Source organism: Mycobacterium sp. UM_WGJ, assembly GCF_000455125.1.
In the GTDB taxonomy this organism is placed as follows: Bacteria; Actinomycetota; Actinomycetes; order Mycobacteriales; family Mycobacteriaceae; genus Mycobacterium.
The window spans coordinates 1-57,016 of the sequence record NZ_AUWR01000027.1 but is presented as its reverse complement, the minus strand read 5'-3'; the positions used below and the strand labels follow the sequence as shown (position 1 = coordinate 57,016).

51 protein-coding genes, 1 pseudogene and 3 riboswitches (1 of these 55 cut by a window edge) are annotated in these 57,016 nt (G+C 68.5%); of the genes and pseudogenes, 22 read left to right on the top strand and 30 right to left on the bottom strand.

Annotated features, from left to right (window positions below):
- Positions 1–692 carry the 5' portion of an iron ABC transporter permease gene (locus tag N416_RS0110010; protein ID WP_024441971.1) on the bottom strand. 349 nt of this gene lie to the left of the window's left edge, so only the first 692 of its 1,041 coding nucleotides appear in the window; the start codon lies at positions 690–692; the stop codon falls past the left edge of the window.
- Positions 689–1,885, bottom strand: a complete 1,197-nt coding sequence (locus tag N416_RS0110005) for an ABC transporter substrate-binding protein (protein WP_024441970.1) — start codon at positions 1,883–1,885, stop codon at positions 689–691. Before N416_RS0110005 ends, N416_RS0110010 begins: the two co-directional genes overlap by 4 nt.
- A gap of 56 nt (positions 1,886–1,941) precedes the next feature.
- Positions 1,942–2,093: riboswitch (cobalamin riboswitch) on the bottom strand.
- A riboswitch (cobalamin riboswitch) is annotated at positions 2,090–2,215 on the top strand. It overlaps the preceding riboswitch by 4 nt.
- A 30-nt stretch (positions 2,216–2,245) precedes the next feature.
- On the opposite strand from N416_RS0110005, the gene cobN reads away from it, so the two are divergent.
- Genes cobN through N416_RS0109985 form a run of 4 tightly spaced genes read left to right on the top strand, consistent with a single transcriptional unit; the run spans position 2,246 to position 8,734 of the window.
- Positions 2,246–5,818 carry a cobaltochelatase subunit CobN gene (gene cobN / locus N416_RS0110000; protein WP_024441969.1) on the top strand — a complete coding sequence of 1,191 codons (3,573 nt, stop codon included), beginning with the start codon at positions 2,246–2,248 and terminating at the stop codon, positions 5,816–5,818.
- The gene (cobF, locus tag N416_RS0109995; protein WP_024441968.1) at positions 5,815–6,552 is read left to right on the top strand and encodes a precorrin-6A synthase (deacetylating); all 738 of its coding nucleotides are present in this window, start codon (positions 5,815–5,817) and stop codon (positions 6,550–6,552) included. The genes cobN and cobF overlap by 4 nt, the downstream gene beginning before the upstream one ends.
- Positions 6,552–8,003 carry a cobyric acid synthase gene (locus N416_RS0109990; RefSeq protein ID WP_024441967.1) on the top strand — a complete coding sequence of 484 codons (1,452 nt, stop codon included), beginning with the start codon at positions 6,552–6,554 and terminating at the stop codon, positions 8,001–8,003. The genes cobF and N416_RS0109990 overlap by 1 nt, the downstream gene beginning before the upstream one ends.
- On the top strand, positions 8,000–8,734 hold the full coding sequence (locus N416_RS0109985) for a cobalt-precorrin-6A reductase (RefSeq protein ID WP_024441966.1): 735 nt from the start codon (positions 8,000–8,002) through the stop codon (positions 8,732–8,734). Before N416_RS0109990 ends, N416_RS0109985 begins: the two co-directional genes overlap by 4 nt.
- On the opposite strand, the gene N416_RS0109980 is transcribed toward N416_RS0109985, so the two are convergent.
- Positions 8,720–9,166, bottom strand: a complete 447-nt coding sequence (locus N416_RS0109980) for a hypothetical protein (RefSeq protein WP_024441965.1) — start codon at positions 9,164–9,166, stop codon at positions 8,720–8,722. The genes N416_RS0109985 and N416_RS0109980 overlap by 15 nt on opposite strands.
- Before the next feature lie 120 nt (positions 9,167–9,286).
- On the opposite strand from N416_RS0109980, the gene N416_RS0109975 reads away from it, so the two are divergent.
- Together N416_RS0109975 and N416_RS0109970 are read left to right on the top strand one after the other, a co-directional pair.
- Entirely contained in the window at positions 9,287–9,577 is a 291-nt protein-coding gene (locus tag N416_RS0109975) for an antibiotic biosynthesis monooxygenase (RefSeq protein ID WP_024441964.1), read from the top strand.
- A 14-nt stretch (positions 9,578–9,591) separates the two neighbouring features.
- Positions 9,592–10,017, top strand: a complete 426-nt coding sequence (locus tag N416_RS0109970) for a nitroreductase family deazaflavin-dependent oxidoreductase (protein WP_024441963.1) — start codon at positions 9,592–9,594, stop codon at positions 10,015–10,017.
- Between the two features lie 379 nt (positions 10,018–10,396).
- On the opposite strand, the gene N416_RS0109960 is transcribed toward N416_RS0109970, so the two are convergent.
- Genes N416_RS0109960 through N416_RS0109940 form a run of 5 tightly spaced genes read right to left on the bottom strand, consistent with a single transcriptional unit; the run spans position 10,397 to position 16,743 of the window.
- Positions 10,397–10,834 (bottom strand): GNAT family N-acetyltransferase, encoded by a 438-nt coding sequence (locus N416_RS0109960; RefSeq protein WP_024441962.1) that lies wholly within the window; start codon positions 10,832–10,834, stop codon positions 10,397–10,399.
- A gap of 10 nt (positions 10,835–10,844) precedes the next feature.
- On the bottom strand, positions 10,845–11,768 hold the full coding sequence (cbiB, locus tag N416_RS0109955) for an adenosylcobinamide-phosphate synthase CbiB (RefSeq protein ID WP_024441961.1): 924 nt from the start codon (positions 11,766–11,768) through the stop codon (positions 10,845–10,847).
- Complete coding sequence (locus N416_RS0109950) at positions 11,765–14,128, bottom strand: cobyrinate a,c-diamide synthase (RefSeq protein WP_231384121.1); 2,364 nt, start codon at positions 14,126–14,128, stop codon at positions 11,765–11,767. Before N416_RS0109950 ends, cbiB begins: the two co-directional genes overlap by 4 nt.
- 6 nt (positions 14,129–14,134) lie before the next feature.
- Positions 14,135–14,749: a cob(I)yrinic acid a,c-diamide adenosyltransferase gene (gene cobO / locus N416_RS0109945; RefSeq protein ID WP_024441959.1), complete on the bottom strand. Its 615-nt coding sequence runs from the start codon at positions 14,747–14,749 to the stop codon at positions 14,135–14,137.
- Positions 14,749–16,743: a magnesium chelatase subunit D family protein gene (locus N416_RS0109940; RefSeq protein ID WP_024441958.1), complete on the bottom strand. Its 1,995-nt coding sequence runs from the start codon at positions 16,741–16,743 to the stop codon at positions 14,749–14,751. The genes cobO and N416_RS0109940 overlap by 1 nt, the downstream gene beginning before the upstream one ends.
- 27 nt (positions 16,744–16,770) lie before the next feature.
- Positions 16,771–16,920: riboswitch (cobalamin riboswitch) on the bottom strand.
- 23 nt (positions 16,921–16,943) lie between these two features.
- Between N416_RS0109940 and N416_RS0109935 the strand changes: the two genes are divergently transcribed.
- Both N416_RS0109935 and N416_RS0109930 read left to right on the top strand, forming a co-directional pair.
- Entirely contained in the window at positions 16,944–17,741 is a 798-nt protein-coding gene (locus N416_RS0109935; protein WP_024441957.1) for a dienelactone hydrolase family protein, read from the top strand.
- Positions 17,742–17,755: 14 nt separating this feature from the next.
- Positions 17,756–18,973, top strand: coding sequence for a bifunctional cobalt-precorrin-7 (C(5))-methyltransferase/cobalt-precorrin-6B (C(15))-methyltransferase (locus N416_RS0109930; RefSeq protein WP_024441956.1), 1,218 nt, complete (start codon positions 17,756–17,758; stop codon positions 18,971–18,973).
- Here the strand turns inward: N416_RS0109930 and cobM are convergent.
- The 6 genes from cobM to N416_RS0109900 all read right to left on the bottom strand — a co-directional run bounded on the left by cobM (position 18,959) and on the right by N416_RS0109900 (position 24,236).
- Positions 18,959–19,729 carry a precorrin-4 C(11)-methyltransferase gene (cobM, locus tag N416_RS0109925; RefSeq protein ID WP_024441955.1) on the bottom strand — a complete coding sequence of 257 codons (771 nt, stop codon included), beginning with the start codon at positions 19,727–19,729 and terminating at the stop codon, positions 18,959–18,961. The two genes, N416_RS0109930 and cobM, sit on opposite strands and share 15 nt — an antisense overlap.
- Positions 19,717–21,237 (bottom strand): precorrin-3B C(17)-methyltransferase, encoded by a 1,521-nt coding sequence (gene cobJ / locus N416_RS0109920; protein ID WP_024441954.1) that lies wholly within the window; start codon positions 21,235–21,237, stop codon positions 19,717–19,719. Before cobJ ends, cobM begins: the two co-directional genes overlap by 13 nt.
- Positions 21,234–21,887 carry a precorrin-8X methylmutase gene (locus N416_RS0109915; RefSeq protein WP_196805122.1) on the bottom strand — a complete coding sequence of 218 codons (654 nt, stop codon included), beginning with the start codon at positions 21,885–21,887 and terminating at the stop codon, positions 21,234–21,236. Before N416_RS0109915 ends, cobJ begins: the two co-directional genes overlap by 4 nt.
- An 8-nt stretch (positions 21,888–21,895) precedes the next feature.
- On the bottom strand, positions 21,896–22,738 hold the full coding sequence (locus N416_RS0109910; protein WP_036457617.1) for a nitrite reductase: 843 nt from the start codon (positions 22,736–22,738) through the stop codon (positions 21,896–21,898).
- Positions 22,739–22,911: 173 nt separating this feature from the next.
- Complete coding sequence (locus tag N416_RS0109905) at positions 22,912–23,574, bottom strand: enoyl-CoA hydratase-related protein (protein ID WP_024441951.1); 663 nt, start codon at positions 23,572–23,574, stop codon at positions 22,912–22,914.
- Positions 23,571–24,236 (bottom strand): TetR/AcrR family transcriptional regulator, encoded by a 666-nt coding sequence (locus N416_RS0109900; protein ID WP_024441950.1) that lies wholly within the window; start codon positions 24,234–24,236, stop codon positions 23,571–23,573. Before N416_RS0109900 ends, N416_RS0109905 begins: the two co-directional genes overlap by 4 nt.
- Before the next feature lie 78 nt (positions 24,237–24,314).
- Here N416_RS0109900 and trpS point away from each other — a divergent pair, with 78 nt between their 5' ends.
- Entirely contained in the window at positions 24,315–25,334 is a 1,020-nt protein-coding gene (trpS, locus tag N416_RS0109895; protein ID WP_024441949.1) for a tryptophan--tRNA ligase, read from the top strand.
- The gene (gene yhjD, locus N416_RS0109890) at positions 25,331–26,236 is read left to right on the top strand and encodes an inner membrane protein YhjD (RefSeq protein ID WP_046300235.1); all 906 of its coding nucleotides are present in this window, start codon (positions 25,331–25,333) and stop codon (positions 26,234–26,236) included. The genes trpS and yhjD overlap by 4 nt, the downstream gene beginning before the upstream one ends.
- An 18-nt stretch (positions 26,237–26,254) precedes the next feature.
- Here yhjD and N416_RS0109885 read toward each other — a convergent pair whose 3' ends face one another.
- Genes N416_RS0109885 through N416_RS0109865 form a run of 5 tightly spaced genes read right to left on the bottom strand, consistent with a single transcriptional unit; the run spans position 26,255 to position 30,839 of the window.
- Complete coding sequence (locus N416_RS0109885; RefSeq protein ID WP_024441947.1) at positions 26,255–26,710, bottom strand: carboxymuconolactone decarboxylase family protein; 456 nt, start codon at positions 26,708–26,710, stop codon at positions 26,255–26,257.
- A 2-nt stretch (positions 26,711–26,712) separates the two neighbouring features.
- Positions 26,713–27,000, bottom strand: a complete 288-nt coding sequence (locus tag N416_RS0109880) for a GNAT family N-acetyltransferase (RefSeq protein ID WP_024441946.1) — start codon at positions 26,998–27,000, stop codon at positions 26,713–26,715.
- Positions 27,001–27,009: 9 nt separating this feature from the next.
- Entirely contained in the window at positions 27,010–28,134 is a 1,125-nt protein-coding gene (gene nagA, locus N416_RS0109875; protein ID WP_024441945.1) for an N-acetylglucosamine-6-phosphate deacetylase, read from the bottom strand.
- Entirely contained in the window at positions 28,131–29,540 is a 1,410-nt protein-coding gene (locus tag N416_RS0109870; protein ID WP_369797592.1) for a sugar porter family MFS transporter, read from the bottom strand. Before N416_RS0109870 ends, nagA begins: the two co-directional genes overlap by 4 nt.
- A gap of 51 nt (positions 29,541–29,591) precedes the next feature.
- Complete coding sequence (locus N416_RS0109865) at positions 29,592–30,839, bottom strand: CdaR family transcriptional regulator (protein ID WP_024441943.1); 1,248 nt, start codon at positions 30,837–30,839, stop codon at positions 29,592–29,594.
- A gap of 119 nt (positions 30,840–30,958) precedes the next feature.
- Here N416_RS0109865 and N416_RS0109860 point away from each other — a divergent pair, with 119 nt between their 5' ends.
- The 3 genes from N416_RS0109860 to N416_RS0109850 all read left to right on the top strand — a co-directional run bounded on the left by N416_RS0109860 (position 30,959) and on the right by N416_RS0109850 (position 35,632).
- Positions 30,959–32,470 (top strand): NAD(P)/FAD-dependent oxidoreductase, encoded by a 1,512-nt coding sequence (locus tag N416_RS0109860; RefSeq protein WP_024441942.1) that lies wholly within the window; start codon positions 30,959–30,961, stop codon positions 32,468–32,470.
- A 70-nt stretch (positions 32,471–32,540) separates the two neighbouring features.
- Positions 32,541–34,520, top strand: a complete 1,980-nt coding sequence (locus N416_RS0109855; RefSeq protein ID WP_024441941.1) for a hypothetical protein — start codon at positions 32,541–32,543, stop codon at positions 34,518–34,520.
- The gene (locus N416_RS0109850) at positions 34,517–35,632 is read left to right on the top strand and encodes an NDMA-dependent alcohol dehydrogenase (protein WP_024441940.1); all 1,116 of its coding nucleotides are present in this window, start codon (positions 34,517–34,519) and stop codon (positions 35,630–35,632) included. Before N416_RS0109855 ends, N416_RS0109850 begins: the two co-directional genes overlap by 4 nt.
- A gap of 55 nt (positions 35,633–35,687) precedes the next feature.
- Here N416_RS0109850 and N416_RS0109845 read toward each other — a convergent pair whose 3' ends face one another.
- Complete coding sequence (locus N416_RS0109845; protein ID WP_024441939.1) at positions 35,688–36,920, bottom strand: D-alanyl-D-alanine carboxypeptidase family protein; 1,233 nt, start codon at positions 36,918–36,920, stop codon at positions 35,688–35,690.
- Positions 36,921–37,001: 81 nt separating this feature from the next.
- A complete protein-coding gene (locus N416_RS0109840) occupies positions 37,002–37,994 on the bottom strand; it encodes an SMP-30/gluconolactonase/LRE family protein (protein WP_036457616.1) in 993 nt (330 codons plus the stop codon).
- A 52-nt stretch (positions 37,995–38,046) separates the two neighbouring features.
- Between N416_RS0109840 and N416_RS0109835 the strand changes: the two genes are divergently transcribed.
- Together N416_RS0109835 and N416_RS0109830 are read left to right on the top strand one after the other, a co-directional pair.
- Complete coding sequence (locus N416_RS0109835; RefSeq protein ID WP_024441937.1) at positions 38,047–38,976, top strand: sigma-70 family RNA polymerase sigma factor; 930 nt, start codon at positions 38,047–38,049, stop codon at positions 38,974–38,976.
- 13 nt (positions 38,977–38,989) lie between these two features.
- Entirely contained in the window at positions 38,990–39,457 is a 468-nt protein-coding gene (locus tag N416_RS0109830) for a PPOX class F420-dependent oxidoreductase (protein ID WP_036457615.1), read from the top strand.
- On the opposite strand, the pseudogene N416_RS0109825 reads toward N416_RS0109830, so the two are convergent.
- The 6 genes and pseudogenes from N416_RS0109825 to sdhC all read right to left on the bottom strand — a co-directional run.
- Positions 39,445–40,071 (bottom strand): annotated as a pseudogene (locus tag N416_RS0109825) (carboxymuconolactone decarboxylase family protein); the annotation flags it as partial. The gene N416_RS0109830 and the pseudogene N416_RS0109825 sit on opposite strands and share 13 nt — an antisense overlap.
- 4 nt (positions 40,072–40,075) lie before the next feature.
- Positions 40,076–40,918 carry a 3-oxo-5-alpha-steroid 4-dehydrogenase gene (locus N416_RS0109820; RefSeq protein ID WP_024441934.1) on the bottom strand — a complete coding sequence of 281 codons (843 nt, stop codon included), beginning with the start codon at positions 40,916–40,918 and terminating at the stop codon, positions 40,076–40,078.
- A 101-nt stretch (positions 40,919–41,019) separates the two neighbouring features.
- Positions 41,020–41,889 (bottom strand): succinate dehydrogenase iron-sulfur subunit, encoded by an 870-nt coding sequence (locus N416_RS0109815; protein ID WP_231384114.1) that lies wholly within the window; start codon positions 41,887–41,889, stop codon positions 41,020–41,022.
- On the bottom strand, positions 41,889–43,643 hold the full coding sequence (gene sdhA, locus N416_RS0109810) for a succinate dehydrogenase flavoprotein subunit (RefSeq protein ID WP_024441932.1): 1,755 nt from the start codon (positions 43,641–43,643) through the stop codon (positions 41,889–41,891). The genes N416_RS0109815 and sdhA overlap by 1 nt, the downstream gene beginning before the upstream one ends.
- Positions 43,644–43,676: 33 nt before the next feature.
- On the bottom strand, positions 43,677–44,144 hold the full coding sequence (locus N416_RS0109805; protein ID WP_024441931.1) for a succinate dehydrogenase hydrophobic membrane anchor subunit: 468 nt from the start codon (positions 44,142–44,144) through the stop codon (positions 43,677–43,679).
- On the bottom strand, positions 44,141–44,578 hold the full coding sequence (gene sdhC, locus N416_RS0109800) for a succinate dehydrogenase, cytochrome b556 subunit (RefSeq protein WP_164517846.1): 438 nt from the start codon (positions 44,576–44,578) through the stop codon (positions 44,141–44,143). Before sdhC ends, N416_RS0109805 begins: the two co-directional genes overlap by 4 nt.
- Positions 44,579–44,817: 239 nt before the next feature.
- On the opposite strand from sdhC, the gene N416_RS0109795 reads away from it, so the two are divergent.
- From N416_RS0109795 to N416_RS0109785, 3 genes are read left to right on the top strand one after another with little or no spacing between them, the layout of a single operon-like run.
- Positions 44,818–45,225 (top strand): cytidine deaminase, encoded by a 408-nt coding sequence (locus tag N416_RS0109795; protein ID WP_024441929.1) that lies wholly within the window; start codon positions 44,818–44,820, stop codon positions 45,223–45,225.
- Positions 45,222–46,520 (top strand): thymidine phosphorylase, encoded by a 1,299-nt coding sequence (locus tag N416_RS0109790; protein ID WP_024441928.1) that lies wholly within the window; start codon positions 45,222–45,224, stop codon positions 46,518–46,520. Before N416_RS0109795 ends, N416_RS0109790 begins: the two co-directional genes overlap by 4 nt.
- Before the next feature lie 7 nt (positions 46,521–46,527).
- Positions 46,528–47,625, top strand: coding sequence for an adenosine deaminase (locus N416_RS0109785; protein ID WP_024441927.1), 1,098 nt, complete (start codon positions 46,528–46,530; stop codon positions 47,623–47,625).
- Between the two features lie 64 nt (positions 47,626–47,689).
- Here the strand turns inward: N416_RS0109785 and N416_RS23515 are convergent, their stop codons facing one another.
- Positions 47,690–48,253 (bottom strand): LGFP repeat-containing protein, encoded by a 564-nt coding sequence (locus tag N416_RS23515; protein WP_024441926.1) that lies wholly within the window; start codon positions 48,251–48,253, stop codon positions 47,690–47,692.
- A 201-nt stretch (positions 48,254–48,454) separates the two neighbouring features.
- The gene (locus N416_RS0109775; protein ID WP_024441925.1) at positions 48,455–49,732 is read right to left on the bottom strand and encodes a hypothetical protein; all 1,278 of its coding nucleotides are present in this window, start codon (positions 49,730–49,732) and stop codon (positions 48,455–48,457) included.
- A 190-nt stretch (positions 49,733–49,922) separates the two neighbouring features.
- Between N416_RS0109775 and N416_RS0109770 the strand changes: the two genes are divergently transcribed.
- From N416_RS0109770 to upp, 4 genes are all read left to right on the top strand, one after another.
- Positions 49,923–51,401: a PE-PPE domain-containing protein gene (locus tag N416_RS0109770; RefSeq protein WP_036457614.1), complete on the top strand. Its 1,479-nt coding sequence runs from the start codon at positions 49,923–49,925 to the stop codon at positions 51,399–51,401.
- Between the two features lie 165 nt (positions 51,402–51,566).
- Entirely contained in the window at positions 51,567–52,982 is a 1,416-nt protein-coding gene (locus N416_RS0109765; protein WP_231384112.1) for a PE-PPE domain-containing protein, read from the top strand.
- Between the two features lie 4 nt (positions 52,983–52,986).
- A complete protein-coding gene (locus N416_RS0109760; protein ID WP_024441922.1) occupies positions 52,987–54,381 on the top strand; it encodes a PE-PPE domain-containing protein in 1,395 nt (464 codons plus the stop codon).
- A 17-nt stretch (positions 54,382–54,398) separates the two neighbouring features.
- Entirely contained in the window at positions 54,399–55,022 is a 624-nt protein-coding gene (gene upp / locus N416_RS0109755) for a uracil phosphoribosyltransferase (RefSeq protein WP_024441921.1), read from the top strand.
- A 199-nt stretch (positions 55,023–55,221) separates the two neighbouring features.
- On the opposite strand, the gene N416_RS0109750 is transcribed toward upp, so the two are convergent.
- Positions 55,222–56,841, bottom strand: coding sequence for a phospho-sugar mutase (locus tag N416_RS0109750; protein ID WP_024441920.1), 1,620 nt, complete (start codon positions 56,839–56,841; stop codon positions 55,222–55,224).
- Positions 56,842–57,016 lie beyond the last annotated feature (175 nt).

The window sequence follows — 57,016 nt, the reverse complement described above, 5'->3', positions numbered from 1 at the left end:
TCGCCGAGCAGCAGGGCGTTGAGCGGCCGGATCGTCATCGCCGCGGTCAACAGCCCGACGGCCACCAGCGGCAGCAGCAACTCCAAATCGGCCCAACCGGTTCCGGCGAAGCTGCCCAGGCCCCACAACAGGTACTGCTGCACCCGCTGCGGATCGGAGTACACCAGCGCCAAGCTCACCAGCGCGGTGCTGGCCGCGCCGATCATCACACCGATCAGCAGCAGCGTCGCAGCCGAGCGGGTCCATCGCGACAGCACCAGAACCAGCGTGAGCATGGCCGCCGCACCCAGGGCCGCTGCGATCACTTCCGTGGCGCGGCTGGCACCGGCCACCGCGGTGGTGAAACCGCCGGCGGCCGCCCCACCAAGTAGCACGACCACCGCAACACCCAGGCTCGCCCCGGAGCTCACGCCCAGAATGTAGGGATCGGCGAGGGTGTTGCGGAACAGGGTTTGCAGCTGCAGGCCGGCGACGCCCAGCGCGGACCCGGCGGCCAGCGCGGTCAGCACCCGCGGCAGCCGCATGTTCCACACGATCACCTGCCAGCGCGGGTCGGAGGGTTCGGCGCCGAACAGCACCTGCACGGTGTCGAGCACCGGCACCCGCACCGGCCCGAGCACCAGCCCGAGCACGGCCAGCAGGACCACCGCGGCGCTCAGCGCGGTCAGCACCAGGGCGATACGCGGCTTCAACGCGGCACCCGCCGGTAGAACTCGAACGCGTGTTCGGTGGCGAGCTCGGGATGCAGGATCGCGACCAAGTCGCCGAGCATCAGATCCGGTCGGGCCGTGCCGCGTTCCCAATAGAGGTTGCCGCCAAGGGATGTCATTGCCTTGGTCGCCGACCAGACGTGGCCGGTCCGCAGCGCGGTCAGCTCGCCGTAGCGGCTGTCACGGGCCACCGCATCGCCCAGGGTGTGCCAGTCGTCGGTGATCAGCCAGACCGGCGCGGTGCCGGCACGGGCGTACACCGACTCGAAGTTCAGTTGCCGGTTCTCGGCGCCGGTGTCCGACAGCCAGGGGTAGGCGCCGCCGGCGTCGGCAACCAGGCGCCCCGAGTAGCTCTCGCCAGTGGGCATCGACCAGCTGCCCGAGTACATGGTGCCGACCAAGACCTCGACGGGCTTGGTTGCGGCGGCTTGAGCCGCCAAGGCACGGTAACGGTCGCGGATGGCCTGGTAGGCCTGCGCGGCTTGGCGTTCGGTCCCGGTCAGCGCGGCGAACACCTTGATCCACTCGGCGCGGCCCAGCGGGGTCGGTTCCAGCCATTCGGCGTCGGCCAGCACCGGGGTGCCGGCTTCGCGCAGCTTGGGATAGCCGGGGTCGTCGATGCCCTCGGTGACCAGCAGGTCGGGGCCCGCGCCGATCACGCGCTCGATATTGATCTGCCCGCCGGGGGCGTAGCCGACGATCTCACCGGTGTCGATGCGCGCACGGATCTGCGGGTCGGCGACGGCTGCCGGGCTCGCCACTCCGGTGACCACGCCGGCTTGGCCGAGTTCGGTGATCATCGCCAGATGCGTCGTCGAGCCCGAGTAGAGGCTCTGCACCGGGACGGTGATCCGTTGGGCGTTCGCCAGCTCCCCGGTCAGCGTCGGCGTGGGCGCACCGCAGCGCACCAACACCCACGACATCGGCTTGCCGCCGAGGTAGGGCCGCTTGACCGTCAGAACCTGGTAGCTGCCGTGGTAGGTGATGGCGAAGTTGGTGGCTTCGGTCAGCGTCGACTTGTCTGGGAAGTAGTCGGCGGCCGGATCGAAGCCGGTGATGCAGCCGGAACGCGCTTGCAGTGTGCGGGAAGCGGGTTCGCCGGAGCAGCCGGCCAACGACAGCGCGGTGGCCAGCGCTACCAGGAGCGCAGCAACTACCCGCAACGCACGGGACATGAGCGTGAGTCAGCTTCCTCGGGGTACACCGCCCCGGTTCGCAGGACGCGTTGACGTGAGTCTCCTGGCTCTCGGATCACTGCTCGCCTCGCCTTCCAACCCCACAAGTGGCGGGCCGTGGCTGATGAGGGTCGCTCCCCGATGACAGTGGCGGGACCGCGCCGGATTCGCACCGGCTTCCTCATTCGTCATCGCCTTACCGGCGACATTGTTGCATGCCGCGCTGCGTTAGGCTGGCCGCCGTCTCGTGGCGTCAGGAAGTCCGGTGAAAGTCCGGCGCGGTTCCGCCACTGTGTTAGCCAGATACTGGCCGCGGGGCATCCGACTATGCGGGGCGCGAACCCCCGGGAGGAACCGATTATGCGGCGTATCGCCCTGCTCTCCACCTCTGACACCGATCTGCTGTCCGCGCGGGCCAGCGGCGCGGCGTACCGGCTCGGGAACCCCGCACGCCACGACATCGAACCGCTGGTCAACGGCGCCGATGTCGTGGTGCTGCGCATCCTGGGGTCATCGGCCGAGATCGCCGACGAACTGAAGCTGCTACGCGCGACCGGCCTGCCGTTGGTGGTGCTCGGCGGGGAGCGCTCGCCCAACGCCGAGCTGATGGAGTGCTCCACGGTCCCGATCGGCCTGGCCGCGCAGGCGCACGCCTACCTCGCCGAGGGCGGGCCGGCCAACCTTGCGCAGCTGCATGCATTTCTGTGCGACACGGTGCTGCTCACCGGGGAAGGCTTCGAGGAGCCGGCGGTGATCCCGGAATGGGGGTTCGCTCAGCGGGAAGGCGTCGAGGCTGCGAACCCGGTACGGATCGGGGTGCTGTACTACCGCGCCCACGAGGTCAGCGGCAACGCCGGATTCGCCCACGCTTTGGCCGATGCGATCGATGCCACCGGCCGGGCGGTCGGGGTGCCGATCTTCGCCGCGTCGCTGCGCAACGCCCCCGACGAGCTCTTCGCTGCGCTGGGGCAGCTCGACGCGCTGGTGGTCTGCATGCTGGCGGCCGGTGGGGCAATGAACGCCACCGCCGGGGTCAGTGCCGGCGACGACGACGGCGCGTGGGACATCGAACGGATCGCGGCGCTGGACATCCCGGTGTTGCAGGGTTTGTGCCTGGCGTCCTCCCGCGCGGACTGGGAGTCCAACGACGACGGCGTGACCCCGTTGGATTCGGCCACCCAGATCGCCATCCCGGAATTCGACGGACGGATCATCACGGTGCCGTTCTCCTTCAAGGAGATCGACGACGACGGGCTGCCGCACTACGCCGCCGACCCGGAGCGTTGCGCCCGGGTGGCCGGCGTAGCGGTGAATCACGCGATGCTGCGCCGTATTCCGAATGGGCAGAAGAAGCTGGCGCTGGTGCTGTCGGCCTATCCCACCAAGCACTCCCGGGTGGGCAACGCCGTCGGTCTGGACACCCCGGTGTCGGCGGTGCGGCTGCTGCGGCGGCTGTCGGTGGAGGGCTACGACGTCGGAGACGGCTTTGGGGTCCTGGATGTTGCCGACGAAACCGAGGCCGGCGACCGCCTGATCCACACCCTGATCGAGGCCGGCGGTCAGGACGAGGACTGGCTGTCTGCGGTGCAGCTGGCCGGCGCGCAGGTGCGGGTCAGCGCGCAGCAGTATGCGCAGTGGACCGCCGAGTTGCCCGACGGCCTGCGCAATGCCATGACGACGGCGTGGGGTCCGGCGCCAGGCAAGCTGTTCGTCAACGATGCCGACGAGATCGTTTTGGCCGCACTGCAATCCGGCAATGTCGTGCTGATGATCCAGCCGCCTCGTGGGTTCGGGGAGAACCCGGTGGCGATCTATCACGATCCGGAGTTGCCGCCGAGCCACCACTATCTGGCCGCATATCGTTGGCTGGCAAAGGGTTTTGGGGCGCACGCGGTGATCCATCTGGGCAAGCACGGCTCGATGGAATGGCTGCCCGGCAAGACCGCGGCGTTGTCCTCCGCCTGCGCCACCGACGCGATGATCGCCGACCTGCCGCTGATCTACCCGTTTCTGGTCAACGACCCCGGCGAGGGCGCCCAGGCCAAGCGTCGGGCGCACGCCACGATCGTTGACCACCTGATCCCGCCGATGGCACGCGCGGAGTCCTACGGCGACATCGCGCGCCTCGAGCAACTGCTCGACGAGTACGGCAACATCGCGTCCATGGACCCGGCCAAGCTGCCGGCGATCCGCGGTGAGATCTGGAATCTGATGCGGGCCGCGGAGATGCACCGCGACCTGGGCCTGGATGAGCGGCCCGGGGATGAGGAGTTCGACGACTTCCTGCTTCATGTCGACGGCTGGCTCTGTGAGATCAAGGACGCCCAGATCCGTGACGGCCTGCACGTGCTCGGCGGCGCTCCGACTGGGCCGGAGCGGGTGAACCTGGTGCTGGCGATCCTGCGTGCCCCGCAGGTGTGGGGCGGGGTGGACCACGCGGTGCCCGGCCTGCGGGCCGTGCTGGGACTCAAGGAAGACGCCGCCGCGGCTGTGGTCGACGAGATCGAGGGCCGCGCCCGCGTATTGGTTGAAGCCATGGAGGCGGCCGACTGGGAGATCGGAGTGGCCGACACGCTGCATCCCGACCCCGAGGTATGCCGGGTGCTGAGATTCGCTGCCACCGAGGTGGTCCCACGGCTGGCCGGCACGTCGGCCGAGCTGGACGCGGTGCTGCACGCCCTGGCCGGCGGGTTCGTGCGGCCGGGGCCGAGCGGGTCGCCGCTGCGCGGATTGGTCAACGTGTTGCCCACCGGGCGCAACTTCTACACCGTCGACCCCCGCGCGGTGCCGTCCCGGCTGGCATGGCAGACCGGGCAGGCGATGGCCGACTCGCTGGTGCGGCGTTACCTCGACGACACCGGCGGCTACCCGGAGTCGGTCGGGCTGTCGGTGTGGGGCACCTCGGCGATGCGCACCTCCGGCGACGACATTGCCGAAGTGCTGGCCCTGCTCGGCGTGCGACCCGAGTGGGACGAGGCTTCGCGGCGGGTGTCCGGGCTGGCGGTGATCTCACCCGAGGAGCTCGGCCGCCCCAGAATCGATGTGACGGTGCGGATCTCGGGCTTCTTCCGGGACGCTTTCCCGCACGTGGTGTCGATGCTCGATGACGCGGTGCAAATGGTCGCGACCCTCGACGAACCCGACGACGCAAACTTCGTGGCGGCGCACGCTCGCGCCGACCTGGCCGAACATGGGGATCTGCGTCGCGCCACCACCCGGATCTTCGGTTCGGCGCCCGGGTCCTACGGAGCCGGAATCCTGCAGGTGATCGAATCAGGAACCTGGCGAGACGACAAGGACCTGGCGGAGGTCTACACCACCTGGGGTGGGTTCGCCTACGGTCGCGGACTCGGTGGTGCGCCGGCTGCTGACGACATGCGCACCAATTACCGCCGGATCAAGGTGGCCGCCAAGAACATCGACACCCGCGAGCATGACATCGCCGACTCCGATGACTACTTCGTCTATCACGGGGGCATGATCGCGACCGTGCGTGCGCTGACCGGCTCCGATCCGAAAGCCTATGTGGGGGATTCGACCTCTCCGGATGCCGTCCGCACTCGCACGCTGGCCGAAGAGACCGCCCGGGTGTTCCGCGCGCGGGTGGTCAACCCGCGCTGGATCTCCGCGATGCGGCGACACGGCTACAAAGGTGCGTTCGAACTGGCCGCCACCGTCGACTACCTGTTCGGATTCGACGCCACCGCCGGTGTGGTGCACGACTGGATGTATGAAAAGCTCGCGGCCGAGTATGTCTTGGACCCGCAGACCCGGGAGTTCCTCGACAAGTCCAACCCGTGGGCGCTGCACGGCATCGTGGAACGGTTGACCGAGGCCGCCGACCGCGGCCTGTGGGAGCACCCCGACCCCGAGACCATGGCAGCGTTGCGGCAGGCTTACCTGGACGTAGAAGGCGACCTGGAGGATCGGTGAAGGTCTGGATTCTCGGCATCGGTATGGGACCTGCGCACGTCACCGCCGAGGTCGCCAGCGCACTGCGGTCGGCCGATTACATAGTGGCATCCGAGAAGTCCTCCGACGACAGCCTTCTGGCATTGCGGCGAGCCGTCCTCGACACCTATGCCGACTCGACCCCTGTCATCGCGGTCGCCGACCCGGCCCGCGACCGCGCTGCGGGGCTGACCGAGTCCGGCTACACCCGGGCGGTGGCCGACTGGCATGCGGCGCGGGCGCAGCGCTACGCCGAGGTGCTGCGTGAGCGTGAGGGCACGGCAGCCTTCCTGGTCTGGGGTGACCCGGCGCTGTACGACTCGACGATCCGCATCGTCGAGCAGGTGAAAAGCCTTGGGGTCGATCTGGATTACGCCGTGCTGCCGGGGATCAGCGCCCCTCAACTGCTGGCCGCCCGGCACCGGATCGTGCTGCACGAAGTGGGCCGTCCGGTACACATCACCACCGGCCGCCGGCTGGCCGAGGCGGTGGCCGCTGGCCAGGACAACATCGTCGCCATGCTCAACCCGGACCGGCTCGATCTCTCTCCGGTGGCCGACTGGACGATCTGGTGGGGCGCCAACCTCGGCGCGGCGGGGGAGCGGCTGGTCACCGGCCGGGTCTGTGACGTCGTCGACGAGATCGCGACCGCCCGTGATGCGGCCCGGGCGGAGGCGGGCTGGGTGATGGATCTGTTGCTGGTGCGGCGTACCTGATGGCGGGCATCCTGATCGCCGGAACCACCAGCGATGCCGGTAAGACCGTGGTGGCGACCGGGGTGTGCCGGGCGCTGGCTCGCCGCGGCGTGCGGGTAGCGCCCTACAAGGCGCAGAACATGTCGAACAACTCCATGGTGTGTGTCGGCGACGACGGGGTTGCGACTGAAATCGGCCGGGCGCAGTGGATTCAGGCCTGCGCAGCACGCGTCGCACCGGAGCCGGCGATGAACCCGGTTCTGCTCAAGCCCGGCAGTGACCAGCAAAGCCACGTAGTGCTCATGGGCCGGCCGTGGGGGACCCTGTCATCGTCGAACTGGATGCACGGCCGCGCAGCGTTGGCCCAGGCAGCCCACGGTGCCTACGACGATCTCGCCGGGCGCTATGACGTGATCGTCGCCGAGGGGGCCGGCAGCCCGACCGAGATCAACTTGCGCGCCGGCGATTACGTCAACATGGGCCTGGCGCGGCATGCCGGGATGCCGGTAGTGGTCGTCGGTGACGTGGACCGTGGCGGGGTGTTCGCGGCGTTCTTCGGCACCGTCGCGCTGCTGTCGGAAGCGGACCAGGCGCTGGTGGCGGGGTTCATCGTGAACAAGTTCCGCGGACAGCTGCGCTTGCTAGAACCCGGGCTGGCCGATCTGGAGCGCCTCACCGGCCGCCGGGTGTTCGGCACCCTGCCGTGGCACCCGGCGCTGTGGCTGGACTCCGAGGACGCGCTCGACCTCGACGGCCGGCGCTCGGCACGCACCGGCGCGCGACGCGTGGCGGTGATCCGCTTTCCGCGGATCAGCAACTTCACCGACCTGGACGCCCTCGGACTCGAGCCCGATCTGGACGTGGTGTTCGCTGCCGACCCGCGCGGGGTGTCCGGCGCGGATCTGGTGGTGCTGCCCGGAACCCGCGCAACCATCAGCGACCTGGCCTGGCTGCGGTCGCGCGGAATCGATACCGCGATCGCCGCGCACGCCGCCGCAGGCAAGCCGGTACTGGGTATCTGCGGGGGCTTCCAGATGCTGGGGAGAATGATCCGCGATCCCGAGGGAATCGAGGGAGCACCCGGCGAAGTAAGCGGTCTGGGCCTGCTGGATGTCGAAACATGCTTTGCCGCGGACAAGGTGCTGCGGCTGTCCGACGGCGGCTACGAGATCCACCACGGCCGGATCAGCCGCGGAGACGTCGCGGCTGCTTTTGCCGGCGGCGTCCGCACCGGCCAGGTTTTCGGCACCATGCGCCACGGCTGTTTGGAGGTCGACGCGCTGCGTGCGGCATTCCTGGCCGAAACTCTCGGGCTGCCGCCGACGCAGGTGTCGTTTCCCGCCGCCCGGGAACGCCGGCTCGACCTGCTCGGGGATCTGATCGAAGAGCACCTGGATATCGACGCCCTGCTGGATCTGGCAGGCGGCGGACCACCGTCCGGGCTGCCATTCCTACCGCCGGGGGCACCGTGACGCGCGTGCTGCTGCTCGGCGGCACCGCCGAAGCCCGGGCACTCGCCGATCGGCTGGTCGCTGCGGGCGTCGACGTCACGACGTCACTGGCTGGCCGCGTCACCGACCCGCGGCTGCCGGTCGGGGCGGTGCGGATCGGCGGTTTCGGCGGGATCGACGGTCTGCGAGCGGCATTGGCCGACTACGACGTCGTTGTGGACGCCACCCATCCCTTCGCGACGACCATGTCGGCCAACGCGGCCGCCGCGTGTGCCGCGGCCGGCCGACCACTGCTGCGGCTGGAGCGGCCCGGCTGGTCGCAGCGCGCCGGGCAGTCCTGGCATTGGGCCGATTCGCACGAGCGGGCCGCCCAGATCGCAGCCCGGCTGGGACGGCGGCCGGTGCTGACCATCGGACGTCAGCAGTTGGCGTCGTACCTGCCGGCGCTGGCCGACGCGGCGGTGCTGGCGCGGGTGGTCGAGGCACCGTCCATCGGCATGCCACCCAGCTGGTCGGTGGTCAAGGACCGGGGACCCTACGGTCTGCCCGGAGAACTCGCGCTGCTGCGCGATCACCGCGCCGACGTCGTCGTCACGAAAGACTCTGGGGGCGAATACACCTGGCCGAAGATGCGGGCAGCCGAGGAACTCGGCCTGCCGGTGGTCGTCGTGCGCCGACCGGCGCAACCGGAGGGTGTGGCCACGGTGACCGACGTCGAGGGCGCGTTGGCCTGGGTGCTAACCGGCGACTAAGGCGAGTTGCAGTGCGGCACCCGCGGTCAGCAGTGCGGCGACCTTGACCACTTCCAGCCCGGCGTAGGCGTAGTGGGCGCGGGAGCGCTCGATCATCCCACCGGGCGGGGCGCTCTGCGCGGCCAGCACCGCATCCGAGCGGCGGCGCAGCCGGGGCCGGACCACCAAGATCTGTACGGTCAGCACCACCACCGCAGCCCCCACCCCGGCCACCGAAATCGGTCCCGGCGCGTCGGTGGCCACCACCAACACCACCACCATCGCCAGCACGACCTCCACCGCGTTGAGGGCCCGGAACACCAGTCGGCCGATACCCAACCCCAGTGGGATGGTGATCCCCGGCGCGCGGAACTTCAGGGGCGCTTCCAGAAATGAGATCGCCAGCACCATGCCCAACCAGGCAAAGACGACTGCCGCCGCGAGAGCGCTCATCCCGTCACCTCCAGGTATCTGTGTCTGTCAGTCGCAGATAACGTATCTGTGTCATTCGGTAACAGACAAGAGTCTTTAGGCGGTAATCCTCGCCACCCGCCGTCGGGCAGACTGACAGGCGTGATTGTGGAACATGGAGTACTGCCCATCCGGCCAGGCAGCGAAGCCGATTTCGAAGCGGCCTTCGCCAAGGCGCGGCCGTTGATCGCCGCCCAGCCCGGATTCCTCGGGATTTCGATGTCCCGGTCGGTCGAGTCGCCGAACCTCTACCTGTTGCTGGTGCAGTGGGAGAACATTGAGGCGCACACCGAGGGGTTCCGGAAGTCGCCGGAATTCGAACAGTGGCGTGCGTTGTTGCACGGTTTCTACGAGTCACCGCCGGTGATCGAGCACTTCGTGGATATCGACTAAGGAGATGGTCGTCCGTGGACACAGCGCGCACCCTGGAATTCAACGCCCGTAACATCGCGGAGTTTCGCAGCAGCGGCGGAAAACTGGGCGGACCGTTCGAAGGGGCCCCGGTCCTGCTGCTGACCACCACCGGGGCCAAATCCGGGCAGCAGCGCACCAGCCCGATGATGTATCTCCCGGAGGGCGACCGGATCATCGTGTTCGCGTCCAACGAGGGCAAGGACAACCATCCGAGCTGGTACCATAACCTGCGGGCGAACCCTTCGGCGACCGTCGAACTCGGCACCGACACTTTCGCGGTCACGGCCACCGAGATCACCGGCGCCGAACACGACCGGCTCTATGGGATCCAAGCCGAGCGCTACCCGGGTTTCGCCACCTATCGCGAACGCACCCAGCGGGTCATCCCGGTGGTCGAGTTGATCAAAGGCGAGCCGTGACGTGCAGGGCAGCGATCAGGACTCGGCGAGCTCGCGGAGTACGCGGCATCGACGGTCACAAGTTCAGACCGCATCAAGGCGGCCAGGAGTGATCAGCCGAGACCGGCCTGGCTGTTGTTCTCGCTGAATGTCCTGTCGAAAGCCCAGGCAGTGCGCCGCTACCACTCGCTGCGCCGGTCGGCGCGGTTCCTCTGCTGCCAGGTCACGATGACCCCGACGGTGGCCAGGCCGCCCACGATCAACGCCACCCAGGATTGCGGAGGCATGGCGCTGACGCTAGGCATTCTCCCGCTGGCCCGCCTCCACCGAAAGCCCCATAAGCCGCACCGGTGAAATCCCAACTGTGGATGAAGCGTTGGGCGCCGACGAAAAGTCGTGATCAGTCCCGGATATGCGCCAGCCGGCTGGGGCGCTCCATATACGTCGCGTCCGGGGCAGCGAAGCCGAATTGCTCATAGAGGCCATGCGCGTCAGCGGTGTGCAACGTCCAGCGGAAATCCCGACCGGGGCCCTCGTCGATCATCGTCCGCAACAACCCCTTGCCGATCTCGCCGCCCCGTTGATCGCGCGCGACATAGACGTCCGCCAGGTACGCGAAGGCCGCACCGTCGGAGACCGCCCGGCAGAAACCGATCATCGCGCCGTCGTCGGCCCGGTAGGCGCCCACCATGCGCCATGCGCTGTCGAGCTGACGGTCGAACATGGCGCGGGTGCGGTACTTCGCCCAGTAGGTGTGCTCGACCAGCTCATTCCAGAGCCAATCCCGATCCACCCGCGCAGGATCGGTCGAGAACTCGACACCGTCGAGGGCCGCCACCGCTACCTCCTCATCCGCCTCGGGTCAGACACCACGTCACCGCGGTGATCAGCGCGCCCACGCCCACTCGCCGGGCCAGCCGCGTCGTCCGGAAAATGTCGGACGGCACAGGCGCCCGACCGTAGCCCATCCGCGCGCGATCTTCACGCCGATTTCCGTAGTAGGTATTGACCCCGCCGAGCTGCAGTCCCAGCGCCCCAGCGAAGGTGGCCTCGACCACCCCGGCGTTGGGGCTGGGGTGGTGGCGGGCGTCGCGGTGCCACGCCCGCAGCGCGCCGGCGCTATCAGGGCCCAGGGCACTCGCCAGCACACCGCTCAATCGGGAGGCCGGCAATCCCAGCACGTCATCCAAACGGGCTGCCGCCCAGCCGAACCGTTCGTAGCGGGCGCTGCGGTGCCCGATCATCGCATCCATCGTGTTGGCGGTGCGGTGCGCGACCAGTCCCGGAACGCCTGCCACCGCACCCCACACGAACGACGCCACCACGGCGTCGGAGGTGTTCTCCGCCACCGACTCGACTACGGCCCGCGCGACCTCGTCTGGACCCAACGCGGTCGTGTCGCGACCGACCAGGTTGCGCACCCGGGTCCGGGCTGACTCCAGGTCGCCGGCGGCCAGGAAGGCGTGCACGGCTTCGGCTTCGCGTTCCAGGGATCGGCCGCCGAGCACCGCCCAGGTGGCGAGGGCGGTCAGTGCCATGCGCGCCATCGGATTCCGAGCCCATCGCTCGGCGAGAAACGCCAACCCGGTCGCGCTTCCGACCAGTGCCAGAACATGGGCGACTCCGCTTGCCCGATCGTCGCGGTAGATCCGACGCTCCAACGCCAGCGCGCACGTCCCGAATCCGGCGACCGGATGCAGCCGCCGCGGATCGCCCCAGGCGCGGTCGGCGGCGTAGCCGAGCGCCAGTCCGAGCGCCCGGGCAGCGATCACCGCCGCGTCCGGTCTAGTGCGGCCAGCAGCCGATCGGTCAGGTCGGGGGGACGGACCGCGATCCGCACCCAGCTGTCATCCAGGCCTGGAAAGGTGTCGGCACGTCGCACGGCAACACCGTTCTCGCGCAAGGCCTTATGCACGCCGTGACCGACCTGGGCCAGTACGAAAGGAGCCACACCTGCGACGAAAGGCACCTCACGCTCGGCGAGTCCCTCACCCAAGTGCGCCCGCCAGGAAGCTAATTGCGCAGCTCGGCGCGAACTTTCGCGCATCGCCCGCTCATCCGAGCAGGCCAGCATGGCGGCCAGCGCCGACGCCGACACCGACCAGGGGATCTGCAGTCGTGCCGCCTCGGCGAGCAGTGCGGGATCGCCGAGCAGATACCCGGCGCGAATCCCGGGGATCGACCAGTGCTTGGTCAGGCTGCGGCTCACCAGCAGTCCCGAATTCCGCTCCCCGGAGAGGGTTTCCGGCTCATCGGGGATCGCATCCAGGAATGCCTCATCGACCAGCACCACCCGGCCTGGGCGCAGCAACTGACGCAGCGTCTGCGCCGGGTGCAACACCCCGGTGGGATTGGTCGGGTTGCCGACGACGACGAGGTCGGCGTCGGTGGGCACCGCATCCGGGTGCAGTGCGAACCCGTCGTCTGCCCGGCACAGCACCGTGCCGACGGTGCGACCGGCGGCGGTCAGCGCGGCATGCGGGCCGGTGTACTGCGGATGCACCACTACTGGAAAGCGCCACGGTCGCATGCGCGCCACCAGGTCGAAGGCCTCCGACGCGCCTGCAGTGGGCAGCACCTCCGCGGGGGTGCGACCGTGCCGGGCTGCCAACGCGGCGCGGGCCGCTGAGGTCTCGGGGTAAGCCATGGCGTCGTCGAGGGAGGCATGCAGTGCGTGCTCGAGCCAGTCCGGACGTGGCCCGGCATAGACGTTGACCGCGAAATCGAGCAGGCCGGGCGCGGCCTCGACATCGCCGTGATGGTGCAGATCCGGGCCGCCGAAACGGTGCACCGCGTCGGCGAACCGCTGCGCCAGCCCGGGATATCCGGCCCAATGGGTGTGCAGGTAGGACGCATGCAGGCTGCTGGCGGCAAAGCCGTCCGGGCCGTTGGGAAGCTGCCAGGCCGCGCTGACGGCGTAGTCGAAAACAGCCTGGGTGCGGTGGAATTCGTGCCCGGTCACCCGATCTCCCGCCCGTGCCAACAGATTGTCGGCCGCTGCCGTGGCTTCCCGGTAGCCCAGCGTCAGGTGCGGAGTCATCGCCGCATCGCCCGGCAGCGCGCCGACGCCCGCGTCCTCACCCACCCGACGGCACAGGTACGCCAGCCCGGCGCACTCGGCGACCGTCGGCACTCCTGCGGTGATCGCTGAGCGCAGCGCACCCAGCAGCGCAGTGTTGGCCCCCAACTGCCCGGCGTAGACCTCCGGAAACCCGCCGCCCAGGTAGATCCCTGCGGTACCGGCCGGCAGGCACGTGTCGGTGAGCGGGTCGAAGCTCGCCACCTCGCAACCGGCGGCGCGCAGCAGCTCGAACGTCTCGGTATAGCCGAACGTGAATGCGCGCCCCGCGGCGACAGCCACCACCGGCCGGCGCCCCGACGCCGCGCTGACTTCGGCAGCCGGGTCCCAAGCGCTGCCGGTCAACTCCGGAGCCTGGCGCGCCACCGCCAACAGCGCTTCCACATCCACGTACTGCTCCATCAGCTCGGCAAGTCGATCGGCCATGGCGGCGGACTCGGTGCGCTCGGCCGCCGGCACCAGTCCGAGATGCCGCGACGGTGTCTGCACACCCGCGTCGCGGGGCAACACTCCGAGCACCGGAATACCGCTGGGGCGCAATGCGGCAACGACTTCCTCCGCGTGCCGTGCGCTGCCGGCCTTGTTGAGCACCACCCCGGCGATACGCACCGCCGGGTCGAAGCCGGCCAGGCCCGCCACCACCGCCGCATGCGTGCGGGAGGCATGCGAGACGTCGACGACCAATACCACCGGCGTTGCCGTCAACGCCGCGATGTGGGCGGTGGAGGCCTCACCGTCGGTGCCCAGGCGCCCGTCGAAAAGCCCCATCACGCCTTCGATCACCGCGACATCCGCGCCTGCGGCGCCGTGCAGCAGCAACGGCACGATCCGGTCGGCGCCGACCAGATACGGATCCAGGTTGCGGGCCGGCCGGCCGGTGGCCAGCGCGTGATAGCCGGGATCGATGTAGTCCGGGCCAACCTTGTGCCCGCTGACTCCCAGGCCGCGGGCGGACAGCGCGGCCATCACGCCGACCGCCACCGTGGTCTTGCCGTGCCCGGATGCGGGTGCGGCGATGACCAGCCGGGGCAGGGAGACGGCTACCACGCTCACCATGCCTCACCACTCAATGCCGCGCTGGCCCTTCTGGCCGGCGTCCATCGGGTGCTTGATGTTGGTCATTTCGGTGACCAGGTCGGCGACTTCGATCAGCCGCGGATCGGCGCGCCGGCCGGTGATGACCACGTGCTGGTGGCCCGGGCGGTTGGCCAAGGTCTCCACCACGTCGTCGACATCCACCCAGCCCCAACCCATCGGGTAGGTGAACTCGTCGAGGATGTACAGGTCGTGGGTCTGTGCCGCCAGGCGTTCCTTGATCTGGGCCCAGCCCTCGGCGGCGTCGCCGGCGTGATCCTCGACGCCACCGGCCTTGCGGCTCCACGACCATCCCGAGCCCATCTTGTGCCACTGCACCGGGCCGCCCTCACCCGTCTCGGCGTGCAGTGCGCCCAGCCGCTCGAGCACGCTCTGTTCGCCGACCCGCCACTTCGCGGATTTCACGAACTGGAAGACCCCGATGTCGAAGCCCTGATTCCAGCCGCGCAACGCCAATCCGAATGCGGCAGTGGACTTCCCCTTGCCGTCGCCGGTGTGCACCATCAGCAGCGGCCGGTTGCGACGCTGGCGGGTGGTCAGATTGTCGTCGGGCACTGTCAACGGTTGTCCCTGCGGCATCAGGCGGCTCCCCTTCCGGTGGCATCGCGGACGACTCCGGCCAGTGCTTCGGCACTCACCTGCGGCAGCGGAACGTACTCGGCCCGCAGATGCTCGGCCAGCGTCCGGGCCAATCCGAGCCGCATCCGGCCGTTCTCGCAATCCACCACGACCGCCGAATATCCCTGCCCGGCAATCTGGTCGGCGGCCATCAGGGAGCGCTCGACCGGGCTCGTGCCGGCGGTGGCCCGGCCATCGGTCAAGACCACCAGCAGCGGGCGGCAGGCCGGCTCACGCAGTCGTTCCCGGCGGATCACCTCGGCGGCCTGCAGCAGGCCCTCGGCCAACGGGGTGCGGCCACCGGCGGGCAATTCGTCGAGCCGGACGGCGGCGATCTCCACCGAGCCGGTCGCGGGCAACGCCAATTCCGCCGTGGTGTCCCGGAACGTCACCACCGCCACCCGGTCCCGGCGACGGTAGGCGTCCAGCAGCAACGACAAGATCGCGGTCTTGACTTGGCGCATCCGTTCGATGGCGGCCATCGATCCGGAGGTGTCCACCACGAACAGCACCAGGTTGGCTTCCTGGCCCTCCCGGACGGCGCGGCGAAGATCTCTCACCTTCAGGATCATCCGGCCGCCGATTCTGCCGCGGGCACTCTGATGCGGTGCAGCGGCACGCAGCGTCTCGAACAGGTGCAGCCCGCCGGTGTCGCCGGAGGTGGTGGCGCCTACCCGGCGTCCGGAGCTGGTGCGGGCCCTGCTGCGCCGGCCGGCGCGTCCTTCGCCCAGGCCGTCGACGGAGAAAAGCCTTGCCCGGTAAGGGGAGTCGGCGCCCACCGTCGAAGTGGAACCCGGCTCAGAGTGCGCGGCCGGTGTAGGCCCGCATTGTTGTTCCGGCGGCGGTGAACCACCTTCCGGTGGACCGTCAGGATCGGGCCCGTCGGGTCCCGGACCGTCCGGGTCGGGCTGGGGACCGGAATCCTCCGGCGGCAGCAGTTCGTCGAGCTCGGTCTCGTCAAGGCCCGGGGCATCGAACGGCTTGCGCCGACGCCGATGCGGCAGGGCCAACCGGGCGGCCACCCGAAGGTCCTCGACACTGACCGCGTCGCGCCCCTGCCACGCCGCATGAGCTACCGCGGTGCGGGCACAGACGATGTCGCCGCGCAGCCCATCGACGTCGAACGCCGCGCAGATCTCGCCGATCTTGACCAGCGCAGCGTCGGTCAGCGCCACCTTGGGCAGCAGTTCCTGGGCTTGACGGATCCGGGCCCGCAGCCCCTCTTCTGCCGAGGCGTAGTTCGCGGCGAAACCCTGCGGGTCGGCGTCGAACGCCAGCCGCCGCCGTACCGCCTCGGCTCGCAACGCCGGTTCGCGCGGGGCAGACACCTCGACGGTCAGACCGAACCGGTCCAGCAGTTGCGGGCGCAACTCGCCCTCCTCGGGATTCATCGTCCCGACGATCACGAACCGCGCGGCGTGGGTCACCGACACTGAATCGCGTTCCACGGTCAGCCGGCCCATTGCCGCCGCGTCGAGCAGCAGATCCACCAGGTGGTCGGCCAGCAGGTTGACCTCGTCGACGTAGAGGATGCCGCGATTGGCGCGTGCCAACAGCCCGGGTTCGAAGTCGACGGTGCCGGCGGTGAGCGCCCGCTCCAGATGGATGGAGCCCACCACCCGGTCTTCGGTGGCGCCGACCGGCAGCTCCACCAGGCGCACCGGTCGGGTCTCGACGGTCGCGTCGCTCGGGAACGGACCGTCGGGGGAGAGCGGGTTCGCCTCAGCGGGATCGGAAGAGAACCGGTCGCCGGCCACCACATCGATGGGCGGCAGCACCTGGGCAAGCGCGCGAACCAGCGTCGACTTGGCGGTGCCCTTCTCGCCGCGGATGAGCACGCCGCCGATGCCGGGGGAGATCGCGCTCAGGACAAGCGCCAACGCCATGTCGTCGAGGCCGCCCGGGGCGTCCGGGTCGCCGCCGAGGACAGCGGGGAACGGGTACAGCTGTTGCATTGAGGCTCCGCTCGTGTGGCCAACACCTGTGTGTTGGCGACGCGAAGCCGGTATTCGGACTGACCGTGGCGCACCGAGAATGCGCCGCGGAACACCGTAGCGGGCCTGCGTCGGACTCACACCGACTTCCCTGGCGCTTCGCGCCGATACCCTAACACTCGGGGCCGCAGACGCCGACCGAGAGAAAGGGCACACGACCAGTGAGTGCACCTGTAGCAGACCTGACCGGATGGGTTGCCGAGCCGTTTACCGGCGGCGGTTTCACCCACGACGTATACCGCAAGGGGCAGGGTCCCGGCGTGGTGCTGATCCCGGAGATCCCGGGGATTCACCCCGGGGTCCTGGCGCTGGGAAATCACCTGGTGGACAACGGTTTCACCGTGGCGATTCCGTCGCTGTTCGGCGAGCCGGGCAAGGCGATCACGCCCGGCTACGCCGCGACCACGATCGCCCGGGCCTGCGTGACCCGGGAGTTCGCCGCGTTCGCCACCGACAAGCAGCGCCCGGTCACCCAGTTCTTGCGGGCGCTGGCCCGTGACCTCAACGAGAAGACTCCCGGCAAGGGTGTCGGGGTGATCGGCCAGTGCTTCACCGGAGGCTTCGCGCTGGCAGCGGCCGTCGACGACGCCGTGCTGGCGCCGGTGCTCAGCCAACCGTCCGTGCCGATTCCACTGACGCTGAAGCAGCGGCGTGACCCGGGGCTCTCGGAGGTCGAGTTGGGCGTCGTCGCCGACCGGGCAGCCAACGACGGACTGTGCGCTCTGGGCCTGCGGTTCAGCGAAGACAAGATGGCCCCCGGTGACCGCTTCACGACGCTCAAAGCACGGCTCGGGGACGCTTTCGAGGTGATCGAGATCGATTCCTCGTCCGGCAACCCGCACGGTCTGTCCCGGATGGCGCACTCGGTGCTCACCGACCAGGTCCGCGAGGTCGACGGCCACCCCGCTTACGAAGCGCGCAAGCGGGTGGTGGAATTCCTCACGCAGCGATTGACCTAGCTACCATCGCCGCTGTGCCAGCTCAGCCCAGCCCTGCCGAACGCATCGCCGTAGTGGGCATCGGCGCCGACGGCTGGACCGGGTTGGGTGACTCGGCCCGAGACATGGTGCTGGCGGCCGACGCCGTGATCGGCGCACCGCGTCAACTGGACCTGTTACCGCAGATCGAAGGTCAGCAGCGGCACCGGTGGCCGTCTCCGCTGCACGCCGGGCTGCCCGCGCTGTTCGAGGAGCTGGCGGGACTGCGGACCGTGGCGCTGGCGTCGGGTGATCCGCTGTTCAGCGGTATCGGCACCACGCTGATCGGACTGTTCGGTGCCGATCAGGTGAGGGTGCTGCCGGCGGTTTCGTCGGTCACGCTGGCCCGGGCCCGGCTGGGCTGGCCCGCGGAGTCCACCGCGGTGGTCAGCGTGGTCGGCCGTGACGTGCACGCGGTGCTGCGGGAGCTGGCGCCTGGCCGGCGGGTGCTGGTGCTGTCATCCGATGAGACCACCCCGGGGCAGCTGGCCGCCTTGCTGACCGAGCGCGGCTACGGAGCGAGCCGGATGGTGGTGCTCGGCGACCTCGGCGCAGCGGCTGAAACCAGGTTGGAGACCACCGCCGCCACCTTCACCGGTTCGTCCCCGCGGCTCAATATCGTCGCCCTGGAACTGGTCGGTCCATTGATGTCCGGCTGGGCGCCCGGTCTGCCCGATGATGCCTACCGCCATGACGGGCAGCTCACCAAACGTGACCTACGGGCCGCCGCGTTGGCGCGACTGGCCCCGGTCCCCGGGCAGCTGTTGTGGGACATCGGTGCGGGTGCCGGTTCAGTGGGCATCGAATGGATGCGTTCGCATCCGAGTTGTCGTGCTATCGCGGTCGAGGTGAACGACGTTAGGGTGCAACGTATCTCGGATAATGCTCGGAACCTCGGTGTGCCCGGGTTGCAGGTGGTCCAAGGCGCGGCACCGCAGGTGCTGGCGGACCTGCCCGGCCCGGATGCGGTGTTCATCGGCGGCGGGCTGAGCCGGGACGGGGTGCTGGCGGCCTGTCTGGCAGCGCTGGCGCCGGGCGGCCGGGTGGTCGCCCACGGGGTCACGCTGCAGGCCGAGGCGCTGCTGGCGGCGGCCTACCGCGAACATGGCGGCGAGCTGACCCGCATCCAGGTCGAGCACGCCGCACCGCTGGGCTCCTTCACCGGCTGGACACCGGGCCGGGCGATCACCCAGTGGGCGCTAGTCCGGCCCTGAGCGGTCGCGTGCCGGGTCATAGAGATGGCTCTCCCCGCCGCACGGATCGGGCAGGTCGGCTACCGCCCGGCCGACCAGGATGACCGCGGCTGACCGCAACCCGGCCTCTTCGACCGCGTCGGCGATGTCGGTGATCGTTCCGCGCAGCACCAGTTCCTCGGGCTGTGTCGCGCGATAGACCACTGCGACGGGGCATTGGCCGCCGTACTCGGGCGCCAGTTCGGCCATCAGCGCTCGGACGCGGGTGATCGCCAGATGCAACACCAGCGTCGCTTGCGTGGCGGCGAAGGCGGAGAGCGTTTCGCGTTGCGGCATGGCGGTGGAGGCGACTTGCGTACGGGTCAACACCACCGACTGCGTCACCAGCGGCACCGTGAGCTCTCTGCCGAGCACCGCTGCGGCCGCCGCGTACGCCGGCACTCCGGGCGTCACCTCCCACGGCACTCTGGCGGCATCGAGACGGCGGGTCTGCTCGAAGACCGCGCTGTACAGCGACGGATCCCCGGACACCAGCCGTACCACCGCGCGACCCGCCCGATGCGCGGTGACCAGTCGGTCGGTGATCGCATCCAGATCCAGATCGGCGGTATCGACAAGGTCGGCCGCCCGCGAGCAGTGCGCGAGTACCTGCGGGTCCAGATAGCTGCCGGGGTAGAGCACCACGTCGGCGTCGGCCAGCAGCCGTGCCGCCCGCACCGTCAGCAGATCCGCCGCGCCCGGGCCGGCCCCGACGAACTGGACCGCTAACGCACCCATCGCGGCGTCCATACCCGCCCCGCCGTCACCCGCGTCGACGAGGCCCCTACTAGGACAAGACATTTCATATCGATGGTGTCGGTGTCCAGCTCGCCCAGGGTGGTCACGCTGAGCTCCTCTGTCGCCCGGCCGATGTCGCGACCGATGACCACCACCGTGTGCGCATCCCGGTGTTCCAGTAGCACTTTGCGTGCGATCGCGATCTGGTCGGGCCGGGCACGTGACGCCGGGTTGTAGATCGCCAGCACCAGGTCGGCTTCGGCGATCGCCCGCAGCCGCGACTCGATCACCGCCCAGGGCTTGAGCCGATCCGACAGGCTCAGCACCGCGAAGTCGGCACCGATCGGGGCGCCGGCCGCCGCGGCCACCGCCTGCACCGCCGACACTCCGGGCAGCACCCGCACCGAAACGTGTTGATACTGAACATCCGTACCGGTTTCCGAGGCCGCCTCGAACACCGCCGATGCCATCCCGAAAACCCCGGCATCTCCGCCGGAGACCACCGCCACCTTCTCGCCGCGGGCGGCCAGATCCAGCGCGAACCGAGCCCGGTCGAGCTCCACGGTGTTGCCGGAGGTGTGCCGCTGCAAGCCCTCGCGCTGCGGAACCCGCGCGACGTAGGGGCCGTAGCCCACCACGTGGTCGACGGTGGCCAGCGCTTCGGTGGCCTCGCGGGTGAGCCAGCCCTCGGGTCCCGGTCCCAGCCCGATCACCAGCAGCTCGGCTGCGGCGCGCACCGGCTCAACGACCGCCGGCGCCGGGGCCGTCGACGTCCGTGAGCGCTGCCCGTTGCGGGAGTCCCCGTCCACCACGATCAGCGACAGGTAGGGGACGCTCGCCTCCTCGACATCGGCGACCCGCAGCCAGCGCTGTTGCGGATGGCTGGCCCGCTCGACGTAGTAGGCGTGCTCGAGGCGGCCCGCCGCTACCAGGGCGCGGCGCACGGCCGGGAAGGTGCGGCCCAGCTTCATGATGATGGCGCCGTCGGTGTCGGCCAGTCGCATCGCCAGTTCGTGCTCCGGCAGCGTTCCCGGCAGCACGGTCAGCACGTCGGTCTGGCGCACCAGCGGCATCCCGAGCGCGGCGGTAGCGGCGCTGAACGCCGGCACACCGGGGATGATCTCGGTGTCGAAGCGCATCGCCAGCCGGTCGTGCATGTACATGAACGAGCCGTAGAACAGCGGATCGCCCTCGGTCAGCAGCGCCACCGTGCGACCGGCATCCAGGTGGGCGGCCAGCCTCGATGCCGACGCTTCGTAGAAGTCGGCGAGCGCTCCGGCGTAGCCGCCGGGGTGATCGGTAACGCCGGTGGTGACCGGGTAGCGCAGCTCTTCCTCGCGGACTTCGGGCCGGATCAGGTCGGCGGCGATGGTGCGCGCATACGACGACTTGTTGACCCCGGCGTGGTAGGCCACCACGTCGGCATCGGCGATGATCCGGGCCGCTTTGCGGGTGATCAGCTCAGGGTCACCGGGTCCTAGGCCCACCCCGTAGAACTTGCCGGTCATTCGGCATCCGAGGCGAGTGCGTTCAACGCCGACGAGGTGATTGCCGACCCGCCGCGCCGGCCGCGCACCGTCACGAACGGGATGTCGATGCCGTGGTCGCGGTGCAGCGTGGCCAACGCCTCCTTGGACTCCGCGGCGCCGATGAACCCCACCGGGCAACCGACGATCACCGCCGGGCGCGGCCCGCCGTCGATGATCGTCTCCAGCAGGTGGAACAGTGCGGTCGGCGCGTTGCCGATCGCCACGACGGCGCCGGCCAGCTCGGGTTCCCACAACGAGACGGCCGCCGCCGAACGGGTGGTTCCCCATTCCTTCGCCAGATCCGGGACCCGCTCGTCGCGCAGGTAACAGCGCACCTCGTTGCCGGCGGGCAGCCGCCCGGCGGTCACGCCGACCGCCACCATCCGGGCATCGCAGAGGATCGGCGCGCCGCCGTCGAGTGCGGCCCGCCCGGCCGGCACCGCGTCCGGGTGGATCAGCAAGTCCTTGGCGACGTCGGTCTGCCCGGCGCCGTGGATCATGCGCACCGCGAGCCGCTCGGCGGCCGCCGGGATGTGGGACAGGTCGGACTCGCGGCGGATCGTCGCGAACGATTCGACGTAGATGGCCGGACCGTCGGCAATGTAGTCGTAATGCCGAGACGGGCGCATGGGCCTGCTCACGGGTTCGCCTCCTGGGCTTGGGGGATGAAGACACCCTGCCACGGCGTCACCACGAGCTCGATGTGCTCTGCCAGCGATCGCCCCTGGTCCGGCGTGAGCACGCCGTCGGGGACGTGCACGTGGGTGCCGCCGAGCACGCTGCCAAACGGTAACGGACCCGACGGGGCCGGGACGCGCGGGTCGGCGGCGAGGGCGGGTTGCAGCGGCCGACCGAGTTCGCGGACATGCCACGGCGCGTCCGGCTGCTCGCCGCGCGCTTCCTGGAATGCCGCCGCCAGCTCGGCGAGCCGGGCGGCGGCGTCGTCGAGACCGATCACCGCACCCCAGTCGTCACCGACTCGCAGCTGGGCCTCGGTGGCACTGAGCGCCACCAGGCCCGCGTCGCTTTGCCGATCGATCAGGTCGCCGCGGCCGTCATCGAGCACGAACAGGAAGCGACCGGGCAGCCGGGCGAGTCGCGGATCGGCACACAGCAGCGCGTCCAGCCCAGTCGCCACCGGGCGCAGGTCCGCCCGCCCGCCGGCATGGCCGGTCTGCGGCGAGACCAGGATGTTGCGGACCAGCTCGTGACTGGGCGACGGCAACAGCCCGGTCGACTCCACGGCGGCCACCGCGTCGGGGGCCAGCGCACCGGCGTGGTCGGCCAACCCGCGCAGCTGCAGATTGGCCCGCTTGGTCAGGTAGACCGAACCGTCGGCGAACTCGGCGCTGACCTGCAGCAGCCGGGCCAGTGAGGCGGCTGGCAGCCGGCCCCCGACCAGGCGTAGCCGCACCAGCAGTCCGTCGTCGGCCACCCAGGGGCGTAGCACGCCTGGGCATCGGTCGGCCCTCGTCCTCATCGGTCACACCCGCCACGTGGGGGAGCCCATGGAAGTGTTGCCCGCCTTTGCGCGACAACACCCGTTAAGTCAGCCGTGTCGGTTGCGGGTTTGGCGTGCACGGACTGAATTGTCGCTCAAAGGCGGGCAATAGACATGCCGCCGCACTCCGGTGACGGGTGGGACTCGTGGGATCAGCCCGTCGTCAGCGCCGCCACCGCCGGGCCGAACATGGTGTCCTTGATCGCGCCCAGAGTTCCCGAATCCTTGCCGGCCAGCGGCCGCAGAAACTCGGTCGCGGCCGGAGTCACCGCGCCCTCGGCGGCGGTGCTGTCCACGATGCCGAAGGTCGCGGCGTCCACCCCGCCGAACCGGCGGCCGGTGGTCATCGACGCCACCTGGGCCTGCGGGGTGAGCTTGGCCTGGATCAGCGCCGCCATCCCCGACGTGAACGGAATCCGGATGTCGACCTCGGGCAGGCAGAAGAAGCCGCGGTCGGCGCGCATCACCCGGAAGTCGTGGGCCAGTGCCAGCATCGCGCCGGCCCCGAAGGCGTGGCCGACGACGGCCGCCGCGGTGGGGATCGGCAAGGTCAGCACCCGCGCGAGCAGTGCATGCACCCGGCCGACGTACCAGTCGGTGCGGTCGCCGTTGGCCATCAGCCAGTCCAGGTCCAAGCCGTTGGTGTAGAACTTGCCGCCCGCGGTGGTCACCAGGCCCTGCGCCTTGCCCTCGGCGTTGGCGGCCAGCACGTCGTCGAGCACCCCGTTGATCTCGTCGAGAAAGTCGGGGGAGAACCGGTTCTCGTCCGCGCCGAGGTCCAGCACGGCGATCGTGTCGTCATAGGTCAGGTTCATGGGGTGGATCCTTTCTGATTCATGCGGCGGTCCCAGCTTCGGCTCTCCTCCGTCGAGCCTCGCTGAACCGCCAGGGGTGGCCCGACCGACAGCACGGCGCGGACCGCCGCGCGCAGGTGGGCGTGGGCGCGTGCGCTGCCCAACCGATTCCGGCTGAGCACGATCGCGGTGGGTAGATCGACGACGCAGGTGGTGATGGTGTCGACGGCGGCGGCGTCGCGGCGGTGCCACAGGCCGTCCGCAAGCCGAATGAGTAGGCCGACCAGCTCGGCATCGGTGCCGCGGAGCTGCTCGGCCAGTTCCGGAGACAGGTCGTCGTCGGGCATCTGGTTGCGCTGGATCGCGAACAGTAGCTTGCAGGCGTCGGGATGACGCTGCGCGAACGCCACCGGAGCGTCGGCGGCGGCAACCACGGCCTCGACTGGGTCGGTGACCGCGTCCACCAGGTCGCCCTGCACCGCCAGAAAGCGCCGGGCGGCCCGCAGCCAGGCGGCGGCAACCAGCCCGGCCCGCGAGCCGAACCCGTGGTAGACCGCTCCGTTGGAGGCGCCGGTGGCCTCCCCGATCGCGCGAATGGTCACCGCGGCCGGGCCGGACCGGGCGGCAAGCGTCTCGACGGCGTCGAGCACCTGCTCGTGGTCGTGCACGCGCGGGCGGGGCATGGCCGTCACCGTAACAGAGCAAGCGCTCTGTTACCAGGTGCGGTCACTCGGACGCTGGCGTGACAGGATCGGACCATCATGAGCACTCCCGCAACCCGTCCCGTCGTATTCTCCGGCGCCCAGCCGACCTCCGACTCGCTTCACCTCGGAAACGCCCTCGGCGCGGTCGCGCAGTGGACCAGCCTGCAGGACGATCACGAGGCGTTCTTCTGCGTCGTCGACCTGCACGCGATCACCGTGCCGCAGGACCCGGCGACGCTGCGCCGCCGCACGCTGGTGACCGCCGCCCAGTACCTCGCGCTGGGGATCGACCCGGCCCGCAGCACGGTGTTCGTGCAGAGCCATGTGCCGGCCCACGCCGAACTCGCCTGGCTGCTCGGCTGTTTCACCGGTTTCGGCCAGGCGTCGCGGATGACGCAGTTCAAAGACAAGTCGCAGAAGCAGGGGGCCGACTCCACCACCGTCGGTCTGTTCACCTATCCGGTGCTGATGGCCGCCGACGTGCTGCTCTACGACACCGCGGTGGTCCCGGTCGGGGAAGACCAGCGCCAGCACCTGGAGCTGGCGCGCGACCTCGCGCAGCGCATCAACGCGCGCTTCCCGGAGACCTTCGTCGTCCCCGAGCCGATGATCCCGAAGGCCACCGCCAAGATCTATGACCTGCAGGACCCGACCGCCAAGATGAGCAAGTCGGCGGCCACCGACGCCGGCCTGATCAGCCTGCTCGACGACCCGGCGAAAAGCGCCAAGAAGATCCGCTCGGCGGTCACCGACTCCGAGCGCGAGATCCGCTACGAGCCGGACACCAAGCCGGGCATCTCGAATCTGCTGACCATTCAGGCCGCGGTCACCGGTACGGATGTCGAGTCCCTGGTGAACGGCTATGCGGGGCGCGGCTACGGCGATCTGAAGAAGGAGACCGCCGAGGCCGTCGCCGAGTTCGTCACCCCGATCAAGGCCCGGGTGGACGAGCTGCTCGCCGACCCGGCCGAGCTGGAGGCGGTGCTGGCCGCCGGTGCGAGCCGGGCCCGCGAGGCGGCCGCTGCCACGCTCGCGCGGGTGTACGACCGGGTGGGATTGCTTCCAGCGCAGGCATGAGCAAAGCCGTGACCGACCAGTCCAACGGGTCTAAGCCGGGCGTCATCGACCGGCTGCGGTCGCGCTACGGCTGGTTCGATCACGTGGTGCGCGCCCAAGAGCGCTACGACGACCGCCAGGGCAACTTCTTTGCCGCGGGGATGAGCTACTACACCATCTTCGCGCTGTTCCCGCTGGCCATGGTCGGGTTCTCCGTCGGCGGCTTCCTGCTGTCGCGCCGGCCCGAGGTGCTCGACGAGATCGAGCGCCGGATCAAGCATTCGATCCCCGGCGAGTTCGGCAACGAGCTCGTCACGCTGATGGACAGCGCAATCTCCTCACGAGCCTCCGTCGGTGTGATCGGCCTGGCGACCGCTGCCTGGGTGGGGTTGACCTGGATGGCCAACCTGCGCGAGGCGCTGTCGGAGATGTGGGAAACCCGTTCGGACAAGCAGGGTTTCGTCTCTTCCAAGCTTTCGGACCTGCTCGCGATGGCGTGGGCGTTCGGTGCCATGCTGGTCACCGTCGCGCTGACCGCCCTGGCTGATCCGAAGTTGATGCGAAGCGTGCTGCGGTGGCTGGGCGTTCCTGACTTCACCCTGCTGGGTGGCCTGCTGCGGGTCGCGTCATTGACCATGGCCGCCGGGGTGTCGTGGCTGTTGTTCACCTGGATGATTGCCCGGTTGCCCCGCGAATCGGTGAGCTTCAACAGCGCGATGGAGGCCGGTGCTATCGCCGCCGTCGGCTACGAACTTTTCAAGCAGGCCGGCTCGGTGTATCTGCAGTCGGTGATCAACGGCCCGGCCGGGGCGGTGTTCGGACCAGTCCTGGGCCTGCTGGTGTTCGCCTATGTCACCGCTCGGCTCATTCTGTTCGCCACCGCATGGGCGGCGACGTCGGCGGACAACCTGCGTGTCGACTGAGCCCCGACCCTAGGAGAGTTATGTGTCGGCCGGCACCGGGTAGCGGCTCATGATCGATACCCGGTTGAACGAGTTGATCGTGATGGCCGACCAGATCAGCAGCGAGACCTGATCGTCGGTGAGGTGCTCGCGCAGCAACGTGTACTCGTCGTCGTCCAGGTGCGCCTCGGAGATCCACGTGACCGCCTCGGCGATCTCCAGGGCAGCCCGTTCGGTGTCGGAGAACAGCTGAGTGTCTCGCCAGGCCGGCAGCACCGCGATCCGCTGCACGGTGTCGCCGGTGGCCAGCAGCGCCTTGCTGTGCATGTTCAGGCAGAACGCGCACCCATTGATCTGGGAAACCCGCAGGTTCACCAGTTCCAGGACTGTTGGCGGCAATCCGGCGTCTTCGGCACGTGCCCGCACCTCTGCTGCGGCGTCCAGGTAGGCCCGGTAGACCGAGGCGGACTGCTTGTTGACGGCGATCCGCGTCATGATCAGTCGCCGGACGGGTCGACGAGGTCGGCGAACTCCGGGTGCTTGGTGATGTAGGCCTCGACGAACGAGCAGGTCGGTACGACGCGTTTGCCGGCCGCACGGGTGTCGGTCAGGGCGGCGCCGATCAGCGTGCTGGCCAGGCCGCGCCCGCCGAACGCCTTGTCGATCACGGTGTGGTGGAAGATCCGCTGATCGCCACGTTCGATGTAGTCGGCGAACCCGGCCTGTTCGCCGTCGACGGTGATCTTGTACTGCCCGTTGTCGTGGGTGACGGTCGGTTCGCTCATCTTTGCAGCCTATCCGAGCCAGGCGCCGCGCCGCATGACCCGCGCGACCCGCCAATCTCGATCCAGCACAACCAGGTCGGCGTCACGCCCGGCTGCCAGAACACCGGCCCGGTGCAGTCCCAGGACGTGCGCCGGCGTGGACGAGGTCATGCGCACGGCGGCGGCCAGGGCCGCATCGTCTGCCCCGAGCAGTCGTACCGCGGTCGCGAACAACCGGTCCATGGTGGCGGTGCTGCCGGCGATCGTCGCCGTACCGCGCAGCCGGGCCACCCCGTCGGCGACGTCGACGTCGAGCCCGCCGAGACGGAACGCGCCGTCGCCGACTCCGGCGGCGGCCATCGCATCGGTGACCAGTGCGACCCGGCCCGGGCCGGCGGTGGCCACCACGTGGCGGATCGCCCCCGGGTGCAGGTGCACGCCGTCGGCGATCAGCTCGACGGTCACCCGGGGGTCGGACAGCAGCGCCGGGACCGGCCCCGGCTGGCGATGATGCAATGCCCGCATCGCGTTAAACAGGTGGGTGCCGACCCTCGCCCCGGCATCGATCGCCTTCTGCGTCAGTTCGTAGCTCGCGTCGGTATGTCCCACGGCCACAACGATTCCCGCATCCACCAAGTGCCGGATGGTCGCGATGGCACCGGGCAGCTCGGGGGCCAGCGTCACCATTCGGATCGTGCCACCGCCGGCAACCAGCAGCGCCTCGACCTCGGTATCAGAGGGCGCACGCAGCTGACCGCTGTCGTGTGCACCGCAGTGCAGCCGGCTCAGCCACGGCCCCTCTAGGTGGATGCCGTCCACCACGCCGCGCCGGGCCGCGGCAGCCAGTGTGTGCACCTGCGCCAGGAGGGTTTCCGGCGACGCGGTCACCAAGCTGGCCAGGCCGCCGGTGGTGCCGTGCGCAGCGTGCAGGGCCGTCGCGTGGTCCGGATCGTCAGCGTAGGAGACGCCGGCGCCACCGTGGGAATGCATGTCGACGAAGCCGGGAACCAGTACGCAGTCACGGAAGTCATATTCTGGCCGAATCGGGGCCGGCCCAGCCCCGCAATCGGCAATGCGCCCCTCGGCCACCGACACCCAGCCGGGCCGAAGCACCGCACCGTCGATCACGGCGGCGCCGGCGGCGATGACGGTCATGCCGAGGCCTCGCTGTCAGCAACCAGGGCTTCGCCGCCCTCGGAGGGCCAGCGTCCGCCGTTCTCCCAGAAGTGCCGGATGTCTTCCAACTGGCGGCCCTTGGTCTCGGGGGCGTAGCGGTATACGAAGCCCAGGCTCAGCACCGCCAGCACACCGAACACCGCGAACGTCCCGGCCCCGCCCAGCGAGGTGAGCATGGTCAGGAACACCGCGGCGACGATCGCATTGGCCACCAGGTCGGAGGTCAGCATCGCCGAGGACCCCATGGCTCTCATCCTGGCCGGCAGGCTCTCGCCGGCGTACACCCACACCAGAGAGCCGAACCCGAAGGTATAGCCGACGGTGAACAGCAGCACCCCACCGAACTTGACCGCCGCCAGGGCGTCACCGAACGTCTCGCCGGCGGCGAACACCGCAACCAGCAGCAGGTTGGCCGCGACCATCGCGGCGATCCCCGACAGCAGGATCGGCCGCCGGCCGACGCGGTCGATGATCACCAGTGAGACGACCATTGCGGCCAGGGCGGCGACCTGCACCAGTGCCGGCAGAACCAGCAACGCGAAATCGCCTTCGAAGCCCATCTTCTCGAACAGTCGGGGGCTGTAGTAGACGATCGCGTTGATCCCGGTGATCTGGATGAAGAAGCCCAGTGTCACCACGAACAGCGTCGCCCGCAGGTAAGGCGGCCGCAGCATCTCGCGCAGCACGCCGACTCCGCCGGCCTGCTCCTCGGTCAGGGTGCGGCCGATCTCGGCCAGCTCGCGCTGCGCGTCGGCGCCGGGCTCGATCCGCCGCAGGGTGCGTTCCGCATCGTCGACGCGGCCCTTGAGCAGATACCAGCGCGCGGTGTCGGGGACGCGTGCCAGCAGCAGAGCAACCAGCACCGCCGGGACCGCGGCCAGACCCAGCATCGCCCGCCAATTGCCGGTGCCGGCCAGCAGGTAGGCGAACAGATAGCCGGCGATGATCCCGATCACCGTGGCCACCCCGTAGGTGACCAGCAGTGCGCCCCGGGCGTGAGCCGGCGCGGACTCGGCCACGAACACCGGAACCACCACTACCGATACGCCGATGGTGATGCCCAGCAGCAGCCGCGCCACGGTCAGCGTCGACACCGACGTCGCCGCCGCCCCCAGCACCGCGAATACCGCGTAGCCCAGCGCCACCGACACCATCGAGCGTTTCCGGCCGATCGCGTTGGCCAGCCACCCGCCGGCCATGGCGCCGGCGATCTCGCCGATCACCGTCGCGGTGGCGATCATCTCCTGTTGGGTATCGGTCAGCCCGAAGTCACGCTCGATGAACAGCAGCGCGCCGGCGATGTTGGACAGGTCGTAGCCGTAGATGACGCCGACACTGGCGGCGGCCACTCCCACCAGCAGCGCCAGCGGCGAGGAGCGGCGCAGTTCGGCGAATCGGCCCATCTGGCTCACCGTAGGGGATATGAATCCAGCCGATCAGGCTCGGGTGAGAACCCGGGGGCCGATCTGGTGGGCGAGTTCGAGCGCGAGCTCGACCGCCAGCCGCCGCGTGCTGGGCGGGTGACCCAGCAGCTCGGTGGCGCGCGCCACTCGCTGCAGCACCGTGTTCCGATGAGCATGGAGGCGGGCCGCGGCCCGCGGCGCGTTCTCGGCCTCGTCGAGGAACACTCGCAGCGTCTCGCGCAGGCGCTCCGCGCTGGGGTCATCGGCAGCCAACGGACCGAGTGTGGTGGCCACGAATTCGGCTGCGCGGTCCAGGTTCTGGGCCGCCAGTTCGGTGACCTCCAGCTCGTCGTAGAGCCCGACCCGGGTCCCGGCAGGATGCGCGACAAGCACACGCTGGACAGCCAGTGCCGCGGTGTGGGTGCGGCGGAAGCCGCCGATTCCGTGCCGGGCAGGGCCCACCGCGACGCGGATAGTGGGATGGATGCGATTGATCGACTCCCGCAGTGCATCCAGCGCCGGGGCGGCCTCGCTGCCCAGCCAGGCCCACAACGTGGACGTTCCGGCCGGCAACGTCAGGGGCCGCCGCGCACCGGCGGCCTGCGCCAGCACCCCGGCGGCCGATTCCAACGCGCCCTGGATCTCGCCGAGCGGGGGAGCCCACAGCACCAGCGCGGTGTGGTGCCGGCCCAACTCGTAGCCCAGCTGGCCGCTGGCCCGACGGCTGTCGATCGGGGCGTCGTCGAGGATCAGCCGGATGGTCTCTGCGCGGCGCGCCAGCGCACCTCCGAGCACCTCCTCGCGTTCCCGCTGGGCCTCGGCGATGACCTGGCTGACCACGTGGTCGACGTACTCGAACATGCGTTGCGAAGAGGCGTTCAGTAGCTGGATGAGCAGCGGACCCGGCGGCACGATCTGGGCGGCGTGCGCCATATAGCGCTGCCAGCCGACGTTCTGGCCGCGGCGGTAGGACTGGAATAGCACGTCGAGGCCGATGCCGCGCCGCGCAATGGTGCGGGCGACGTCCAGGGCCTCGGGGGGAACGTCGAAGGAGGCGGGCCGGTCGTCGCGGCGGGCGAACATGGTCATCACCCGGGCGAGATTGGCGCGGTTGCTCGCCGACATCTCCGCGGTCAGCGCCGCGTCGGCGCCCAGGAACGGCGACAGTTCGATCTCGGCGGCGTCCATCTCGGCGACCAGGTCATCGATTTCGGTCAGCATCAGTTCGGCCACGTCGCCCATCAGCGCGACGACGTCGGAGGGCGGCGGCGGGGCATCCATGCGATGAGTGTGCCATCGCACACATATCCGCAAAAGATCTGAGCGAACGGACATACCGCGCCCGGGCGTTGCGACTTTAACGTGAACCACGCCACACCCGGTGCTCAGAGGAGATATGCGTGACAATCACGACCCCCAGCCAGACGCAGACCACGGACTTCGACGTCCTCATCGTCGGCGCCGGCATCTCCGGGGTCGGCGCGGCCTATCACCTCAAGGCCCGCCGGCCGGGTACGTCGTTCGCAGTCCTCGATGGTCGGGACTCCATCGGTGGCACGTGGGATCTGTTCCGGTATCCCGGGATTCGTTCCGACTCCGACATGTCCACCTTCGGCTTCGGTTTCGCGCCCTGGACGCATCGCAAGGCGATCGCCGACGGGTCGATCATCATGGACTACCTGCGTCAGGTGGTCGCCGACAACGAGCTGGCCGACCACATCCGGTTCGGCTACCGGGTGCTGACCGCGGACTTCTCCCGGGAACGGGGCCGCTGGAGCGTCACCGCCGAGCACACCGGCAGTGGTGCGACAGCGCGGTTCACCGCACGATTCCTCTTCCTGGGCACCGGCTACTACGACTACGACGCGGGGTTCACGCCGGAGTTCGCCGGGGTCGAGGAGTTCGGCGGCCAGGTCATCCACCCGCAGCACTGGCCGCAGGATCTGGACTACACCGACAAGCGCGTGGTCGTGATCGGCAGTGGCGCAACGGCGGTCACGCTGATCCCGGCGATGGCCCCCAAGGCCGGTCACATCACCATGCTGCAGCGCTCGCCGAGTTACGTGTTCTCGATCCCGGCCGAGGATCCCTTTGCCAACATCTTGAACAAGGTGCTGGGCGCACAACGCGCCAGCCCGATCATCCGGCGCAAGAACATCGTGCTCAACCGCGGGATCTTCAAGGCCTGCAAACGCGCGCCGGGGCTGATGCGCCGGCTGCTCATCGCCAATGTGTGTCGCCAACTGCCGAAGAACTTCGATGTGGACACCCACTTCACCCCGCGTTACGACCCGTGGGACCAGCGGCTGTGCATGGTGCCCGACGGCGACCTGTTCAAGGCGATCTCGTCCGGGCGGGCCAGCGTGGTCACCGATGTGATCGAGAGGTTCACCCCGACCGGCATCCGGCTGGCCTCGGGCCGTGAGCTGGCTGCCGACCTGGTCGTGACCGCGACCGGACTCACCATGTGCGCCTTCGGCAAGATCGCGCTGCGCATTGACGGTGCGCCGGTGAATCCCGCGGACACGACGGTCTACAAGTCGATGATGCTGTCCGGGGTGCCGAACCTGGTGTTCGCCTTCGGCTACACCAACATCTCCTGGACCCTCAAAGTCGACTTGGTCTGCGAACACTTCTGCCGGTTGCTCGACTACATGGACGCCCACGGACACCAGCGCGTCGAGCCGGTTCTCGACGATCCGGGCATGCCGCGGGTGCCACTGCTCGATCTGGGGTCGGGCTACGTGCAGCGCGGCGTCGCACAGTTCCCGCGCGCCGGCACCACCGGGCCGTGGACGGCCGACATGGCCTACGAAAAAGACGTCGAACGGCTACGTGCGGGGCCGGTTGAAGACAGTGCGCTGCGCTTCAGCGCCGACAGGTCCGCCGTGCGGGCATCGGTAGCGAGGTAGTCCTATCGCCACATCACAGACCCCAAACACCAACTCAGCAAATACCTTTCATCACTTTTTGGAGAATCTCATGGCCCACGCCGCAGTCACCAACTGTCCAACCTTCACCACTGCCAATCGGGAGGAGCGCCGTCGGCTCTCTCGTCGGCTGGTTCGCGTCGCCAGCGTGGCCGGCAGCATGGCGGCCGGCGGGCTTGCCATGGCGCTGACGGCGCCGCACGCGGCCGCCGAGGCCGCCGCCCTGCAGGGTGCGGTCGCTGCCCTGGAGCAGGCCCAGGCCCAGATCGCGGACTTCGACGCCAACAGCCCGCTGTTCGACTTCATCAATCACGGAGCGTCGGATGGCATGCTGCCGCAGTACGTACAGAACATGTCGGCGACCACCCTGTCGATCATCCTGTCCCAGTTCAACGCGGGCACGCTGAAATTCCCCGGCTTGCCGGACTTCCCGCAGATCAACGGGACTGCCTACACGGCGGCCCCGTTCATGTGGAACGCTTCGGGCACCGACCCGCAGTCGTACCTGATCTACGGCAACCCGGACAACCAGTACGGCCTGATGCCGCTGGACCCGAACGCCAGCTACACCATCACGGTGCACCCCGGTGACGGGTCCATCGGCGGCGGGCTGGCCACCTACTCCGGCAGCGTCGTGCAATCGAATTTCGCGCCGATGGCAAGCTTCAGCTTCGCCGACGCGACCCCTAACGCGGACGGCAGCTACACCATCATCGTCAGCGCCACAGACCCCGGTAACGGGGCCAACTGGTTCAGCAGCGCCGGCGCGACCTCGCTGCTGGTGCGAGACACCGTAGGGGACTGGGGCCAGATCCACAACGACGTCCATATCGTCAAAGACGGTGCAGAGCAGAGCGTTCCGTGGCTCAACGATGACCAGATCGGCACCATTCTGGGTATCACCGGCAAGGTGCTGCCCTTGGTGAACATGTCCGACACCTACTACCACCAGATCCAGTACCCGCTGTTGAACGACCCGAACGAGTTCAGCAAGCTCGGCGACACCGCCGCCAACATCCCGGGACTGACCCTGCCGGGTCAGGTCAGCAGCATGGGCAACTTTGCGCTGGAGCCGGGCCAGGCGCTGGTGCTCAAGGTGCCTGAGCTGGAAGCCGGCTACCACGGCCTGCAGGTCACCAACGAATGGGGACAATACGTTCCGTTCGCCAGCGTGACGGGCAGCCTGAACAGCACCCAGATCTTCCAGGGCAACGACGGCTACACCTACTACATCCTCAGCGGCGAGAACCCCGGTTACGCGAACTGGGTGAACATCGGCGACCTGACCAATGGTGGTGTCCTGCTGCGCTGGCAGGACGTGTCCGGAACGATCACCAACCCCAACATCGAGACCACCGTGGTGCCGATCTCCGACGTCAAGGACTACCTGCCGGCGGACATGCCGACGGTCACCCCGGACGAGTACGCGGCGCTGGCCCAGGAGCGGCTGCTCGAGTACGGCTACTCCTTCCACCAGTCGTCGAACATCAACTGGCTGTGGGACAACCTGCAGATCGGCCAGATCAAGGCAGCGATCGGCGCGGACACCTTCGACCAGCTGTTCGGCGGCCAGGACTCGGTGCCGTCGATCTTCGACCGGATGGTGTCGCCGGAACTCGGGCCCAACTGGGCAGGCGTGTTCAACAACGTGTTGGCCAACCCCGAAGGCAGCTTCAACGCACTGATCAACAACCTGCCGCTGATGATCAAGGATGTCGAGTTGCCGAGTGTCCTGGCCGGGCTGCAACTGCAGCACCTCACCGAGCAGACCTTCGCCGCGATGCAGACCGGCGAGTACTGGTCGGACTCGTCGAACCTGCTGTCCAGCTTCAACGCCTTCGGCACTGTCATCAACGACGCACTGTTCGACCCGGCCACCAGCATCACCGCCGGCTTCCTCAACGCGCGCGACGACTTGTCGGTGGGGCTGCTCAACGCCACTGACGACACCGAGCTGACCAACACCCTGTGGGCGCAGCTGTCAGAGCTCAACGACACGCTGGCGCAGGCACTCGGCGGTATGGCGCTGTGAAAACCACTGCGGCGGTACTGCTGGAGCCGGGCAAGCCGTTCGAGATCATGGAACTCGATCTCGACGGCCCCGGCCCCGGGGAGGTGCTGATCCGGTATGTCGCTGCCGGCCTGTGTCATTCGGATCTGCACCTGACTGACGGCGATCTGCCACCGCGGTATCCGATCGTCGGCGGGCATGAGGGCGCGGGGATCATCGAGGACGTCGGTCCCGGGGTGACGAAGGTAGCCCCCGGTGATCACGTGGTGTGCTCGTTCATCCCCAGCTGCGGAAAATGCCGCTACTGTGCCACCGGCCGCCAAAGCCTGTGCGACATGGGCGCTACCATCCTGGACGGCTGCATGCCGGACGGAACGTTCCGATTCCGGGGCGCCGGCAAGGAATTCGGTGCCATGTGCATGCTGGGCACGTTCTCCGAGCGTGCCGTGATCTCTGAGCATTCGGTGGTCAAGATCGACGACTGGCTGCCGCTGGAGACCGCTGTGCTGGTCGGCTGCGGAGTCCCCACCGGATGGGGTGCGGCCACCTACGCCGGCAACGTCCGGCCCGGGGACATCACGGTCATCTACGGCGTCGGCGGTATCGGTATCAACGCCGTGCAGGGCGCGCTGCACTCGGGCGCCAAGTACGTGATTGTGGTCGACCCGGTGGAGTTCAAGCGCGAGACGGCACTGAAATTCGGTGCCAGCCATGCATTCTCATCGGCGAGCGAGGCCGCCGAGAAGGTCCACGAACTGTCTTGGGGGCAGGGTGCGGACCAGACGATCGTCACTGTCGGCACTGTCGAGGAGGAAGTGATCTCGGCGGCGTTCGACGTCGTCGGCAAAGGCGGGACCGTGATCGTGGTCGGCCTAGCCAGCCCGGAGAAGCTGACGGTCCATGTCTCGGGCATGATGCTGACGTTGATGGAGAAGACCATCAAGGGATCACTGTTCGGCTCGGCCAACCCGCAGTACGACATCGTGCGGCTGCTGCGGCTCTACGACGCCGGTCAACTCAACCTCGACGAGTTGGTGACCGCCCGGTACCGGCTCGAAGACGTGAACCAGGGGTATCAGGACCTGCGGGACGGCAAGAACATTCGCGGAATCGTGCTGCACTCCGGAGCATGATCGGTCAGCGCAGCAGGGGGTGCGCAGCGAATGGCGCGTACCAATTGGCGTCGGATCACCATGCCGAGCCCCTACCGGGGCGGCGGTTCACCGCCCGGGCGCCCATGATGAGTCCGAAAACCACGATCGTTCCGAAGATGGCCACCCCGACGCGTACCGGCACCGTGTCGTCGGACGGCGGCAACAGCATGGCCTGCGGGTTCGGGGCGTCGGCCGGGCCTCGGGCCGCCACCAGCGACGGGTCGGGCTCGATCAGCGTCCCGACTCGGGTGCCGGCCGGGACGGAGAAGCCGTAGTCGAGCAGCTGCGCGGCCTGCTGCCAGGGCGGGATCGGCTGCCGGGTGCCGCGCAGCAGTACTGCCACCAGCCGGCGCCCGTCCCGGGTCGCGGCCCCGACGAACGTCTGCCCGGCGTCATCGGTGTAGCCGGTCTTGCCGCCCAGCGCGCCTGGGTAGTTGTAGAGCAGCTGGTTGTCGTTCTCCAGCTGGTAGCCGGGTGTGTCGCCGTAGCCCGGGAAGTCGAAGGTGCGGGTCGCGACGATGTTGGTGAACGCCGGGTTGTTCCAGGCGTAGCGGTAGAACAGTCCGATGTCGTAGGCCGAGGTGCTCATGCCGGGCCCGTCCAGCCCGGACGGGGTGGCGGCACGGGTGTCGCGGCCGCCGAGCCGCGCGGCCAGGGTATTGATCTTGTGCAGCGCCACATCCCAGCCGCCGAGTTGCATGGCCAGGGCGTGCGCGGCGTCGTTGCCCGATCCCATCAGTAGGCCGTGCAGCAATTGGTCGACGGTGAAGCGGCCGCCGGGGCCGACGCCGACGCGGGTGCCCTCGGCGTTGGCGTCTTCCTGGGTGCCGAGAACCACCATGTTGGGGTCCAGCTCGTTCAGTGCCGCCATCGCGGTCAGCACCTTGATCACACTGGCGGGCCGGTGCCGGCCGTGCGGATCGCGGGCCGCGATTACCGCGCCGCTGTCCAGGTCTGCCACCAGCCAGGATTCGGCGGAGACCTCGCTGGGCACTGGCGGGGTGTCGGGTGCGGCCACGATCCCGCAGCCGGACAGGGCCTCGCCGCCGACCGGGGTGGCCGGCACGGGCAGTGGCAGCGGGGGCGCGCCGGCTTGGGGCACTTCGGAGGCGTCTACCGCGGGCGGAGTGTTGACCTGATACGGGCAGCCGACCGTTCCCGCGTTCAGGCCGGGGGTGGGATCCGCCCCGGCGGCAGGGGCGACCAGGGGAGCCGTGGCGAGAAAACCCGCCGCCACCAGGGCTGACACCGAGCGCAGAGAAGTCATCGTGTGTGCAGGGTAGGGCAAGGGCAGGGCAAATATGGGGAGCCACGCTGTGGCTGGTGGGACGGAAGTTACAGCTGGAGGCTATAGCTGGAAATACGCCAGGCCTCGCCCGGCGATCCGGCCCATCCACAGCCGGCCGTCGGCCTCCACCACTCCGGTGGCCAGCCCGAAGTCGGGGTGTTCGGTGCGGTACTGGGCCAGCACCCGCCCGTCGTCGGCGTCGAAGCCGACCACCCACACCACCGATTTCGGGTCGGGCAGCCAGCGATAGGGCAGTAGCCGCCACAACAGCCGACGCAGGACCGGCGCACGAGGGCTCAGCCAGTCCGACAGGGCGTTGCGATCGGAGACCATCGCGACCCAGATCCGTCCGTCGGTCCCGGTCGAGATGTTGTCGGGATGGCCGGGCAGCTCCTCTACCAGCGGCGTGATCGAACCGCGGTGCGGGCCGGTCAGCCAGTACTTGGACAGTCGCCGGCCGGTGCTTTCGGCGAACACCACGGCCGATTCGTCGGCGGTCAGCGTCACACCGTTGGCGAAATGCAACCCGGCCGCCAGCACACGCACCGCGCCGTCGGGACTGCGTTGCAGCAGCGATCCGCTGCCGCGGGCCTCGATTACCGAGCCCTTGTAGTGCTCGTAGCGGAACCGGCTGGTGGATTCGGTGAAATAGATTGTGCCGTCGGCTGATTCGACGGCGTTGGAGCAGAATGTCAGCGGCCGACCGTCCACCTCGCTGACCAGGGTCTCCAGCTGTTGGGTCTGCGGGTCATAACGCAGCAGGCCGCGGTGGCTGTCACAGATCAGCAGTCGGTGATCGCGGGTGAAGGCCAGGCCCAGCGGGCGCCCGCCGGTGTCGGTCACCACCCGTGGTGCGCCGCCTGCCGAGTCGACGGCGATGATGCGGCCGTCCTCGACCCCGGTCCAGATGCTGCCGTCGGCCGCGGCGACTACGTCCTCGGGCGCGATACCGGGTATATCGATGAGGGTCAGTGTCGGGGTGGAATCCGGCGGGGGCAACGGCCGCGATCCAGGCGGCTGCCAGCGGACGGGGTCGATGCGCGGCTTGGACACTCCTGCATTGTGTCGCAGCGTCCTTAGTCGAGGCAGGCCTAGGCTGGTGGCGATGACCGCATCGGTGGAGGATTTCGAGGCGCTGCGGCCTCACCTGTTGGCGGTGGCCTACCGGCTCACCGGCATGTTCGCCGATGCCGAGGACATCGTGCAGGACGCCTGGCTGCGGTTCGACGCCGCCGAACATGACCACATCGTCGACCCGCGGGCGTGGCTGACCACGGTGGTGAGTCGCCTCGGCCTGGACCGGCTGCGTTCGGCGGCGCGGCGTCGTGAGTCCTATGTCGGCGAGTGGCTGCCCGAACCGGTGGTGACCACCATCGACGACGACGCCGATCCTTTGTCGTCTGTGGTGGCCGGTGAAGACGCCCGGTTCGCCGCCATGGTGGTGCTGGAGCGGCTGACTCCCGATCAGCGAGTGGCGTTTGTGCTGCACGACGGGTTCGCGGTGCCGTTCGGCGAGGTGGCCGGGGTGCTCAACACCACCGAAGCCGCAGCCCGCCAGCTGGCATCGCGTGCCCGCAAGGCCGTCACCGCTGATCCGCCGCCGCGGCCCGATCCGCGCCACGAGGAGGCGGTCGGCTCACTGATGGCCGCGATGGCGTCCGGCGATCTGGCGGCCGTGGTGGCGCTGCTGCACCCCGACGTGACGTTCACCGGCGACGCGAACCGCCGGGCGCCGACCGCCCCGCGGGTCATTCGGGGGCATAAGAAGGTGGCGCGGTTCCTGCTCGGCCTGGCCCGCCGCTACGGCCCGACCCTGATCACCGCGAACCAGCTGGCCCTGGTCAACGGCGAACTCGGCGCCTACACCCCAGGGGCCCCCGGCGCGGACGGGTTCCCCGAGCTGATGCCGCGCGTCACCGCGATGACGGTGCGCGACGGGCGAGTGGTGGCGATCTGGGATATCGCCAACCCGGACAAGTTCACCGGGTCCCCGCTGCGCCCCGCCAACCGATCGGAGGAAGAACGTGGCCAATAGCATCTCAAAGAAAATGGGCGCGTTGATGTTTCGCGCCATGGACAAGATGCGCCACCGCGATGCCTTTGACATCGCCGACGCCACCGGAACGGACTTCACCGGCTTCGACAAGTCCCGGCAGATCCTGCTGGTCACGTTCAAACGGTCGGGGGAGGCGGTGCCGAGCCCGATCAATCACGGTCTCGCAGCCGGAAAGCTCTACGTCCGCACCGACGCGTCCACCGGCAAGGTCAAGCGAATCCGCAACAACCCCAACGTCGTTGTGGTTCCCAGTAGCCTGCGCGGCAAACCCGCAGGGCAACCGGTGGCCGCGATCGCCCGGATTCTGCCCGGGTTCGGCGATGCGCTCGCCGAACACGCTATCGCCGCCAACTGGAGTCCGGTGATGCGGATCTTCGAGCGCGGTCTGGACAAGGGCAGCGCGGCAGCAGGCATCCCGATCGCCTACATCGAGATCACTCCGGCGAGTCAGCCTCGTTGATCCTCGGTGGCCCACGGCACCCGGCAGGCGTCGCCGGAGTTGAAGCCCTGCTCGGTGATGCCCAGCGCTGCGTACATCCGTGCCCGCATGTTCTCCACCCCGATCTGGTAGGTCAGCTCGATCACCCCGGCGTCACCGAACCGGTGCTGCAGGTCAGCGAATTGCTCGTCGGTGACCGAATGCGGATCGGTGGTCATCGCGTCGGCGTAGGCGATCGCGGCCCGCTCGTCGTCGCTGTAGAGCGGGGAGGTCGCGTAGTCATCGATGTGCTTCAGCCGGTCGGTGTCGATGCCTTCCAGGCGTTGCAGCATGGACCCGAAGTCCACGCACCACGAGCAACCGACGGTGCGGGCGGTCCAGAACACCGCCAGATCCCGCGGGCCGGCCGGCAGCTTGCGCGACGCGGACTGCAGCAGGACTTCGTGCACCGCGTTGGCCACCAGCAGTCGCGGATGATGCGCGGCGACGGCGAAGGGCTCAGGAACTTCAGCGAAGCGCCGCTTGGCGTAGCGATACATGGCGCGCACCAGCATGTTGGTGCGCATCGGCGGCAGTGGGTCGATGCGAGGTTTGGTAGTCATACCCCTTAGACGGGGTGGCCCGCCGAAGTGTGACGGCTCAGATCAGGAAGGGAACCAGCGCCTTGCGGTCGGTCGGATAGTCGACGAACTTCTCCTGGTACCACCGATGGGTCTGCAGGGCGCGCGGGATGAGGTTGCCGGCGGTGATCAGCAGGATGGCGACGCCGGGCAGCGCCCAGGTCAAGATCGCGAAACCGGCCCACGCCATCATCTCGCCCAGGTAGGCCGGGCTGGTGACGAAGCGGAAGCCGCCGCCGAACGGAATCCGGTACTCCGCGCCGCCGGGCGCGGCGGTCGCAAACTCGGCGGAGCCGGGTGCAGCGGGCCGCCGCCGGACCGTGTTCTTGTCGCGCAGGTTGCGCACGATCGACTCGGAGTTGACCAGCAGGGCGAACCCGCACAGGTAGACCGCCAGGCCCACCAGGAAGCGCGGGTCGGTCAGCCAGCCGGTGCCGTACTGGTGAAGGTAGTCGTGGCTGAACAGCGCGCCGTTGAGGTAGCCGTGCATGGACGTGACGAGCATGCCCATCACCACCACCGAGATATTGAAGGTGCTGCGCTTGCCGGGCATCTGGCGGATCGCCAGCGGGAAGAACCAGCCCCGGTTGGCGTAGTGCAGCGCCCAGATGCCGGCCAGCACCAGCGACGTCGGTTCGAAGCGGGCCGGCCCGCTCAGGTAGGCGGCCAAGAACACCACGGTCGCCGGGATCTCCATCAGCCACCAGCCGAACTTCGGGTTCAGGTTCAAGCCGAGCTTGGTCGTCGAGAACCGGCCGTAGGAGCTCTGGCCGAAGAAGCCGCCGACGATCACGAACGCCGCGAAGACGAACGCTGCGGTCAGGACGGTGTCATAGACGGTGTTGCCGGTGTACCAGTGCATGGTCAGTGTCCTATCACGGCGGTGGGCCAAGCCGCCGACCAGACGTGAAAGCCCCCAATTCGTGTCGGAAAAGGGGGCTTCACGTCGGTCGCGGGAAAACGTCAGCGAGCGAACATCAGCGCTCGCTTGACCTCCTGGATCGCCTTGGTGATCTCGATACCGCGAGGGCAGGCATCCGTGCAGTTGAACGTGGTGCGGCAGCGCCACACCCCGTCGACCTCGTTGAGGATGTCCAGGCGCTCGGCGGCAGCCTCATCGCGGCTGTCGAAGATGAACCGGTGGGCGTTGACGATCGCGGCCGGCCCGAAGTAGGCCCCCTCGCTCCAGTACACCGGGCAACTCGTGGTGCAGATGGCGCACAGGATGCACTTGGTGGTGTCGTCGTAGCGTGCACGGTCGGTCTGGCTCTGGATGTGCTCGCGGGTGGGGTGGTTGCCCGAGGTGATCAGGTAGGGCTTGACCGCCTTGTAGGCATCCATGAACGGTTCCATGTTGACCACGAGGTCTTTTTCCACCGGCAGCCCGCGCAGCGGCTCGATGGTCAGCGTCAGTTCCTTGCCCGGCTTCTTGGGCAGAATGTCGCGCATCAGCAGCTTGCAGGCCAGCTTGTTGTTGCCGTTGACCCGCACCCCGTCCGAGCCGCACACGCCGTGCGCGCAGGACCGGCGGAAGGTCAGCGTGCCGTCCAGGTAGCTCTTCACGTAGATCAGCAGGTTGAGCAGCCGGTCGGTCGGCAGTGCCGGAACCCGGAAGCTCTGCCAGCCGCCGGTGGCGGCGTAGGCGTCCGGGTTCTCCGGGTTGTAGCGGGCGATCTTGAGCGTGACCATCTGCGCGCCCTCGGGAACCGGGGGCAGCGGCGGGTCACCGGCGGGGGCAGAGTCGACCAACGCCGCCGGTGCAGCGCTCGACGGCCCGGGGGAGCAGCAACCGCCCTCGGACGAGCAGCAACCGGAGTCAGCTGAGGAGGACATCAGTACTTCCGTTCCTTCGGTTCGTAGCGGGTCTGCACCACCGGCTTGTAGTCCAGCCGGATGTCGGCGATCAGTTCGGAGCCCTGCTTGTAGGCCATGGTGTGACGCATGTAGTTGACGTCGTCCCGGTTGGGGTAGTCCTCGCGCGCGTGTCCGCCGCGAGACTCCTGGCGGTTCAACGCACCCAGCACGGTGACCTCGGCCAGCTCCAGCAGGAAGCCCAGCTCGATTGCCTCCAACAGGTCGGAGTTGAAGCGCTTGCCCTTGTCGTGCACGGTGATCCGGGCGTAGCGCTCCTTGAGCGCGTGGATGTCGCTCAGTGCCTGCTTGAGGGTCTTCTCGGTGCGGAACACCGCGGCGTTGTTGTCCATCGACTGCTGCAGCGCGCCACGGATGTCGGCCACCCGCTCGTTGCCGTGCTCGGAGAGGATGTCGGACACCCAGCCGACCACCATGTCGGCGGGGTTCTTCGGCAATTCGACGAACTCGTGCGCGTTGGCGTACTCGGCGGCGGCGATACCCGCACGGCGGCCGAACACGTTGATGTCCAGCAGCGAGTTGGTGCCCAACCGGTTGGCGCCGTGCACCGAGACGCAGGCGCATTCGCCGGCGGCGAAGAGACCCGGCACGGTGTTGGTGTTGTCGCGCAGCACCTGGCCGGTGACGGTGGTCGGGATGCCGCCCATCACGTAGTGGCAGGTCGGGTAGACCGGCACCAACTCCTTGACCGGGTCCACGCCCAGGTAGGTGCGGGCGAACTCGGTGATGTCGGGCAGCTTCTCCTCGAGCACCTCTTCGCCGAGGTGACGCACGTCGATGTAGACGTAGTCCTTGTTCGGTCCGGCGCCGCGGCCCTCGAGCACCTCGAGCACCATCGAGCGGGCCACGATGTCGCGCGGCGCCAGGTCGACGATCGTCGGGGCGTAGCGCTCCATGAACCGCTCACCGTCGGCGTTGAGCAACCGGCCACCCTCGCCGCGCACCGCCTCGGAGATCAGGATGCCCAGTCCGGCCAGACCGGTCGGGTGGAACTGGTGAAACTCCATGTCTTCGAGCGGGAGACCCTTGCGGAACACGATGCCCAGGCCGTCACCGGTCAGGGTGTGCGCGTTCGAGGTGGTCTTGTACATCCGGCCCGAGCCGCCGGTGGCGAACACGATGGCCTTGGCGTGGAAGACGTGGATGTCGCCGGTCGCGAGCTCGTAGGCAACGATGCCGGTGGCCACCGGGCCCGACGGCGTCTCGGTGAGCACCAGGTCCAGCGCGTAGAACTCGTTGAAGAACTCCACGCCGTGCTTGACGCAGTTTTGGTACAGCGTCTGCAGGATCATGTGGCCGGTCCGGTCGGCGGCGTAACAGGCGCGGCGCACCGGGGCTTTGCCGTGATCGCGGGTGTGCCCGCCGAACCGGCGCTGGTCGATGCGGCCCTCCGGGGTCCGGGAGAACGGCATGCCCATGTTCTCCAGGTCCAGCACGGCGTCGATGGCCTCCTTGGCCATGATCTCCACCGCGTCCTGGTCGGCCAGGTAATCCCCGCCCTTGACGGTATCGAAGGCGTGCCACTCCCAGTTGTCGTCCTCGACGTTGGCCAGCGCGGCGCACATGCCGCCCTGGGCCGCGCCGGTGTGGCTGCGCGTGGGGTAGAGCTTGGTCAGCACCGCGGTGCGGGCCCGCGGGGCGGCCTCGACGGCCGCGCGCATCCCGGCGCCGCCGGCACCGACGATCACCACGTCGTATCGATGTTCTTGAATCACCGCGATATCACCCGTTCGCTACCGAATCTGCCGTCAAGAAATGTTCGCGTCGAAGCTCAGCAGCACGTAGCTGCCCAGTGCCAGCGTGAAGACGATCGACACCGCCAGCAGCGTCATCAGCCAGAACCGGCTGCGAGAGCTGCGGGTGTAGTCGCCGATGATCGTGCGCAGGCCGTTGCCGCCGTGCAGTTCCGCCAGCCACAACAGGACCAGGTCCCAGACCTGCCAGAACGGTGAGTGCCAGCGCTCCGCCACGTAGTTGAAGTCGATGCGGTACACGCCGTTCTGCCACATCAGCATGACGAACAGGTGCCCGAGCACCAGGAAGATCAGCACGGCTCCGGAGAACCGCATGAACAGCCAGGTGTACTTCTCGAAGTTGGGCATCCCGCTGTGCCGCTGCGGCGCGCGCGGGTCGCCGAGACTGGCCGGGCGGTCGCGGTCCAGGCCGCGAACAGGGGCTACCGGGCCCCGGCTGCCTTGCACGTCAGTTGTGCTCATAGGAACCGCTCCACCATGTGCATGCCGATCCGAACCACGACCGGGACCATTACCACCAGCCAGATGGCGCCGACGGCCACCAGCATCTGGCGGTGCCAGCGGGTGCCCTGCCACCAGAAGTCGATCAGGATCAGCCGGACCCCGTTGAGACCGTGGAACAGCACCGCGGCCACCAGGCCCAGCTCCATCAGGCCGACCAGCGGGGTCTTGTAGGTCGAGATCACCGCGTTGTAGGCCTCCGGGCTTACCCGCACCAGGGCCGTGTCGAGCACGTGGACGAACAGGAAGAAGAAGATCGTCGCACCGGTGATCCGGTGCAGCGCGAACGCCCACATTCCCGGGTCGCCCTTGTACAGACTCTGCCGCCGGAATCGCGTCGCATCCGACCGCGCCCCCGGCAGCGCAGTCGCATCGGCGGATGTCGCCGTCATCAGCGCCTCCAAATTTTCTGCAGCGACCCGCTGCGCCCGGCTATACCTTGCGTACGGTCGCTCCGCAACGCCATCGCTGTCAATAAACCTCGGCAAGGACTCTAAACCCATCTCCAGGTCCGAAACGACCACGAAGAAGTTACTGACGAGTAGTCAAGGTCTGCGGCTACGCTCAAATTTGATCGTTGCTGACTGACGGACGAGGTGATGTGGTGCGCTCAGGCGAAGCGGAGATCTGTTGAATGTCGCACGATATTGACTGGGATGGGTTGCGGCGCAATGCAATCAATGTTGCGGCTAATGCCTACGCGCCGTACTCGGGACTGCGCGTGGGCGCGGCCGGGCTGACCGACGACGGCCGCGTCGTCACCGGCTGCAATGTGGAAAATGTCTCATATGGGCTAGGCCTGTGTGCCGAGTGCGCAGTGGTCTGCGGCCTCTACGCCGCCGGCGGCGGACGGCTGGTGGGGCTGTCGTGCAGCAACGCCGACGGAAACCTGCTGATGCCGTGCGGCCGATGCCGCCAGGTCCTGCTCGAACACGGCGGTCCCGAGCTGCTTATCGACCACCCGGCGGGGCCGCGGCCGTTGGCCGAGCTGCTGCCGGACGCCTTCGGTCCCGACTTCTTGCCGAGAACCGCGCTGCCATGACCGTGCTGACCTCCTTCGACGCCCCGACGCTGATCGCCCTCAAGCGTGACGGCCACCGGCTGCCCGACGCCGGGATCGACTGGCTGATCGACGGCTACACCGCGGGTCTGGTCGCCGAAGAGCAGATGGCGGCGTTGCTGATGGCCATCTACCTGCGTGGGATGGACGCGGCTGAAACGGTGCGCTGGACCTCGGCGATGATCGCCTCGGGGGAGCGGATGGACTTCACCGGCCTGACCCGCGACGGCAAGCCCCTGAAAACGGTGGACAAGCACTCCACCGGCGGAGTCGGCGACAAGATCACCCTGCCGCTTGTGGCCGTCGTTGCCGCCTGCGGGGCTGCGGTGCCCAGCGCGTCGGGGCGCGGCCTGGGCCACACCGGCGGCACCCTGGACAAGCTGGAATCGATCGCAGGTTTCGAGGTGGCGCTGCCCACGGCACGGCTGCGCGAGCAGGTGGCCGGCGTCGGCGCGGCGGTCTTCGCCGCTGGAACTCTGGCGCCGGCCGACGCCAAGCTGTACGCGTTGCGTGACGTCACCGCCACCGTGGAATCCCTACCGCTGATCGCCAGTTCGGTGATGAGCAAGAAGCTCGCCGAGGGCACCGCAGCCCTGCTCCTGGACGTCAAAGTCGGGTCGGGCGCGTTCATGCGCTCCGCCGAGCAGGCCCGGGAACTGGCCCGGATGATGGTCGGGCTGGGCGCGGCGCACGGGGTCGCCACCCGAGCCCTGCTCACCGAGATGAGCACGCCACTGGGGTGCGCGGTCGGCAACGCCATCGAGGTGGCCGAAGCCCTCGACGTACTGGCCGGTGGCGGTCCGGCCGATGTGGTGGCACTGACAGTGCGGCTGGCGAGCGAGATGCTGGCACTGGCCGGGATCGACGGCGCCGACCCGGAGCAGGCCCTGCGTGACGGCACGGCGATGGACCGATTCGCTGCGATGGTCGCCGCCCAGGGCGGGGATCTGGGCGTGCCGTTGCCGCTGGGAGCGTGCACCGAGACCGTGACCGCGCGGCGTGGCGGCTTCATGGGTGACATCGATGCGATGGCGGTGGCCCTGGCCGCATGGCGCCTCGGCGCGGGCCGGTCCCGGCCGGGCGAGCGGGTGCAACATGGGGCAGGGGTGCGGATTCACCGCCGTCCCGGCGACCCGGTGGCGGCCGGCGACACGCTGTTCACGCTGTACACCGAGACCCCCGAGCGGATCGTCCCGGCGTTGGCCGAACTCGGCGACTACCGCGTCGGCGACACACCGCCGCTGCCGCGTCCCCTGATCATCGAGGCGAACCCATGATGAAGCCATGAGCACACCAGTGAGCCTGGAGACCATCGGGCGGGTCCCCAAGGCGCTGCTGCACGATCACCTGGACGGCGGCCTGCGCCCGGCCACCGTCGTCGACATCGCCGGCCAAGTCGGCTACGACGACCTTCCCGAGACCGATCCCGAGGCGCTGGCGACCTGGTTCCGCACCCGATCGCACAGCGGCTCGCTGGAGCGCTATCTCGAACCGTTCAGCCACACCGTGGCCGTGATGCAGACCGCCGACGCACTGCACCGGGTTGCCCGCGAATGCGTCGAGGATCTGGCCGCCGACGCCGTCGTCTACGCCGAGGTGCGATTCGCGCCCGAACTGCACATCGAGGGCGGGTTGTCGTTCGACGAGGTCACCGATGCGGTGCTGGCCGGGTTTGCCGACGGCGAGCGCGATGCGGCGGCCGCCGGCCGGGAGATCACGGTGCGCTGCCTGGTCACCGCCATGCGCCACGCCGCGCTGTCCCGCGAGATCGCCGAGTTGGCCATCCGGTTCCGCGACAAGGGCGTGGTCGGCTTCGATATCGCCGGCGCCGAGGCCGGCTATCCGCCGAGCCGGCATCTGGACGCGTTCGAGTACATGCGTGACCACAACGCGCGCTTCACCATTCACGCCGGCGAGGCCTTCGGGCTGCCCTCCATTCACGAGGCAATCGCATTCTGCGGGGCCGACCGGCTGGGGCACGGGGTGCGCATCACCGACGACATCACCGTCGACCCGGAAGATCCAGCCGGGACGGTGCGGCTGGGCCGGCTGGCGGCGATCCTGCGTGACAAGCGGGTCCCGCTGGAGTTGTGCCCGAGCTCCAATGTGCAGACCGGGGCGGTAGACAGCATCGCCGAGCACCCGTTCGATCTGCTGGCCCGGGCCCGGCTGCGGGTGACGATCAACACCGACAACAGGCTGATGAGCGACACCACCATGAGCAAGGAGATGCTGGTGCTGGCCGAGACCTTTGGGTACGGCTGGACCGATCTGCAGCGCTTCACGGTGAACGCGATGAAGTCGGCGTTCATCCCGTTCGATCAGCGGGTGCAGATCATCGAAGAAGTGATCAAGCCGCAATATGCCGCTTTGATCGACTGATTCACCGGCGAAACCGGCGAAGGCCGGACAATCGCTGGCGATTGCCCGGCCTTCGATCCAGGTATCAGTGCTCGGTGACAGTGGCTTCGGGGTCGCCCTCTTTCCACGTGATGATGCCGTGCTCGAAGGTGGTCTGCTTGGACCCGTCAGCGTTGGTGGTCTCGTCGCTGGTCGGGTAGCCGAGCTTGCCCTGCGAACCGCCCAGCTCGTTCCACTTGTCGCGGATCTTGCCCCACACCACGTAAGAACGGGTGGTGTGAACGATCACGCCGCCGTCGAACTGCTGGTAGATGCCGCCGTCGGGGTTCTTCTGCTCGGCACCGGTGGGCTCGCCCAGATCCTGCTTGGCGGTCGCGTCCAGGGAATCGAGCTTGGCCAGAATCGGCCCGGAGACGGTGTACTCCTTACCGTCGGCGCCGGTGATCACGGTCGAGCTGGCGGCGCTCTCCTCTGACGGCGAGTTGACCGCGGACGAGATCACCGAGCTGGCCGAGGACGCAACCGAGCTGGCCGAGCTCAGGGCTTCGCTGGTCTTCTCCTTGGCGGTGCCGTTGCAACCCGTGCCGATCAGCGCGACTCCCAAAACTGCTGCGGATACTGCTGCGGCCCGCTGTGTCGCCTTGCGCATGTGTAGTCCTTTCGAATTGGAAGGCCCCCGCAAACCGCACGGCTCGGCCCGAGTGTTATCGGGCCAGATGTTAGTCGTGAATATGACCGCTCGGCAATGAATTGGAGCAATTGATTGCCCTAATTCGAGGTGAATTCCGCAGTAGTGTGCACGTCTTCCTGCGTGCGGCTTCCGCCCGTTCAACCGACCGGGCGCGCAGCCTTATTCGCGCCGCAGTCGCGACTGCACGAACTGTTCGAGCTGCTCCCATTCTTTGACGGCGGGCGCGTACGGGCGCTGCGGCTCGTTGACCGATTCGCGGTCGAGGACGTAGCTGACCATGCGGCCCAGCGGACGGTCGGGCTGCAGGGCGTCGGCGACGACGCCGTCCTCGGCGTAGGTGCCCACGTCCTGCAGGAACTCGACGGCCAGATCGAGCTGCTCACGGTCCACCGCGTCCGGCCCGTCGGTGAGGTCGTCAGTCATCCCGGAGAGCACGTAGACGTTGTCATCGGTGATGTCGATCGAGAGCGAACCGTCGGTGGCGGCGGTCCGGATGTCGTCGTAGGTGCTCAGATCCGACAGGTCGTGGTCGTGCTCGTCGGCCAGGTAGCGGGCCAGGGCGCGTTCGGAACCGAACACGCTGATCCGGCCGTTGCGGCCCAGGAACACGGGCTGGTCGCCGAGGTAACAGCGCAGCGTGAAGAAGGTCCCGTTGTCGGTGATGATCCGAATCGGATCGATGCCCACCTTGGTCCAGAAGTTGGCGTCGCCGCCAAGCACCACCCGGTCGCCCGAGGCCCGCTCGGCCGGCGCGGCGGCCGCCTCGTCCGCACCGCTCTCGTCGTCGGTAGTCCCGGTGTCCTCGACGTCCTCGTCGGCCGGCTCCGGCTCGGCCGGGGCTTCTGCGGCCAGCTCCTCGGCCGCCTGCGACACCGCGCCGGCGTCGACGTCGGGCGTGGTGATGATCTCTTCGATCGCGGTCAGCACACCGCCCCAGTTGCGGCCGATGATCTCGGCAATCAGCTCCCAGCGCTTGCGCCCAGCCCGGCCGGTGAAGTTGTCGACGCCGCCGGCTAGCCAGCCCAGGTTGGGGTTGCCGTTGAAGAACTTCGTCACCGCGGTCAGGTCACATACCGAGCCGATCGCCGAGACGATCTCCAGTGCATTGGCCAGTGCCTGGACGGACTGCTTGGTCGGCTTCTCGGTCAGCAGTTCTTCGACCGCGATCAGGTCGTACTGCCGATTGCGGCCCGGGTCCAGCTTGTGGGCGTTGGCCTGAACAAGCTGCGGCCAGGCCGGGTGGTCGACCAGGTCGTTGTTGGCGTTGACTCGTACGAACGCGATCAGGTCGGCGGCGGTGGCGAAACCGTAGAGGTCCTCGTCCCTGCCCAGGAACGCCTGCCACTCGTCACCGGAGTCACGCCAGCTCGGCGCCCACAGGGTGTAGCGGTCACCATCGGTCACCGTGAGGCGGATCGGTACAAGGTCAGCTGCCATGGCGCACAGAATAACGATGTAGCCCGCGCGGCCCGAAGGCGGGATTGCGCCAGGTTTAGCGCCGTGATTGGCAGCGGGGCGTTTCGCATCGCGAATTAAAGAATCCTGAATTTTGCGGTGATCGGGTCGGCGGCACCCGCCGGGTGGCTAGCGTCGCTGCTGTCGTAATGCCGGGCCGGGGGAGGTCGCGATGACGACTGGTCGGTTGCGGCCGGCGGGCGCGATGCTGCTGGCGCTGCTGTGTGGCACGGTATTGGGCCTGACGTCGGCGCTGTCCTCGGCGGCGGCCTACCGCGTGGACCAGCTGGCGATTCGGCTGCGGCTGCTGGCCGATGCGGGCTGGATCATGAGCGGCACCGGCGTGCCCGATCCCGGTGTCGGGCCCTACCTGGGCCAGATCCTCGCCGGTTACCTGCAACCGTCATCGCCGCTCTTCACTGACCAGCCGACGTTCCCCGGCTACAACTTCCAGGGGTTGGCCACGCCGGAGCAGTTCTGCCCGTTCGTGTGCATCCCGGACCAATCGCCGATGGACTTCGGCACCTCGCTGAACACCGGGGTGGGCTTGCTCAACCAGGCGATCCTGGCGCAGCTGCTGGCCGGCGACAACGTGACGGTGTTCGGGTACTCGCAAAGCGCTGCCATCGCGACCATCGAGATGAACAACCTGATCACCAACGCCGGGACCGTCGGCTACCCGACGCTGGATCAGCTGGGCAACATGCACGTCGTCCTGATCGGTGACCCGAACAATCCGATCGGCGGCATCCTCGATCGCTTCCAATTCGCGGGCGACCAGCACCTGCCGTTCGTCGACATTCCGCTGAGCCTGAACCCCACCCCGACCGAGCACATCGCCTCGGACATCTACACCGGTGAATACGACGGCTGGGCCAACTTCCCGCAGGACCCGACCAACATCCTGGCCGTCGTCAACGCGCTCATCGGCATCCTGACCGTGCACCCGTACTACCCGGACTACACGGCAGAGCAGCTGGCCAGCGCCATCAACGTCGGGACGATCGGCGACGCGAACCTCTACATGATTCCGCAGAATCTGCCGATCCTGCAGTTCATGTTCAACGGGGGGACCGCGGGGCAGTTCTTCGGCGACTTCTTCTCACCGTGGGCCAGGCTGGTCATCGACTGGGGCTACGGCAATGCCGGCGACCCGGACGTCAACGGCCTCTACCGGATCCCGGCCGGCGACTTCATCAGCGGCAGCGCCTACCAGCAGGCGTTCGGAGTGGCCGGCGGCCCGTGGGCCATGACGCCGACAGGCGAGCTCTATGACGGATCCAGCGTGATGGGCCTGTTCGAGCGGATGGACCCGTTGCAGATGCTGGCCGGTGTCCAGAACGCGCTGATCCAGAGCCTCGTCGGCCCGTGGGCCGACGTCGCGGCCGCGGCGAGCGGCGGTGCCCTCACCGCCGGTGACATCAGCACCATCGCCGGGGTCACCGATTTGCTGCAGACCATCACCGGCTACGACCTGATCAACTCCATCGACCAGTTGCTGATCGACGGCTGGCGCGACCTGGCTACCGCACTGAACCTGGGCGATGTGCTGGGCCCGGACGCCCTGATGAGCGGGGCCGGGGTGCCCGGCGACGGGCAGCTGGATCTCATCGGAGCGGGCTTCAGCCTGTTCAACTTCTTCGGTGCTTAACGCGGCACCACTGAGCGAAAGCCAGGCCGGTTGTCATCGATTTGACAACACGCGTTTTCTCAATGAAGGTCAACACTGAAAGCCGCCTAATAGATTAATGTGATCTTGCCAGGTGGGCGTAATTGATCGCCGATGACATATTCGAACCGTTCGGGGAGGTCTGCGATGACGGCTAAGCGCGTGTATCCGCTGGGGGCGACGGTGCTGGCCGCGCTGTGTGCCGTCGTCCTCGGAATGGCGTCGCTGCTGAGTCCTGGGTTGGCAGCCCGGGTCGAGAAGATGATCGCCGATGTCGCGCTGCTGGCCGGCCAGGCATGGATCATGACCGGCACCGGTCAGGCCGACCCGACCATCGGCAACTACATGGATCTGGTGCGGATTTTCTACCTCCAACCGGTCACCCCGTGGTTCGACGGGCAGACGACGTACGGCGATTACGCGCTCAACGGCCTGACCACCCCCGAACAGTTCTGCCCGATCGTCTGCCAGTCGCTGCCCGTCCCGCAGTTGAACTTCGGCGACTCGCTGACCGAAGGCGTGGCCAACCTCGAGGCTGCGATCCGCCCACAGCTCGAAGCCGGTGACGAAGTCACGGTGTTCGGCTTCTCGCAGAGCTCGGTCGTAGCCACCCTGGCGATGCACAACCTGCTGGCCGACGCGCCCGGCGGCGACTACGACCCGTTGAACCTGCACTTCGTGCTGATCGGTGCCCCGAACAACCCCATCAGCGGCATGCTGACCCGGCTGTCCTTCCCGGACGGGTTCGACGGGAACATGCAGCACATTCCGTTCCTGAACATCCCGCTCGGCATCGAACCGACTCCGACCATCCCGTTCGCGACCGACGTCTACAGCACCGAATACGACGGCTGGGCCGTCTTCCCGCAGGACCCCACCAACCTGCTGGCCGTGATCAACGCGATCATGGGCATCGGGGCGGTGCACAACGCGTACTTCGATGAGAACCTCAGCAACGCCATCGACCTGGGCACGATCGGCAACACCAACTACTACATGCTGCCCACCGCCGAATTGCCGATCCTTGCGCCGCTCTACGGCCTCGGCGACATCGGCAGGTTCGCCGCTGACGCGCTGTCGCCGATCCTGAAGACGGTCATCGACTGGTCCTACGGCAACCCGGGTGCCCCGGACGCCGGGATCACCGTGAACGGCGTCGACCCGCTTGGCGCGGCGGGCGCCTGGGCGGTCACCGCGACGGGCCAGCTGTCCGAGGACACCGGCGCCGGGTTCCTGCTGAGAATGGACCCGCTGCAGATGCTGGCCGGCCTGCAGTACGCCGGCGTGCAGAGCCTGACCAACACCATCAACAACCTGCTGGACTTCGCCGGACTGGGCCCGCTGTCGGACTCGTTCGTCGACACTCTGCTGTCGGGCTACAACCTGACGCTCGGCCTGGACCAGGCGCTGCTCACCGGATGGCACGATCTGGCCACCCAGTGGGACGTCCTCGACGTGCTGGGGCCCGACGCCATCTTCAACGGCGCGCCGCTGATCTCGGCCCAGCCGCTGCTGGACCTGCTCGGGGTGGGCTTCAGCCTGATCAACCTGCTCGACGCCTAATCCGATGCACCACCGGCGCTCGCTGGGGCCAGCCCTGCTCGCAGCGGCGTCGGTGCTCTCGTCGGCCTGCGGGCCGGCGGCGCTGAGCCTCGGCGCGGCGGATCGGCACGACGTTGCGCTGCTGGGCAACGAGGGCTGGATCATGGGGCCGACCAGCATTCCCGACCCCACGGCCGGGGGCTACCTGGACGCCGTGTTGGACCTGTTCCTGCAGCCGGCCTCGCCGTGGTTTCCCGGGCAGCCGACCTTTCCCGGCTATCAGTTCGAGGGCCTGATCACTCCGGAACAGTTCTGCCCGCTGGTGTGCCTGCCGCCGCCGAATCCGTACCTGACGTTCGCCGAGTCGGTGGCCAGCGGTGTGCAGATCTTGCATGCCGCGATGGCGCCGCAGCTCGCCGACGGCTCCAGTGTCACGGTGTTCGGCTACTCGCAGAGCGCCACCATCTCCACCCAGGAGATGATCAACCTGCTCGCGGCAGGACCGGGCGAGGTCGGTGCCGGGTATGACCCGGCGAACCTGCATTTCGTCCTGATCGGCAACCCCAACAACCCGCTCGGCGGCGTCCTGACCCGGTTCCCCGCATATCCACTGTTGGGTGACCAGCCGGTGCACCTGCCGTTTCTGGGCATTCCGTTGAGCATTGGGCCCACCCCGACCAGTGGGTTCGACACGGATATCTACACCGGCGAGTACGACGGCCTGGCCAACTTCCCGCAGGACCCGGCCAACCTGCTGGCCATGGTCAACGCGCTGATCGGCACGGCGACCGTGCATTTCTCCTACGTCGACCTCGACAACCTGGCCGACACCGTCGACCTCGGCCGGATCGGGGACACCGACTTCTACCTGATTCCCCAGCAGTTGCCGATCCTGTGGCCCCTCTACCAGCTCGGGGATTTCGGCAAAGTCATCGGGGACGCATTGGCGCCCATGCTGAAGCTGATCATCGACTGGGGCTACGGCAATCCGGGTAATCCGTTCGTCGGCGTCAATGGCACCGATGCCGTGGGGCCTTGGGCGGTGACCGCCGGCGGCCAGCTGGCGGACGGCTCCGATGTCGCCGGTTTCCTGCTTCGGATGGATCCGCTGCAGATGCTGGCCGGCCTGCAGTACGCCGCGGTGCACAGCTTCATCGACCCGGTCAATGCGCTGTTGGGTTTCGCCGGGCAGTCGCCGCTGCCGGATTCGTTAGTCGATGCGTTGTTGACCGGCTACCACCTCACCAACGCCGTGGACGCCCATCTGCTCGACGCATGGAACGAGCTGGCGGTGTCGTTGAACGTCGCTGATTGGCTGGGCCCCGACGCCGTGTTCAACGGCGAACCATTGATCTCGCTTGCGCCGATGCTCGAGATGGGCGCGGTGGTCTTCGAGATACTCAACTTCCTCGGCGCATGACCCGTAGGGTCGCGGGCGTGGATGTGTGCGTTGTCGACCACCCGCTGGCCGCAGCGTGGCTGACCGCGCTGCGCGACGAGCGCAGCGACAACGCAGCGTTCCGGTCGGCTCTGCGCGAGCTGACCTGGATGCTGGTCTACGAGGCAACCCGCGACGCGCTCTGCCAGGACATCGTCGTGCGCACCCCGCTGGCAGACACCCGCGGGGCGCGGCTGGCGCGGCCACCGCTGCTGGTGCCGGTGCTTCGCGCCGGACTGGGCATGGTCGAAGCCGCACAGGCCCTGATCCCCGAGGCCGACGTCGGTTTCGTCGGGGTGGCGCGCGACGAGGCCACCCATCAACCGGTGCCCTACCTGGCATCGCTGCCGGCGGATCTGAGCGCTACCCCGGTCATGGTCCTCGACCCGATGCTGGCCACCGGCGGCTCGCTGGTGCACACGCTGGGACTGCTGGTCGATCGCGGTGCTACCGACATCACGGTGCTGTGTGTGGTTGCGGCGCCGGAAGGCGTTGCGGCACTGACACAAGCGGCACCGGGCGTGCGGTTGTTCACCGCCACCGTTGACGACGGACTGAACGAGGAGGCGTATATCGTTCCGGGTCTGGGCGATGCCGGTGATCGTCAGTTCGGGCCGCGCTGAGATTCCCACCGTCACGCCCGTAACAGGCGGGCAAGTATGTGATTGTTGCCCGCCTTTGAGCGACAAATGTTGGTGCGTTGGCGGAGTCAACCCTCTCGCCATCCGTTGTCGCTCAAAGGCGGCCAAACATCACACCCCCTCGAGCTGGTTGCAGGTGAGCCGGGTGTGGCGGCTGGTGACGAATGGAGTGAATGAGGCGCTACCAGGAGCGGGCCGCGAGGGCGACGGCCTCACACACCCGCTGCGCCTCCGCGCGATCCCCGGCAAGGTCATCCGACGGCGGCCGGGCGACCTCGAGATAGCACTTGAGTTTCGGTTCAGTGCCCGACGGTCGCACCACCACGCGTACCGAGCTGCCGTCGCGCTCGCCGGTGAACTCCAGCGCGTCGGTGACCGGTCCACTGCGGTGCAGCAGATCGGTTGAGGTGAGGGCGAGTCCAGCCAGCGTGGCCGGTGGATCAGCGCGTAGCCTGGCCATCACGGCGACCGCCTCGGCGGGACTGGTGACCCGGCGCGACACCGCATCGGTGACGTGCACACCGTGCCGTCGTGCCAGTTCGTCGAGCGCTTCGGGAACTGAGCTACCCCGCCCCGCCAGTGCCGCGACCAGATCGCAGACCAAGACCGCGGCGCTGATGCCGTCTTTGTCGCGCACAGCATCTGGGTCGACGCAGTAGCCGATCGCCTCCTCGTAGGCGTAGGCCAAGGTGACGCCGGGCGGGCCGTCTGGTGGCAGGTCGGCCCGTGCCAGCCACTTGAACCCGGTCAGCGTCTCCGCGTGGTGGGCGCCGTAGCGCTGTGCGATGCGCACCAGCATGCGCGACGACACCACGCTGCTGGCGACCAGCACACCGGCCGCCGGGCCCGCGGGCAGCCGCGACAGTAGGTAATCGCCCAACAACCAACCGGTTTCGTTGCCGGTCAGCATCCGCCAGCCGTCCGGGCCAGGGATGCCGACCGCGCATCGGTCAGCGTCGGGGTCCAGGGCGATCGCGATGTCGGCGTCGACCTCTTCGGCCAGTGCCAGCAGCGCGTCCGTGGCGCCGGGTTCTTCGGGGTTGGGGAAAGCCACGGTGGGAAAGTCTGGATCGGGGTCGAATTGGCTCTTCACCGGGTGAATATCGGCGAACCCCGCGGCACGTAAAGCCTCGACCGCGACCTTGCCACCCACGCCGTGCAGCGGCGTCAGCGCCACCCTTATCCGGCCGCCGTGCCGCCGCACCGCCGCGGCTCGCCCGATATAGCGCTCGATGAGTTCGTCTCCGGCCGGCGTAACAGGGCGGCGGGCGATCGTGTCAGCGGGGGGAGCGGCGGCCATCGCCGCCTCGATCTCGGTGTCGGTCGGCGACACGATCTGTAGGCCGCCGTCGAAGTACACCTTGTAGCCGTTGTCGGTAGCCGGGTTGTGTGAGGCGGTGATCTGGATTCCGGCCGCCGCGCCGGTGTGGCGTACCGCGAATGCCACCACCGGCGTCGGGCAGGGCTGGGGTAGCAGCACTACCGAGAATCCGGCGCCGGCAAGCACTTCGGCTGTCGCAGTAGTGAATTCCGCCGAGCCGTGCCGAGCGTCGCCGCCCACCACCACCATCGAGCCCGTGCGTCGCTGCGCGCCGAGCACCTGCGCCACCGCCCAGCTGGCGCGCAGCACCACGGCGAGATTCATCGCGTCGGGTCCACCCCGTACCGGGCCACGCAGCCCGGCGGTGCCGAAGCGCAGCGGTGCCGCGAATCGGGTGGCCAACTCGCCTGGACTGCACGCGCGCAGTTCCGTAGCGGTCGCGGGGTCGGGGTCGTGGGCGATCCAGTCTTCGGGGGTCACCCGTTGATTGTGACAAGCGGTCGGTCGACAGGAGATAACTAATAAGCTGGCTAATTAATTGCTGCGCTCCCCTGGTTTGCCATCACTTGACAATGGGGGGGAACGGTGGCCGAATCAGCGCCCGTGCTGGCGAGAAGTTCAACCTCGGCATACCGGCGAGTTCTACTACGTGATC

Excerpts from the sequence above, each read along its gene's own strand:
- N416_RS0109855 (WP_024441941.1), top strand. The coding sequence starts at position 32,541 with ATGGCCCACGCCGCAGTCACCAACTGTCCAACCTTCACCACTGCCAAT.
- N416_RS0109880 (WP_024441946.1), bottom strand. The coding sequence starts at position 27,000 with ATGAGCGAACCGACCGTCACCCACGACAACGGGCAGTACAAGATCACC.
- N416_RS0109845 (WP_024441939.1), bottom strand. The coding sequence starts at position 36,920 with ATGACTTCTCTGCGCTCGGTGTCAGCCCTGGTGGCGGCGGGTTTTCTC.
- N416_RS0109900 (WP_024441950.1), bottom strand. The coding sequence starts at position 24,236 with ATGCCCCGCCCGCGCGTGCACGACCACGAGCAGGTGCTCGACGCCGTC.
- cobO (WP_024441959.1), bottom strand. The coding sequence starts at position 14,749 with ATGCCGCAGGGACAACCGTTGACAGTGCCCGACGACAATCTGACCACC.
- N416_RS0109915 (WP_196805122.1), bottom strand. The coding sequence starts at position 21,887 with ATGCGCCCGTCTCGGCATTACGACTACATTGCCGACGGTCCGGCCATC.
- N416_RS0109775 (WP_024441925.1), bottom strand. The coding sequence starts at position 49,732 with ATGGCAGCTGACCTTGTACCGATCCGCCTCACGGTGACCGATGGTGAC.
- N416_RS0109940 (WP_024441958.1), bottom strand. The coding sequence starts at position 16,743 with ATGCAACAGCTGTACCCGTTCCCCGCTGTCCTCGGCGGCGACCCGGAC.
- N416_RS0109865 (WP_024441943.1), bottom strand. The coding sequence starts at position 30,839 with ATGGATGCCCCGCCGCCGCCCTCCGACGTCGTCGCGCTGATGGGCGAC.
- N416_RS0109820 (WP_024441934.1), bottom strand. The coding sequence starts at position 40,918 with ATGCACTGGTACACCGGCAACACCGTCTATGACACCGTCCTGACCGCA.
- N416_RS0109885 (WP_024441947.1), bottom strand. The coding sequence starts at position 26,710 with ATGACGCGGATCGCCGTCAACAAGCAGTCCGCCTCGGTCTACCGGGCC.
- N416_RS0109795 (WP_024441929.1), top strand. The coding sequence starts at position 44,818 with ATGTCGCACGATATTGACTGGGATGGGTTGCGGCGCAATGCAATCAAT.
- N416_RS0109980 (WP_024441965.1), bottom strand. The coding sequence starts at position 9,166 with ATGAGCGCTCTCGCGGCGGCAGTCGTCTTTGCCTGGTTGGGCATGGTG.
- cobM (WP_024441955.1), bottom strand. The coding sequence starts at position 19,729 with ATGGGTGCGTTAGCGGTCCAGTTCGTCGGGGCCGGCCCGGGCGCGGCG.
- cobN (WP_024441969.1), top strand. The coding sequence starts at position 2,246 with ATGCGGCGTATCGCCCTGCTCTCCACCTCTGACACCGATCTGCTGTCC.
- N416_RS0109785 (WP_024441927.1), top strand. The coding sequence starts at position 46,528 with ATGAGCACACCAGTGAGCCTGGAGACCATCGGGCGGGTCCCCAAGGCG.
- N416_RS0109765 (WP_231384112.1), top strand. The coding sequence starts at position 51,567 with ATGACGGCTAAGCGCGTGTATCCGCTGGGGGCGACGGTGCTGGCCGCG.
- N416_RS0109805 (WP_024441931.1), bottom strand. The coding sequence starts at position 44,144 with ATGAGCACAACTGACGTGCAAGGCAGCCGGGGCCCGGTAGCCCCTGTT.
- yhjD (WP_046300235.1), top strand. The coding sequence starts at position 25,331 with ATGAGCAAAGCCGTGACCGACCAGTCCAACGGGTCTAAGCCGGGCGTC.
- N416_RS0109830 (WP_036457615.1), top strand. The coding sequence starts at position 38,990 with ATGGGCGCGTTGATGTTTCGCGCCATGGACAAGATGCGCCACCGCGAT.
- N416_RS23515 (WP_024441926.1), bottom strand. The coding sequence starts at position 48,253 with ATGCGCAAGGCGACACAGCGGGCCGCAGCAGTATCCGCAGCAGTTTTG.
- N416_RS0109910 (WP_036457617.1), bottom strand. The coding sequence starts at position 22,738 with ATGAGGACGAGGGCCGACCGATGCCCAGGCGTGCTACGCCCCTGGGTG.
- trpS (WP_024441949.1), top strand. The coding sequence starts at position 24,315 with ATGAGCACTCCCGCAACCCGTCCCGTCGTATTCTCCGGCGCCCAGCCG.
- N416_RS0109835 (WP_024441937.1), top strand. The coding sequence starts at position 38,047 with ATGACCGCATCGGTGGAGGATTTCGAGGCGCTGCGGCCTCACCTGTTG.
- N416_RS0110005 (WP_024441970.1), bottom strand. The coding sequence starts at position 1,885 with ATGTCCCGTGCGTTGCGGGTAGTTGCTGCGCTCCTGGTAGCGCTGGCC.
- cobJ (WP_024441954.1), bottom strand. The coding sequence starts at position 21,237 with ATGACCGGCAAGTTCTACGGGGTGGGCCTAGGACCCGGTGACCCTGAG.
- N416_RS0109770 (WP_036457614.1), top strand. The coding sequence starts at position 49,923 with ATGACGACTGGTCGGTTGCGGCCGGCGGGCGCGATGCTGCTGGCGCTG.
- N416_RS0109990 (WP_024441967.1), top strand. The coding sequence starts at position 6,552 with ATGGCGGGCATCCTGATCGCCGGAACCACCAGCGATGCCGGTAAGACC.
- N416_RS0109905 (WP_024441951.1), bottom strand. The coding sequence starts at position 23,574 with ATGAACCTGACCTATGACGACACGATCGCCGTGCTGGACCTCGGCGCG.
- N416_RS0109790 (WP_024441928.1), top strand. The coding sequence starts at position 45,222 with ATGACCGTGCTGACCTCCTTCGACGCCCCGACGCTGATCGCCCTCAAG.
- N416_RS0109815 (WP_231384114.1), bottom strand. The coding sequence starts at position 41,889 with ATGTCCTCCTCAGCTGACTCCGGTTGCTGCTCGTCCGAGGGCGGTTGC.
- nagA (WP_024441945.1), bottom strand. The coding sequence starts at position 28,134 with ATGACCGTCATCGCCGCCGGCGCCGCCGTGATCGACGGTGCGGTGCTT.
- N416_RS0109760 (WP_024441922.1), top strand. The coding sequence starts at position 52,987 with ATGCACCACCGGCGCTCGCTGGGGCCAGCCCTGCTCGCAGCGGCGTCG.